Raw genomic sequence first — 55,359 nt, 5'->3', positions numbered from 1 at the left:
CATATTGCTTAATCCTCCTAGTACTGTAGCACAAAGTGCTAAAAAAAATTTTCATCATCTAACGTGTTCTGCTAAATGATGGTTTCACTATACACTATCTGTAAAGGCGCGTCAAGCTGTCAAGAGAAAAAAATAAACTTTTATGATTTTTTAAGGGATTTTATTGAAATCGTTTTCAATTTATGGCTATTCACGCCCATTTTCCCCATATTAAAAATGAAACAAACTAAAGGTCCATCCGTATATAAGAAAGCTTGATATCACCGAAAATGAAGAGGAGTGTTTTTCGTATGAATCGTTATTCGATCGATGAGTTTGTGGCGCAAACAAGGCAGGAGGACAAAGGGGAGGGGCTGTTTGAACTGGAAACACCGCGCCTTCTCGAAGTCAACCTTGATGGAAGAGTGTGGGCGAAGGCCGGTTCAATGGTCTCCTACAGGGGAAAAATCAAGTTCGAACGCGAAGGTGTCTTTGAGCATGGCCTTGGCCGCATGATGAAAAAAGTATTCAGCGGGGAAGGCACTTCACTGATGAAAGCGGAAGGAGACGGCAAACTGTATCTTGCCGATCAGGGAAAAAAGATATCAATTTTGAATTTGCATGACGACTCCATTTTTGTGAATGGAAATGATCTTTTGGCATTTGAGCCGGCGATCAATTGGGATATCAAACTTATGAAAAAGATCTCAGGTGTTCTGGCCGGCGGGCTGTTCAACGTCAAATTGGAAGGAACGGGGATGGCGGCGATCACAAGCCATTATGAACCGCTGACTTTGATCGTTACACCCGACAGCCCGGTCTATACCGATCCAAACGCAACTGTTGCATGGTCGGGCGGCCTTCAGCCTGAATTCGTGACAGATGTATCGTTAAAAACATTCATCGGCAGAGGGAGCGGAGAATCGGTTCAAATGAAGTTTTCCGGAAGCGGCTTTGTCGTCGTTCAGCCGTTTGAAGAAGTGTACTATTCAGAGTCTTAGGCAGCCAAGAAAAAAACACTTGCTAAAAACAAGTGTTTTTTTCTTGAGCGGGATTATGAAAGAGCCCCGACAGCCTGCTTTTTGTTTATAATGATTTCAGACTGCTCAACAATATCAGTCAAAATGACTTCAGATGAATTGGATAAGTGCAGGCTTTTGATATTTTGCTTCATTTCGTTTAATCTCTGTTCGTCCGCCAAAAGGGAGGATACGGATTCGAGAATCTCCTCATGCCGGTTGACGACGATGGCGGCGCCTCTGTCTTCGAAGAACAGGGCGTTTTCTTTTTCCTGTCCGGGGACCGGTTTGTACAAGATGACCGGTACGCCGATGGCTGTCGCTTCCGTAAGCGTAATGCCGCCGGGCTTTGTGATCATGCAGTCGGCGACTCTGAACAGCTCGTCAATTCTTTCGATATATCCGAGCGTTTTCAGCTTGTCGGGATGCATCGCTTCAATTTCCTCCAACGACGTTTTCAACGGCGTGTTTTTGCCGCAAACGACGACGACTTGGACATCTTCTTTCGTCACCAGGGATTCGCACAGTTCCTTTACATTTTTAAGAACGCCGTGGGCGCCCGCCATGATCAAAAGGATCTTTTTATCCGGAGACAGCTGATATTTGGCATAGACCTCTTTTGTGTCCATTTCTTCTTCAAACTGCTTGCGGATCGGAATACCCGTAATTTTGACTTGATTTGGATGAGTGCCGATTTCAAGCAGCTTTTCCTTCACATAATCTGTCGCGACATAGTATTTATCAATATGTTCATGGACCCAGATTTTATGAAGGCAAAAATCCGTCATGACATTGAATGTCGGAATGACTTTTCCCATTCTCCGCCTGTATTCAGGCACGACAATCATCGGGAACGTATTGATGATGATATCCGGCTGATGTTTTTTGACAAGCTGATCAAGCCGTTTATTCCCCATTTTAAAATAGATATTAAACTTTCTTTTATTGTAAATTTTATCGACGCCATAGTAGAAAAGACGATAAAACTGTTTTCCGATTGAAAAGCTTTTCAGATAGAGATACTGCGTTATTTCAGAGACAATCGGGTTTGATTCCTGATACAAATTTGAAACAGTTACATTCTTAAAACCGAGCCTTTCACACTCTTTATAGAGCGTTTTGGCTACTTGAACATGGCCATTTCCGTAATTTGCAGTCAAAATTAATATATTTTTGTTGGTATTCAAACATATTCACCTCAATTAATTCAAACAACGAGAGCTAAAATCATAACATAACAGGAGTCAATGTCCAATCATACCATACCATAAATATTATTTTAATTATAAATGAAGAACAAGAATTAAGGTATTTTTAAAGTTTGGTTTGAAAGGAAAGCACTGGTTCCTGGGACTTTCTTCTTCCGGGAAAGATCCCGAAACAAGCTGATTGATGTCCTTACGCTTTTATGGAAGCGCAGCCCAACTGTATTTTAACACATTTTGCACGTCTTGCATCAGACCAGAGCATGAGAATTTCATTTCCATTCATATGGTGTTTCCTGGTACACATAATAGTTCAGCCAGTTCATGAACAAAAGGGTGGCATGGGCTTTCCAGCGGTTGACCGGTACTGCGCCGTCAGGTCCGTCTTTGAAATAGTTGACGGGCGGATCGATGCTTAAGTTTCTGGCTAGGTCTCTTTCATACTCCTCTTTAAGAGTATCGGTATCATACTCGGGATGTCCAGTTAAAAAAACCTGTTTTTCATCTTTTGAACTAATTAAACAGACGCCTGCCTCATCCGATATGCTGAGCACCTTTAAATGGGGAACGGCTTTCAGATCATCCATATTTATATCTGTATGCCTGGAATGCGGGACATAGTAGAATTCTTCAAATCCTCTGACCAATCTTTCGTTCTTTTCCAAAATTCGGTGTTCAAAAACACCGAATGTTTTTTTCGCAAGCTTTCTTTTGCGAATGCCGTAATGATGGTACAATCCCGCTTGCGCTCCCCAGCAAATGTGCAGCGTTGATGTGACATTCGTTTTGCTCCATTCCAAAATTTCCTGAAGCTCATCCCAATACGATACCTCTTCATATTCGAGATGTTCGATCGGCGCCCCGGTAATGATCATGCCGTCGAATTTTTTGTCCTTGATCGCAGCAAATGTTGTATAAAATTGTTCTAAATGCTGTCTTGCCGTATTTTTTGGCGTATGTGTAGACGGAATTAAAAAAGTGAAATATACCTGCAAAGGAGAATTTCCGAGCATTCTGAGAAGCTGTGTCTCCGTTTTGATTTTCTGCGGCATCAGATTGAGAATCACAATATTCAAAGGCCTGATATCCTGATGAAAAGCCCGTTTTTCATCCATGACGAAAATATTTTCACTTTCAAGAATCCGCTTTGCTGGCAAATCGATAGGAATGTTGATAGGCAACACGCCACCTCCGGTTTTCTCCGCTGATTTTTCTTCATTATAGGAACTTTTTGGCGATATTTCAATGTGTGAATTGTGTTACAATAAAAGAAGTGTGTGAAAATTATGGAAATCCATCATGCGATCACCTAAAAGGAGGTTCCTCTTGCTATGAAATCCCATTTATCTGACATTGAAATCGCTCAAAACACCGAATTAAAACCGATTACCGAAATCGCTCGGAAACTCTCTATAGAAGACGGAGAAATAGAGTGTTTTGGTTACACAAAAGCTAAAATTTCTTTAAACATTTTTGAGCGCTTAAAAGATAAGCCTGACGGACGGATCATATTGGTGACGTCCATCAACCCGACTCCGGCCGGCGAAGGCAAATCGACGGTGACGGTCGGTTTAAGCCAGGCGCTCTGGAAGGCGGGCAGGCAATCGATTGTTGCGCTGAGGGAACCGTCACTCGGACCGACGATGGGCTTAAAAGGGGGTGCAGCCGGCGGGGGCTATTCACAGGTTCTTCCGATGGAGGACATCAACCTTCACTTTACCGGAGATATGCACGCGATTACATGCGCGAACAACGCGTTGGCCGCTTTCATTGACAATCATATTCATCACGGAAACGAATTAAACATTGACATCAGAAAAATCGTCTGGAAAAGGACCCTTGATCTCAATGACAGGGCGCTCAGGCAAGCGGTCATCGGCCTGGGCGGCAAAGCGAACGGCTTTCCTCGTGAAGACGGCTTTGACATTACGGTAGCCTCTGAAATCATGGCTGTTTTATGCCTGGCCAGAGATCTGGAAGATTTAAAAAGACGGCTGGCGGCGATGATCGTTGCTTATACGGCCGATCAAAAGCCGGTGACTGTCGAAATGCTCGGGGTAGAGGGAGCCCTGGCCCTGCTGTTGAAAGATGCGCTGAAGCCGAACCTTGTCCAAACTGTCGAAGGTACACCGGCGCTTGTTCACGGCGGCCCGTTTGCAAACATTGCCCACGGGGCAAACAGCCTGATCGCCACGAAAATGGGGGCAAAGCTTGCCGATTATGTGGTCACAGAAGCGGGATTCGGGGCCGACTTAGGTGCGGAAAAATTCATGCATATCAAAACGAGAGCGGGCGGATTTACGCCGGGGGCGGTTGTGATCGTCGCCACGGTAAGAGCGCTGAAGATGCACGGCGGACAATCTGCCGAAGATCTGAAAAAAGAAGGGATTGATGAGCTGAAAAAAGGGATCGAAAACCTTGAAAAGCACATCGAAACCATTTCCGCCTTCGGACTCCCTTATGTGGTCGCCGTCAACAGATTCATTCATGATACGGAAAAAGAGCTTGATACCGTGCTCAGCTGGTGCAGGGATCACGGACATCCGGCAGCCCTTTGCAATGTCTGGGAAGAGGGCGGAAAAGGCGGTCTGGATCTTGCGAAGGAAGTCATCCATGTGTTGGAGAATGAAGAAAATCGGTTTTCTTATTTATATGAATTAACCGATTCGATCGAAGAAAAATTGGACAAAGTTTCACGCTTCGTCTATGGAGCCCGCGGAGTAAAATGGACAGACAAGGCGAAAAAACAGCTTGAAGAGATCAAAAAGAACGGATTGGAACAGTTGCCTGTATGTGTGGCGAAGACCCAATACTCCCTCTCAGATGATCCGGCGAAAACCGGAAGGCCGAAAGATTTTCACATTACCGTCCGCGAATTAAAACCGTCCAGAGGCGCCGGCTTTATCGTCGCGCTGACGGGAAGCATTTTAACGATGCCGGGCCTTCCTAAGCAGCCGGCCGCATTGCAGATGGATGTCGATGAAACCGGCAGAGCGAAGGGATTATTTTAAAAAGGGAGGGATCGTCATGTCGATATATGATATCCGCGTCAAAACGATTAAAGGTGAAGAAACGACGCTTAAACCGTATGAAGGAAAGGTTCTTCTCATCGTCAACACGGCCAGCAAATGCGGATTCACACCGCAATATAAACAGCTTCAGGATCTCTATGATACATATAAAGACAGGGGGCTTGTCGTTTTGGGGTTTCCAAGCAATCAATTCATGAACCAGGAACCGGGCGATGAAAAAGACATAGAAGAATTCTGCAGCATGAATTACGGTGTGACATTTCCGATGTTTGCCAAAGTGGATGTGAAAGGCGAAAAGGCACATCCGCTGTTTCGGCATTTGACGAACGAAGCAAAAGGGATGCTCGGAACGAAAGCAGTCAAATGGAATTTTACGAAGTTTCTCGTCGATCAAAAAGGGGAAAACGTCGCGCGCTTCTCTCCGCAGACCAATCCAAAAGAAATGGAAGAGACCATTCAAAAATGGCTGGGATGAATCAGCAAAAAAGGAAGCAGATCAGCCAAATGTCAAAGTGGGTAAAAGAAAAGCTCGCCGGTGAAGGGACGGGACACGATTGGCTCCATATTAAAAGGGTGCGCTCCGTAAGCCTTGCGATCGCAAAAGAAGAAGGGGCCGACCTGTTTATTACAGAAGCTGCCGCCCTCCTCCACGATGTAATCGATGTGAAGCTGTCTGACGAACACCGGGTTTCGCTTGAGGAACTGTACAGCCGTTTTGCAGACTGGAATGTAGAAGAAAAAGCTGCGGCCGCAATCATCGGCATCATCACGAAGATATCGTTCAGGGACAGAGAGAAATATAAAGATGTCAAGCTCTCAAAAGAAGGAATGTCTGTACAGGACGCCGACCGTCTCGACGCCATCGGCGCCGTGGGAATCGCCAGGGCTTTCATGTATGCCGGAGCAAAAGGCCACATGCTGTACAGCGATGGAACGCCAGAACACGACATTCCTTCCGCGCTAAAGCATTTTGATGAGAAGCTTCTTCATCTAAAGGATCTGATGAACACAAAAACGGGCCGGATGCTGGCCAAACAGCGGCATGAAGTGATGCTGGCCTTTCTCAAAGAACTAAAAAACGAGTGCGCCGCCTTTAGCCAAACCGCTCTGATAGATCGAGAGCGGGGGTTATGGTAGAATAAGACCCGGATCTTTGAACAGAGGGGGACGATGATGAAAATCAAATCTATAGAACCGACACCAAGTCCAAATACGATGAAGGTGATTTTAACCGAAGAACTGCCTGCCGGTAAAAGCAATAACTATAAGAAGGACCAAGCGGATGGGGCGCCGCCGGTCATCCGGCAAATTTTGAACATAGACGGGGTAAAAGGCGTCTACCATGTCGCAGATTTCCTGGCTGTTGAGCGGAATGCCCGGTTCGACTGGAAAGACATTCTCCCGGCCGTTCGTTCCGCCTTCGGAATGGAGGAAGCGGAAGAAAGCGATTCAGCTGCTCAAGAAAAAGAATCGTTCGGCGAGGTTAAAGTATTTGTGCAGATGTTCAGCGGAATTCCGATGCAGGTCAAGCTGACCGATGGTGAGCGCGAAGAACGCTTTGGCTTGCCGGAGCGGTTTCAGGAGGCGATTCTCAAACTGAAAACGGCGTCTAGCAATGTCGTCCTTGAGCGTTCCTGGAAGGAACAAGGCGTCAGATTCGGCGATTTCTCCGAAATCGGCCGAGAAGTGACAGAAGAGCTTCAAGCTGCTTATGATGAAGAACGCCTCCGGAAACTAACGGAAGCCGTCGCTTCGCAGGACAAAGGCAGCGAAAGGCAATCCTTGCAAAGAAAATCTTATCAGGTCACACCTGATATGCTTGATGATGAAGATTGGCAAAAACGCTATGCCCACCTGGAACAAATGGATCCGAAGAAAGAGGACATTCCTGTGCTCGAAAAAGCGCTCCATGATCCGAAAACATCGATCAGAAGGCTGGCCGTCGTTTATTTGGGTATGATCGAAACGCCTGAAGTTCTTCCGCTTTTATACAAGGCGCTCGAGGATAAAACGGTCACCGTCAGAAGGACTGCGGGAGACTGCCTGTCAGACATCGGCAGCCCTGAAGCCATCCCGGCGATGATAAAAGCGTTAAAGGACCCGAACAAGCTCGTTCGCTGGCGGGCCGCGATGTTTTTATACGAAGTCGGCGATGAAAGCGCCCTTCCCGCTTTAAAAGAGGCCGAAAATGATCCGGAGTTTGAAGTCAGCCTGCAGATCAAAATGGCGATCGAACGGATTGAACACGGTGAAGAAGCGAAAGGTTCCGTCTGGAAACAAATGACGGAAAGCCGCAAGAAAGAAAACGGGTAAAGGCGCTGTTTCCAGCGCCTTTTTCTAATGGAATACTATTCCATTATGACCTGTTCCGAACAGAGGACGGGACAAAATCAAGGATTCTGTCAAAAAATATGACTTTTTCTATAAAAATATTTCGAATATTGTTGAAAAACAAACAGAAAATATATATAGTAGTTAGCAATCATATGGAATGTGGAGGTTCTGATATTGGGGAATGATTGACAAATGAAGCCGCCATCTTGAGGGAGATGCGGCCGATGGACCGTTTTTAAAACTGAATATTCAGAAAATAAAGAATGTAAAAATGTTTAGGAGGATCACCATGACAGGTTTACGCAGTGACATGATAAAAAAAGGGATCGACAGAGCACCGCACCGCAGCTTGCTTCGTGCGGCAGGGGTAAAGGAAGAGGACTTCGGCAAACCGTTTATTGCCGTATGCAACTCATATATTGATATCGTACCGGGTCATGTCCATTTGCAGGAATTTGGAAAAATCGTCAAAGAGGCCATCAGAGAAGCCGGCGGGGTGCCGTTTGAATTCAATACGATCGGAGTCGATGACGGGATTGCGATGGGGCATATCGGCATGAGATACTCCCTTCCGAGCCGGGAAATCATCGCCGATTCCGTTGAGACGGTTGTTTCCGCTCATTGGTTTGACGGGATGGTATGTATTCCAAACTGTGACAAAATCACCCCGGGGATGATCATGGCAGCGATGCGGATCAATATTCCGACCGTTTTTGTCAGCGGAGGTCCGATGGAAGCGGGAAGAACGAGCGACGGACGGAAAATCTCGCTTTCTTCTGTATTTGAAGGCGTCGGCGCCTATCAATCTGGCAAAATCGATGAAAAAGGGCTTGAGGAACTTGAACAGTTTGGCTGTCCGACATGCGGATCATGTTCGGGAATGTTCACAGCCAATTCGATGAACTGCCTTTCCGAAGCCTTGGGCATCGCACTGCCGGGCAACGGCACCATCTTAGCGACGTCACCGGACAGAAGAGAGTTTGCCAAACAATCGGCCCGCCAGCTGATGGAGCTGATCAAGGCGGATTTAAAACCGCGCGACATCGTCACGGAAAAAGCGATTGACAATGCGTTTGCGCTCGATATGGCGCTCGGCGGATCGACCAATACGATCCTTCATACGCTGGCGATCGCCAATGAAGCGGGCGTTGACTATTCGCTGGAACGGATCAATGAGGTCGCGGCAAGGGTTCCTCATTTATCAAAACTGGCCCCGGCATCAGATGTATTTATTGAAGATCTTCATACAGCCGGAGGCGTGACAGCGGTTTTAAATGAGCTGTCTAAAAAAGAAGGCGCACTCCATTTAGATACGATGACAGTAACGGGGAAAACGCTCGGCGAAAATATTGCCGGATGTGAAGTGCAGGACTATGATATCATTCATCCGATCGACAAGCCGTTTTCAGAACAGGGCGGACTTGCCGTACTCTTCGGCAACCTGGCGCCTGACGGGGCGATCATTAAAACCGGCGGCGTCCAGGACGGCATCACCCGTCATGAGGGTCCTGCTGTGGTGTTTGATTCGCAGGAAGAAGCGCTCGACGGCATCATCAACCGCAAAGTCAAAGCGGGAGACGTTGTCATCATCCGCTACGAAGGGCCTAAAGGCGGACCCGGAATGCCTGAAATGCTCGCCCCGACTTCTCAGATCGTCGGCATGGGGCTCGGGCCTAAAGTCGCGCTGATCACGGACGGCCGCTTTTCCGGAGCTTCGCGGGGGCTTTCGATCGGCCACGTTTCTCCGGAAGCGGCTGAAGGCGGACCGCTTGCTTTTGTAGAAAACGGCGACCATATTGTCGTGGATATCGAAAAGCGGATCTTGAATATTGAAATATCAGATGAAGAATGGGAAAAAAGAAAAGCAAACTGGCCGGGCTTTGAGCCAAAAGTGAAGACAGGCTATCTCGCCCGCTATTCCAAGCTTGTGACATCTGCCAATACAGGCGGAATTATGAAAATCTAACGGCGGACGTTTGAAATTCTCCCCCCTCTATAGTATCCTTTACATCAGTAGTTAAAGGTTTATAGAGGGGGCTTTTATATGTCAACAGCTTATGAAGAATACATGCGTCAGCTCGTTCTGCCAATGCGTCAGGAATTGGTCCAGGCCGGTTTTAAAGAGCTCACGACAGCAGAAGAAGTGGAACAGTTTATGGAGGCCAGCGAAGGCACGACTTTCGTTGTCGTCAATTCAGTCTGCGGATGTGCCGCAGGACTGGCCAGACCTGCCGCCGTTCAGGCCGTCAGCTCAAGCGAAAACGGTCCTGACGAGACCGTTACCGTGTTTGCCGGACAGGATCGTGAAGCTACGGCGAAAATGCGGGAATACTTTGAAGGGTTTGAGCCTTCTTCTCCTTCTATGGCTTTGCTGAAAGGAAAAGAAGTCGTCCATTTTATCCCGCGTGAAGAAATCGAAGGCCGCGAAATGGCGGAAATTATGAAAAACATCACGGACGCGTTTGAAAAACATTGCTAAAATGCCCTCCAAAAGGGCATTTTTTATGGAGAACATATGATTGTCACGACAAGCTACAGACCGAATGAAGCCACCATATCTGCGGCAAAAAAGATCAGCCGGACGCTCAATGGCCGGTTTTCTGAACGGAGAAAACGGCCGATCCGACTCATTCAGGAGACGGAGCAGGATGAAGTTCTTGTGGTCGGGAAAGAACGTTTTGAGCTTTATTTTGCAGACGGAGAAAAGTTCTTCTTCCATCCGAATTCGGCGATGTTCCGCGCCAAGCGGTTGTTAAAAGGGGAGGCGGATCCGTTTATCGAAGCGGCTCAGCTTAAACCGGGCGACACGCTCCTTGATTGTACGCTAGGCCTTGGTTCAGATGCGATGATCGCAAGCCTTGTGACAGGTGAAAAGGGAACAGTCCGCGGCATTGAAAAAAGCCCGCTTCTGGCCTTTCTGGTGGAAAACGGGCTTGAGACATGGGAGACGGATCTCACACCTTTAAACGAAGCGATGAGAAGAATTCAGGTTATTCAAGGCGACAGTTTAAAACATTTTCAACAGCTTGCTGATGATTCGGCCGATATCGTCTACTTTGATCCAATGTTTGATGAAGCAATCAAAGAATCTGACGGCATCGCCCCTTTAAGAAAACTGGCGCATACCGATTTCTCGTTTGCCGGCTGTGTAAGTGAAGCACTGCGGGTAGCCAGAAAAAGAGTCGTCCTGAAAGACCACTGGAGAAGTCCGCGTTTTGAGACATACGGCTTCCGTGTGAAAAGGCGAAAAACAGCCCTGTTTCATTACGGCGTCCTCGAACCTGAATCTGAATGATTAAACACCCAAAGCTAATCGCCTTGGGTGTTTTTTAATCGGCGATTTCCATGACGATAAAATAAGCGAGCGTTACCAATGAAGCAGTGATGAATAGTCCTTCTACCATAAAGGATCACTCCCAGTTTTGGAATTTTCACCTTTGATTGTAAACGTTTTATCGTAAAAAGAAAAGGCGCGTTTCTCATTTACGCCGGATAAAACGAATGAAATATTCTGAAAATAATATTGACAATTGCTGTTTGCTCCTATATGATTGCAAAAAATGACATCAACACAAAGCGAAGAATGGAAATAGTAGAAGGTTTATAATCTTTTCAGAGAGCCGATGGCTGGTGTGAATCGGCAGTTATACCCTTTGAACTCATCCATGAGCTGCACCCTGAAACAGACGGAGTAGGGGATGCCGGAATTCTCCCGTTACGAAGATAGGCGGTGATAGCCGCCGAATTTGAGTGGATTAATGTGAATTGATTAATCAATTAGAGTGGTACCGCGAGCAATGCCTCGTCTCTATTTCATAATAGAGACGGGGCTTTTTTTATACAAGAAAGGAGTGTTTTTTATGGAAAGAAAGATTTGGGTGTTGGATACGACTTTGAGAGATGGTGAGCAGGTCCCGGGGGCTAAGCTGAATCTGTATGAAAAACTGGAAGTCGCTCACCAACTAAAAAAGCTTCAAGTTGATATGATTGAAGCCGGTTTTCCTTCATCATCAGCTGGTGATTTTCATGCCGTCAAAGAAATTGCCGCCAAAGTGGGCAAAGCGGATGATGTTGTCATCACGGCGCTGGCAAGAGCAGTTAAAGCAGATATTGATTCGGTTTACCAAAGTGTGAAACATGCTGAACATCCGCTGATTCATATCGTCTTAGGCACATCGGATATTCATGTGGAAAAGAAATTCGGCAAATCAAAAAGCCAGATCATGAATATCGGCGTGGATGCAGTAAAATATGCCAAAACCCTTCTGCCGGATGTGCAGTATTCAACAGAAGACGCCTCACGCTCTGATTTCGAATATTTGTGGGCGACAATTGAAGCTGTTGTCAATGCAGGGGCAACGATCATTAATGTGCCTGATACTGTCGGGTATGCAGAGCCTGAAGAATTCGGGGAATTGATCTTTAAAATCAATGACCGATTGAAAAATATAAATGATCAAGTGCTTTTAAGCGTCCATTGCCACAATGATCTCGGCATGGCGACAGCGAACACACTTGCAGCCGTTAAAAATGGCGCTGATAAAGTGGAATGTACGGTGAACGGTATCGGCGAACGCGCCGGGAATGCGGCCTTGGAAGAAGTGGTCATGGCGATGAAGACACGTTCGTCAGTCTACAAAGGCTACACCAATATTCAAACGGAAGAATTGATCAATACCTCCAGGCTTGTTAGCAGTTTTATGGGGCTTGATGTACAAGTGAATAAAGCGATTACGGGTGAAAATGCGTTCGCCCACTCTTCCGGCATACACCAAGATGGTTTATTGAAATCGAGAGACGCTTATGAAATCATGAACCCGGCCGACGTCGGTCTTGATGATATGGAACTTGTTTTAACCGCACGATCAGGCCGTCATGCCGTGAAAAACGCGCTTGAGAAATTGGCCTTAAACCAGTTGACCCAGACGCAATTTGAAGAAGTTTTCGAAGACTTTTTAGAACTGGCGGATGCAAAAAAAGAAGTCTATCACCATGATTTGTATGTGATCGTTGAGAATTATTACAAAAAACACAGTGTGCACGCTCAAGAGGTGGAGCACATCAGCCAGCACTTTTATGAGCTGATGGATTTGCAGGTGATTTGCAATCCTCATTTCCCCTCTGCGAGTGTGAAAATGAAAAAGGGCGGGCAGGTGCTGCAGAAGAGTGCGACAGGTACGGGTCCCGTCGATGCTCTATATTCCGCAATAGCTGACATCAGTGAATTTGATACTAAATTGATTGAATACAACATCAGCAGTGTATCAAGAGGCAAAGAAGCATTAGGAAAAGTGAAGATTCAGGTGGAATACAAAGGGGAGAAATACACAGCCAAAGCGACGGATACGGATATCATGAAAGCCAGTGCATGGGCTTATATTCATGCGATAAATTGCATGGTGGTCGATCATTTACTTAAAGTTGAACAATAGGTGAAGTAACATATCTTATATCGTGCCGGCCGGCGCATCGGAACGGACAGATTGCAAAAACGATGATATTCTAAGCGTAATCCACCCGGCCGGTCATGAAAGCTCGAACATTTTGGCGGCCGCAGTGCATCTTGAAGGCGGATTTTCAATTGACACCAGGCGAACGAAGTTATAATAAAATCAAGCGGGAACAGAGATTCCCCGGATCTTGATTTCTTCGTATTTTTTCTAAGCGATTTCCCGATCATCAGCTTTTGAATGACTGAAAATTCAACATATGATAGAATAAGAGAAAAAGAATGTCAATAGAAGGGAACCAACCAGTCATGAAGATGTGGATGAGAAAAGCTCTTGTTGCCTTGTTTACAATTGCGACATTCGGTCTTGTTTCTCCTCCTGCCGCTTTAATGGCGGACAAGCCGACAGAGCACCAGAGCATCAAAGAAACCGGGTATACGGCTGTTTATCAAAAGCGGGAGGAAACCAAATCCGACGGGGAAGAGGCATCTGAATCCTCTTTTGACGCCTATAAGGATGAAATGCTGAATGCCGCGGAAGATCAATCGTTTGCCAAATTCGGAAACCGAATTTCGCCCGTCATCGAAGAGGAGTACAGACAGGACGTGCTGCCTAAAATCGAAGAGATCATCGTCAGCCACCTCATGACGCTGAAGGACAATGACGCATATCAGGATCTGGTGGTTTCCGGAAAGCCGACAGCGGGAAAATCGGAGAAAATCTTCCACGTCTACAATCGAAAAACCGGTGAAGACGTGCTGCGGTTTCATGTCCGCCGGGACAAGCCTCCGCATGAAGGCTACTGGTTTAATTTCCATTACCACACCGCAGAAGACGGCTTTCAGACACATCATGATCTCGGAAGCATATACTGGGATCAAAACACACCGCCCAACTGGATGAGCCACTAAAGGAGATGGATAACAGATGAAGAAATATACGATGAATGAAATGGTACATCTCACAAAAGACATGCTCAATGAGCGGGGAGTCAAGATTGAAGACATCGCGCTCATCGTTCAAAAACTTCAGGAAAAATATCATCCCGATCTGCCGCTGAGCGTATGTGTCGAACATGTCGAAAAGGTGCTGAATAAAAGGGAAATCGTCCACGCCGTATTGACGGGAATCGCGCTTGATCAGCTCGCAGAGAAGAAGCTTCTGCCTGAACCGCTCCAGTATTTGGTTGAAACAGATGAGCCGCTTTATGGAATAGATGAGATCATTCCGCTTTCCATCGTCAATGTTTACGGATCAATCGGTCTGACAAACTTCGGCTATCTTGATAAAGAAAAGTTTGGAATCATTAAAGAATTGGATGATTGTTCTGACGGCGAGGTTCACACTTTCCTTGACGATATCGTGGCCGCCCTTGCCGCTGCTGCTGCGAGCAGGATCGCCCATACGTCTCAGGATCATGAGGATGAAGTCCGGGAAGAAAAGACCGGCGTCAGGAACTGATGAAAAGTAAAACCCGCCAAACGGCGGGTTTTTTTGCGGGCAATTTTTGCTCGATTTATGAAAAATGTCTTGTTTTTCAAAGCTTACTCGAGATACACTACAAAAGGATGAAAAAACTGAAACAAAAGCGGGATTTATGCCGTCTTATGTTTAGTAAACGGGAAACAGAGAGAATTGGACAGGAACGGGGAATTCTGCAGTTCGTTCGGCACCCTGGTCATATTCAGGCCTCCAGCAAGGTTTGCCTCTAACAACAAAACTCCACCTTTTACATCATTGTTCACTAAATGATTATAACAAAGGAGACAACGGCACCATCAGGCATTGACCCGTAACCCGCATATGAATTGATTAAGGAGGCTGTATACGCATGATCTCATTTATCTTTGCAATGGACAGAAACCGTCTGATCGGCAGAAACAATGATTTACCATGGCATCTGCCGCAGGATTTGAAATACTTTAAAAAGGTGACAACCGGCCATCCCGTCATCATGGGAAGGAAAACTTACGAATCAATCGGAAGACCTCTGCCCAACCGGAAAAATCTAGTGGTTACGTCTAATCAGGCGCTGAATCTGCCGGGCTGTGAAGTGTTGCATTCACCGGAGGAGGCGGTTCGGTTTGCAAATCAACAGGACGAAGAATGTTTTGTCATCGGCGGTTCAAAACTATATACAGAGCTCCTTCCTTATGCAGATAAACTGTATGTGACAAAAATCGATGAAACATTTGAAGGGGACTGCTACTTTCCGGCATTCAGCGAAGATGAGTGGGAAATCATTTCGAGGCAAAAAGGTTTAAAAGACGAGCAAAACCCTTATGACTACGAATTCCTCGTTTATCAGAGAAAAGGATAGAGGGGAGGGATTTTCATGATTCGCTACGGTTTCCTGTTGATTTATACGGCCTATATGTTCTTGAAGCATATCAGGCTGTTGGGCGAGCTTCGGACGCTCGACCCGCGGCTTTCTTACGCCAATCAGATGAAGGCGGTTTATGACAAGCCGAAATCCTTTTTGCGCGGATGTATCGGCCTCACCGGTTCGACTGTTTCGATCCATCAGTTCGGCAAAACGCCGGCCGGTCCCGTGCTTTATGTCCATCCAAAGCCGGGCCTTCGAGAGCTCGCGCTTCTTGTCGGACACCTTGACAAAACCGCTTCTTTTTTCGCAAAGCCGCGCGCATTCCGCTATCCGCTTGTCAATCAATGGCTGAAAAAAATGGCGGTGCTGAACAAACACACGGATAAGGCAGCAGCCATTGAAGAAATAGAAGAGCTTTTGCGCAAAGGGCAAAGCTTTATCCTCTCTGAAAATGACGGCGTTGACTACAAATCCATATCAAAAAGGCTCGGTGTTCCGATCGTTCCGGTTGAGACCGATGGAACACGGGACATGGTCAAGGGGTCGTTTTTTAAAAGGCTCAAGCCTGTTGATATCGATTTGACGATTCACCCCGGCTACGTCGTTTCCGATAAAAAGCAGCTTCAGGCTTAGCGGACGCATTAAAAAACAGGCTGAAAAGCCTGTTTTTTTAATACTTAAATAAATGGGACGTTCGCGACGTAAAAGAGGACACAGAAAAACATCGAGGCGCTGCCGCCGAGTACAAACGTATGCCAGATCGCATGGTGGTAGGGGATCTTTCTCCATAGGTAAAAGATCGTTCCGACCGAATATAAGACGCCTCCTAATAAAAGCAGGGCAAAACCTTCTCCTGTCAATGCCGTATAAAGCGGTTTGATCGCCACGATCGCCATCCAGCCCATCAATAGATACATCAGTGTACTGACGACGATAAACCGTTTGACAAAAAAGATTTTAAAGATGATGCCGCAAAGAGCCAAGCTCCAGACGACCGCCAGCATCGTATAGCCGAGCGCGCCTTTAAGCGGACCTAGGAGCAGCGGGGTATAGGTGCCCGCGATTAATACATAAATGGCTGAATGGTCAATGATCTCCAGGATGTCCTTTGTTTTTTTATGCTGAATGCTGTGCAGAAGTGTCGAGCTTAAATACAGAAGCAGCATCGAAGCTCCGAAAATCGAAAAGCTGACAACATCAAGCGGGCTGCCGTAGCGTACGGCGAAAATCACTAAAAACACAATCGCGGGAATCGACAGCAAGACGCCGAGTCCGTGTGTGATGGCATTGGCAATTTCTTCTTTGATCGTGTACAACATCAATCACCCTTTCTATTCTTGAACAATGTGATTTTTTAAAGAGCTTAAAAAGCGCAGGCCTTCAAGCGTGATTTTTGTGCCGGCTCTGCCGCGGCCTTTTGTAACAAACTCTCTTTTTTCCAAATAATCCAGCCTGCTTCGCACTTGCTGCGGAGTGAGCACTAACTTTCCGTTTTTACTTCGTTCGGACAGCACTCTGCGGCTGGCCGGCTCCCCCTTTTCATTCAGCTGTTTAATCGTTTCCAAAAGGTAGGCAAACTCCTCTTTTTCCATCAAAGTCAGCGATTTTGCCGTTGTTTTTTTATCTTTTGATTTTTTCTTTTCAATCTGTTCCCTTATAGCGGGCGGTGTGTCATAAAGCTGTATCGTTTTTTGATCAGAGACGGTTTTCATGTAATCCGCCATGTTTTTCAACTCTCTTACATTACCTTGAAACTCATACTGCTCAAGCGCCTTCCAAACGACAGGATCGACATATATGTCATGATCTCCGCTTTTTAGAAAATGATGCATGAGCAGCGGGATGTCGCTTTGTCGCTCAGCAAGAGAAGGCAGCGGCAGGTCAAGGACATTGAGCCTGAAATACAAATCTTTGCGAAACTCATGTTTCTCTACCTTTTCCGAAAGCGGTACACTTGATGCGGAAATCAGCCTTTTATTCAACCCTTTTTCAATTGAATCCAAAAGCCTTGCCTGAAGGGGCAAAGACAGGCCCCACACTTCGTCAAGAAACAGGGTTCCGGGTTCATCATTTGCCGAATGGAAAAGCGCTTCTGCCTGAGCGTCCTCTTTCAGCGTGCTGCAGCCGACGTGGACGAAAGGCCCCTTTTTGTACGATGATTCATCATGAATGGCTTTTGCAAACAGCTCTTTGCCCGTCCCGGTTTCTCCGTGTATCAGAACCGGCAGATGGGAGTCTGCAAATTTTTTTGCTCTGTTTTTTGCCTGTAAAAAAGTATCGCTTTCACCGATTAGTTCGGTGAAGTTCGAAGTTGGCGGTTTCGTATGCACCATAGTTATGCTCCTTTTGGTTCTAATTGGTTCTATTATAACACCCAATTGAAACAAATAAAGGTTTTTTTGAAAAATTTTCAGCGCTGGCGTCTGTTTCGATGAGTGCATGAAACACTGCTGGCTGTCGTATATATAGAAAATCGGGGGAAACTGTGTTATATTCCGTAATTGCCCTTTAAATTTTGAATATTCATGATATAATGGCGTATTAAATAAAGCTTTAAAAAGAAAGGATCTTAATACATGAAACCGTTGCTTAAAGAAAACTCTCTCATCCAAGTCAAAGATATTTTAAAAGCACACCAAAATGTGAAAGATGTTGTGATTCATACCCCTCTTCAAAAAAATGAGAGGCTGTCTGAGAGGTACGACTGCAACGTTTATTTAAAAAGGGAAGATTTGCAAGTTGTCCGTTCATTCAAGCTGAGAGGCGCATATTATAAAATGAAGCAGCTTTCCAAAGATACGACGAAAAACGGTGTCGTCTGCGCGAGCGCCGGAAACCACGCCCAGGGAGTTGCCTTCTCGTGCAAGCATCTCGGCATCCACGGAAAGATTTTTATGCCTTCAACAACCCCGAGACAAAAAATTTCCCAGGTCGAATTGTTTGGAAAGGAATATGTAGAAATTATTCTGACCGGTGATACGTTTGATGATGCATACCGGAGCGCTGTTGCCTGCTGTGAGGAAGAAAAGCGCGCGTTTATCCATCCGTTTGATGATCCCGCGGTCATGGCCGGACAGGGAACAGTCGCCGTAGAGATTTTAAACGACATCGAGGCTGAGCCGCACTATTTATTCGCAAGCGTCGGAGGCGGGGGGCTTCTTTCAGGAGTGGGTACCTATGTGAAAAACGTGTCCCCTGAGACAAAGCTGATCGCAGTCGAACCGAAAGGAGCACCTGCGCTTTTTGAGTCCAACAAAAAAGGCGAAGTGGTAACACTTGAGAAGATCGACAAATTCGTTGACGGTGCAGCCGTGCAAACAATCGGTGAGCAGACATTCAAAACGCTTGAAACCGTCGTCGATGATATTCTGCTTGTACCGGAAGGCAAAGTGTGCACGGCCATTCTTGAGCTATATAACCAGTGTGCGATTGTCGCTGAACCGGCCGGAGCTTTGCCGATTGCCGCTTTAGATCTGTACAAGGATGAAATCAGAGGGAAAAATGTCGTTTGTGTGATCAGCGGCGGAAATAATGACATCGGCAGGATGCAGGAAATTAAAGACAGATCGATGATGTACGAAGGGTTGCAGCATTATTTCATCGTCAACTTCCCGCAAAGGGCCGGGGCTTTGCGCGAATTTTTAGATGAGGTGCTCGGGCCAAACGATGACATCACCCGGTTTGAATATACAAAGAAAAATAATAAGAGCAGCGGGCCGGCTCTTGTCGGTATCGAACTGAAGCAGCGCGAAGACTATGACCCGCTGATCGAAAGAATGGACAAAAAAGGGTTCCGCTATCTCGAAGTGAATAAAGATGAGGGTCTGTTCAATCTGCTCATATAAGAATTTTTTTTGAATATTACGCATGATTCTAAAGACAACAGCTTTGGAGATTATGTATAATAAAGAAAATATCAAAAATGAGGATTGATAGCTTGTTACTTAAAAGCCTAGAGTTCAAACGATCGGATGGACAGCAGGTGAAGGTGACGGAAATACCCCTGTTAAAAGAGGATGACCCGCATTTTTTCATGGCGAAGCTGAGGCTAGAGGCTTATTTGAAAGAGCTTTATTGCTCGAAGCGCAAAAGGTGTGTCTACTCCTTCAGGGAATACTTAAAAAGAGCGCTCAAATGGCCGGATTACTTGGCCATTTACCAACAGGAAGAACTGAAGCATAATGCATAGCATGTAAAAGCATTCTTTGCCGGCTAAGACCCGAGCCGCTCTAAGGCATGAAGCCGGCAAAGAATTTTTCATGCGTTTTTTTGCCAATCACCATGATCTACACCATATGAGACCGACAGGATGTGAAGGGAATTGACAAGCATCAAAATTGTAACGGATTCCACAGCTGACCTATGCGAAGAAACACTGCGCAAATACAACATTTCCGTGCTGCCGCTTTCCATCGCGATAGACGGTACGGTTTACAGGGATCGGCTGGATATTCAGCCGGATGAATTTATTGCAAAAATGGAGTCCGCAACAGAGCTTCCGAAAAGCTCACAGCCTCCATTAGGCGCGTTTATCAAGCTGTATGAAGAACTCACGGCAGACGGGAGTGAGCTGATCAGCATCCACCTGTCCGGTGAACTGAGCGGGACATTCCAAACGGCTGTAAGCGCTTCAAAAATGGTCGATGCCACGATTCGAGTGGTGGATTCCATGTATATTTCAAAGGGTTTGGGCTTTCAGGTTTTGCGAGCTGCGGCCTTGGCTAAGCAAGGCCTTACAGCCGATGAGATCATCAAAGATCTCGAAGACGTAAGAAACCGGACGTCCTTATACGTGACAATCGACCATTTCGAAAACTTGATCAAAGGCGGACGTATCGGCAGAGGGAAAGCGCTGATCGGTTCACTGCTCAAAGTGAAGCCGATTGCAAGGCTTGAGGACGGCATCTATACGCCTGAAAAAAATGTCCGCAGTACAAACCAGCTTGTCCGTTATTTAACAGGCCGATTTCTTTCAACTGTCAAAGGGAAAACAGTCCAGGCAATCGGCATCGCCCATGCAGATGCTTTAGATCTGGCAAACAGGCTCAAAGCTTCTTTGCTTGAGCATTTTCCGAGAGCCGATATTGATATTTCATATACAACGCCGATTATCTCGGTACACACAGGCAAAGGAGCGATCGGGTTTACCTTTTACACGGATTGATAAAGGGGATGAAAGGATTTGAAAAACGTTCTCGGCACGTTTGCATTAGGTATGCTCATCGTGATGTTAAGCGCCTGCGGAACCAGCAAAATTAAAGATTCTTTAAATTATGATGTACAGGCCTTTTCGTTTCAAAATCAAGATCAAAAAACGGTGTCTCTTGAAAGCTTAAAAGGGGAAGTTTGGATCGCCGATTTTATTTTTACGAATTGTGAAACGGTTTGCCCGCCGATGACATCGCATATGGCAGAGCTGCAAAAACAAATGGAACAAGAAGATGTACAAGCAAGGATTGTCTCATTTAGTGTCGATCCCGAAAATGACACCCCTGAGAAATTGAAGAAGTTTGCCGCTAACTATCCGCTCACTTTTGAAAACTGGGACTTTTTAACGGGGTATTCGCAGGAAGAAATTGAAAAGTTTGCGCTGAAAAGCTTTAAAGCGATCGTCAAAAAACCGGAAGATGATGACCAGGTGATCCATCAAACCTCATTCTATTTAGTCGATCAGAACGGGAAAGTCGTCAAGGATTATAATGGGGTGAAAGATACGCCATACAGCGAGATCATCGCCGATATTAAAACACTTGAAAACCGTTGAGAACAAAGGCGGAGGCAAAAAAGCCTGTTTCCTGAAAATCTGGAAAACAGGCTTTTTTTAACACGTTGCAAACGATTTTCAAAAGAATGAAAACATGGTACACTTTTTTTTAGGTTATTGAAGGAAGGGGCATCCTTATTGAAGATACGTTTTTTATCAGTCATGATGGCCCTCGTCTGTCTGCTCTCAGCCTGTGCAGAGGGTCATGCGGGCGCTGAAAAAACAGTGGCAGCCCCCAAGCGGGATATTGTGATCGCCGCTGTGGGTGATTCTCTGACAGAAGGGGTAGGCGATCGAGAAGAAAAAGGGTATGTCGGCGAGGTGGCCGACAAGCTTGAAAAGCGCAGCGATGTCAAATCGGTTACGGTGAAAAACTATGCCGTTAAAGGGTCCCGGACTGATCAGCTGCTTAAAAAACTGCAAGATAAAGAGGTTCAAGAAGGCCTTAAGGATGCGGACTATATTTTGTTTACAATCGGCGGCAATGACCTGATGAAGGTGGTTCGGCAAAACTTCGCCCATTTAACACTGAAGCCTTTCCGCACAGAACAGAAGGCATTTGAAAAGCGGTTTGTGAGCATTCTAAAAGAAATCAGAAAGCAAAACAAAAGCGCCGAATTGATTTATGTCAGCATGTACAACCCGTTTAAATTTACATTGTCTGAACTGAAAGAAGTTGACCAAGTCGTAGGGGAATGGAATCTAGGGGCTGAAAAGAAACTCAAAAAAGTTGAGAATGCAAAAATGGCCGATATCGCTGATATATTCGAAGAGTACAGTGATAAAAAAAAGATTTCAGAAGATGAATTTCACCCAAACCAATACGGGTATTCATTAATTGCCAAACGCGTTTATGAACAAATCGAAGAAGAAGACCTCTGAATCAGAATTAGGTGAAAATATGAAGAAGTGGAAACGTCTGTTTTTTATTTTGGCAGCGGCTAATGCGATCATTTTGGCCGGGATTTTGATTCTCCTGTTCCTTCCCGGCGGCCAAAAATACCCCGGCAAGACGCCAGCGCCAAGCGAATATGAACTGAATGTGACCAGTACGAAAGAGTCTTTGGCGGCATTTATTAATACGTATTTGGAAAAGGAATCGTCGCCAGATCTTGACTACAAAATAGAGATTGATGACGAATTCCACATTGTCGGTGCGATCCGCGCCTTTTCATCAACGGTCGATGCAAAGGTTTCCTTCCGCCCGGCGGTTGAAAAAAACGGAGATGTGGTTTTGGATGTTACAAAATTCTCGATCGGCAGATTGAATGTTCCAATATCCGTTGTCTTAAATTATATGGACCAATTTTATGATCTGCCGCCCTTTGTCCATGTCAGAGCTGATGCCAAAGAAATTCAGGTTCGTCTGTCGGAAATGCCGCTTAAAAACGGAATGTATATCAAAGCCAAAAACATTGATTTAAAACAGGATCAAATCGAATTTGTTTATTATCAGCCGGCTGCATCATCAGATTGATAAGCTTGATGTAAGCTTTTAAAATGAAAGAAAATAAGAAGCAATGGATCTGTTTTGTTTCAATACTGGGGTGAACGTATGGAACGTATTTATGGATATTTCAGCTTTCTGTCGCTGTTATTTTCATTTTACTTCGGCGGTCTCGCCGCCTTCAGTTTTATCGATGAACATATGGATAAGATGTATTTGAATATCGGTTACTGCGCTTTATTTTTAAGCATTATGATCTTTACACTTGAGATGAAAAAGCACAAAAAAACAGAGCGGAACGACCAATAAAAAAGAGACTTTACGTCTCAGACTGTCGAGAAAATCTCGACAGTCTTTTATTTTTTCCTTAAATCATCCATTTCTTCATTTTATAATAAAGAAAAGGACTTAAAAGGAAGGTGTTTTGCTAATGTTCTACACCAGAAATTCTTCTCAAAACGAAGCCGAATTCGTATTGCTTGATCAACTTGTTGAAGAGGATCATCTGCTACGCAAAATTGACAAATACATAGATTTCTCGTTCATTATTGAAAAGGTTAAGCCTTACTACAGTGAGAATAATGGCCGGCCATCTCTCGATCCATTGATTTTATTCAAAATGATGTTTATCGGATACCTGTACGGTATCCGTTCAGAAAGACAGCTCGAAAAAGAAATTTACTACAATATGGCCTACAGATGGTTTTTAGGATTAAATATCAATGATCCAGTTCCTCATCATTCAACGATCAGTTGGAACCGACGCACTCGTTTCAAAGATACAACCATTTTCCAAGATATTTTTGATGAAATTGTCCTTCAAGCCATCAATCACGAAATGGTTGGCGGGCGTGTCCTTTTTACCGATTCAACCCATCTCAAAGCCAACGCCAACAAGCATAAATATACGAGGAAAACAATTGAACAGGATACACAAAACTATATAAAGGACTTGGATGAAGCCGTGCAAGAAGATCGAGAGGCGCACGGAAAAAAGTCTTTAAAAGCCAAAGAGGAGGTGAAAGCTAAAAAAGAAATTCGCCACAGTACCACCGATCCCGAAAGCGGCTATCTTTACCGTGAAAATAAACCTGAAGGTTTTTTCTATTTGGATCATCGAACAACGGATATGAAATACAATATCATCACCGATGTCTATGTAACACCTGGCAATGTCCATGATTCTGCACCTTATCTTGATCGTTTAGATCACCAAATCGGACGATTTGGTTTTCAAGTTGAAGCCGTCGCTCTGGATTCCGGCTATTTAACAACACCAATCTGTAAAGGGCTTTCCGACCGCCATATTTTTGGCGTCATTGCCCACAGACGCTTTCATCCTAAAAAAGGTTTGTTTCCTAAATGGAAGTTTCAATACGACAATGAAAAAGATCAGTACATTTGTCCAAACGGACAAACACTTTTTTACTCCACAACCGATCGAAAAGGCTACAGGTTTTATAAATCAAATCCTGAAAAATGCGCTTCATGTCCTCTGCTTGAGAGCTGTACACGATCTAAAAACCATCAGAAGGTCGTTTCAAGACACATATGGGAGGATCATAAAGAAAAGGTCAGGGAAAATCGTTTGACTGCCTCAGGAAAAAACCTCTACAAAAAAAGAAAAGAAAAAATAGAGCGAAGCTTTGCAGATTCAAAACAGCTGCATGGGCTTCGCTACTGCCGGTTGAGGGGAAAACGGAATGTGACGGAACAAGTTCTCCTCACAGCTACCTGCCAGAATATGAAGAAGATTGCCACACACCTAGCGAAGCTAGGCTAGGAGTGTGGGAGGCCTTTTTCTGTTTCTTTGTAAGAAGAAAAACATATCAAAACCTATTTAAAACAAAAAGCTTGTAGAAAAACATGGGTTTCTCTACAAGCTGAGACTTTACGTCTCTTTTTTTTCGCTAGCCTAAGCTTTCCATGGGAAGTAAAGCTTCCTTTATTTCAAGAGAGGGGGCGCCGTTGGCGAAGCCGAGACAATGCAGTGTCACGGACTGGCCGGCTTTTGCCCCGATTTTAGGGACGTTGAATAAGACTGTTTTCGTACCGGCCGCCCTGATATCCAAATCGAGTTTTTGTGGCGGAAGCGTGATGTACGGGCCGGCTTTTGCAAAAGGGACATTTGCGAAAAGAACAGGTCCGTTGCGGACGGCAAGATCGAGAGCCGGGGCATCCGGGGAAAGGTGGACGAATTTGAAGCCGATGCTTTGCGGATCGGTGATGTTTCGATTGTTGATTCCGACGGGAAGCAGCCTTGATGGTGTACCGGTGACGGCAATGGTATAATTTGTTCCCGCTGTCAGCTGATCATATGCTGTCAGGAGGTGACGGCGGTCATGTCCTGTTGTAAAAAAAGCGATTTGAATACGGCCGGCAGGAACTGAAACAGGAGAAGTCAAGCTTTTGTATGGAACGTTTTTAAAAAGCGGCATCCCATTAACGGCCATATCAATATCTTCTGTATGCGGAGCGGCATGGAGCAGACTGAGCATGACGTTTTTTGTGTCATAGCGAAAAACGGAAAGCGCCGCCTGCCTGCTGTGATGCGCACCACCTCGAGTACGGGCATTAAGTTCAGCACCATTCATCTTCACACGCCCCTTTATCTTCTTTCTGTCATCATATTCCGCCGGCTGGTAAGCGGACACAGCACTAAAAAGTCTGGAAAAGGAGAAGAAAATGAAAACGGATTTTACATATGGAAATGTATTGAAGCAGTTGATCCTCTTCTCAGGCCCCATCATTTTGGCTAACCTTTTGCAAGTTTCCTTTCAGTTCATCGACAGCTTGTGGGTCGGGAACCTGCTCGGCGCTCAGGCTCTTGGAGCCGCCGCCGTATCCGGAACGGTATTCTTTACGGTATTGTCGTTTGTCTTGGGGATCAATAATGCGGCACTGACGATTCTCTCACAGCAAAAAGGAAAAGGGGACAAGCAGGGGCTTGCTTCATATGTCAATGCATTTGTCGTCTTGATGACGGTGATGAGCCTATTTGTCGGCATCCTTGGGTTTGTATTCACAGAGCCCTTGCTATCCCTTTTGGAAACGCCCGGCGAGATGATGGACTTAGCGACCGTTTATTTAAGAATTCACTTTATTGGAATTATTTTTCTATTTGGCTATAATTTTATCAGCACTATTTTAAGAGCTGTCGGTGACAGTCAAACACCTTTACGCTTTGTTCTATTGGCTGTCATCATCAATCTTTTCATGGATCCGCTCTTTATATCCGGACTGAAGCTGGGGATTTCCGGAGCGGCATATGCAACCGTTGTGTCGCAGGGGGTCGCTTTTGTATACGGGCTGATCCTGACGGTGAAAAAAGGGCTTGTTCCTTTTAGGATGCCGGTGATTCCTTCGTTTCAAGAGACAGCTGTTATCCTGCGGCTCGGAGTACCCGCGGGACTGCAAATGATGGTGATTTCCGGCGGTTCCATGGCGATTATGAGCGTTGTCAATTCATTCGGCGAAAGCGTTGTTTCCGGGTATGGAGCGATCCAGCGGATTGACAGCATCCTCATCCTGCCGGCGATGGCGATCGGAACAGCCGTCAACAGTATGGCTGGACAAACCATCGGAAGCGGCGATATGGAGCGCACGAAAAAAATCGCAAACTACGGCGTTTTTTACGTCATGATGTTTATGCTGGCGATCAGCACCGCCGTTTTTTTGGCCGGATATCAAGCTGTCAGGCTGTTTATTTCTGAGGCGGATTCGGTGGCATTCGGCGAACAGTATTTAAAAACCGTCGCTTTTTTCTATCCATTCATCGGCATTAATTTTGTGCTCAATGGTGTGGTAAGGGCAGCGGGAGCGATGTTTCAAATTTTGGTATTGAATGTCATTTCTTTTTGGGTCCTTCGCTACCCGTTTACATTCATGTTTTCGAAATGGTTCGGGGAAAACGGGATTGCGCTGGGAATTGGGACGAGTTTTCTATTAAGCAGCCTGACGGCGTTTTTGTATTACCGTTATGGCAAATGGAAAAACCTCATTCTGTTTAAAAAACAAGAAAGCACATCTTCCTAGGAGATGTGCTTTCTTAGCGTCTATCGTGTTCGGCGTGCTTGATAAAAGTCCTTTCATCTTCAATTAAACCGCAGGCTCCGCATTGAACTTTCATATCAGGGCCGCTGTATGGAAGATGAAAGGGAGAGCGCTCACCTTCTGAATACGTTTCCATGATTTCCCCCGTCGATGGATCAAGCTTGACGGATGTTGGCGCCTGCTCAATGAGATTAAACCGCGTGCGGTTTGTTTTGCAGTTTGGACAGAGATAAGGAGCTGTCATCATCTTCGCACCTCTTTTTATTCATAAGATGCGCAGAGAGGTTTATTTTTATGTATAAACCTTTTTGATTAACGCTGTTCTCTTTTTTTGTCCAGTTTGCTGAACAGTTCGATCAGTGTTTTCAGCTCTTCGTCGGTATAGCAGCTGAAGCGTTTCATATAATATTCTGTTTTCTTTTCTTCGAAATATCTGATAATTTCTTTGCCTGTATCCGTTAAATGGATTTTGATGATTCGTCTGTCTTCTTTGGAGCGGACTCTTGTGATCCATCCCTTTTCGACCAATGTGTCGGTTACAGCTGTGATGTGGCTTGCAGAAACGCCTAAAATCGTTGCAAACTCCGTCACCTTCTTGGGACCTTGTTCACTTAACAGACGGAGAATCATAAATTCATTACGGGACATCTCTTTTTCGAGCAGTTCATTTATCTCATCACGTATCTGTTTAAAAACCGTGCGAAGCAACGCTTCCATATCATACATCATTTGTTCTCTAGCTTTCAAAATTTCGCCCCTCCATATAGTTAGCAAATTCCGCTTTCATTTTTAAGGAATGACCGAATCAGCATGATTTTTATTGATCATGAACATGATATCACTATGATACCATAATTTTTGCCTTTCAAGTGCATGTTTCAGAAGATTTTTAGTTCATTTGACCATCAATTGAACAAATGCAAAACCGAATGGGTGAACAATCGGCTATTTGAACTGAAGAAGCCAACGAATTGTCACAACTTTGCGTGAAGGTATATACCCGGCGGCTCATGAGCAGAAGAAACCGGGAAAACAGGCGGCTGTGATATAATCATTCCCATCAGGTGTTTAAAGAGAAGGAGGCAGATTGAAATGGCTGAAAAACAAGAACTTGCGACATTTGCCGGAGGCTGTTTTTGGTGCATGGTCAAGCCTTTTGACGAGCAGCCGGGTATTATCAAAGTAGAATCCGGCTATACCGGCGGCCATAAGGAAAATCCGACATATGAAGAAGTTTGCAGCGATACGACGGGACATAGAGAAGCGGTGCAGATCACATTCGATCCGGATGTGTTTCCATATGAAAAACTGCTTGAGCTCTATTGGCAGCAAATTGATCCTACAGACCGCGGAGGGCAGTTTGCAGACCGCGGGGAATCCTACCGGACGGCGATCTTTTATCATCATGACAAACAGCGAACGCTCGCTGAAGCATCAAAGAAAAAGCTTGAAGAAAGCGGGATATTTAAAGAGCCGATCGTAACCGATATTCTTGAAGCGAAGCCGTTTTATCCGGCAGAGGAGTATCATCAGGATTATCACAAAAAACATCCTGACCGTTATAAACGATATCGCATCGGAAGCGGCCGGGAAGGATTTCTTCAAGAGCATTGGGGGGATCAGGCATGACGGTTAATAAAGAAGAACGGCTGAAACAGCTGAACCGGATGCAGTACGAGGTGACGCAAAACAACGGAACAGAGCCCCCGTTTCAAAATGAATTTTGGGACCATAAGGAAGAGGGGATTTATGTCGATATTGTTTCAGGGAAGCCGCTATTTTCCTCGCTGGACAAATTTGACGCCCATTGCGGCTGGCCAAGCTTTACAAAGCCGATTGAAACCGGGGAGATCGAAGAAAAGCTTGACACGTCTCACGGCATGATCCGGACGGAGGTCAGAAGCAAGACGGCCGAGTCCCACCTCGGCCACGTGTTCCCAGACGGTCCCGGGCCAAACGGGCTGCGCTATTGCATCAATTCCGCCGCTCTGCGTTTTATCCCGAAGAACGAACTTGAGAAAGAAGGGTATGGCGAATACGCCAAATTATTTGACGAAAAAGAAGATTGACGGTTCAAAAAAATGATCCTTTTTCATAAAGGATCATTTTTTATATGACTTTTTTAACAGGAAATGTTCCTTTTGATGACGAAAAACTACTTGAGGAACGAAATGAACGAAAAGAGGCTGTCATCATGAAATCCATTGCAAAAGCTGAAGAAAACTATTTATTGCTGACATGCAGCAAAAAAAGCGAACCATTCTACGACATATATACGGACGACCAGCTGCCGCAAATGTTCGCCCATCATTTTATACAGCTGCAAGACGCATATCCTTTGGCGGATTTATACTCGTTATTGGTCCGAGCTCCCGGCATTTTAAAACGAAATTACATTCATGTGAAAAGCTCATTTGGATGCGACATCCCCTTTTCTATGAAAAAAACGCTCTTTGACCTTGGATATATTCTTGACGAAGAGCTGTTTTACAGCATCAGGCTGTCCGATTGGCAAGAACACGCCGGCATCAGCCGGGTCGAATGGGGCACGGAAAAATCGCTCCGCGATGCCTGCCGCGTCATGGAGGCTTACGATTCATTGAGTATAGACGAAGCATTTGCGAAAGAAAAGCTGCGCCGCAAGTACCTTTATTACGAACAAGGTGTCATCGAGCTGTTTGTCTGCTATTCAGATGAAGGAGAGCCTGTCGGCTGTGCCGAGCTTTATCTCGATCACGGTGAAAAATTGTCTAAAATCGAAGAAGTGGCCGTTTTAGAGCCTCATCAGAAGAAAGGCTATGGAACAGAGCTCATCTGCGGGATGCTTGCGGCATCTAAGCAGTCGGGCATGACATCCAGCTATCTTGTCACATCAGGCAGCGACCATGTCAAACGGTTTTACGAAAAGCTCGGTTTTCAGCGGAAGGAACGGATGACAACCATTTTTAAATATTTGTTTGGCTGAATGTGGGCAGGTGCACAAACAAATGGTGACTTGGCCTGCATAGGCTGGGGTGTAGACTTTTTAAGAAAGGATGAATGGCCTGTGCACTACTGCTGTCCTGATGGAGGATATGGCTATGGATTTCACGGAAGAAGCACTTTTGTGTTAATCGTTGTACTTTTCATTCTGCTTATTATCGTTGGAGCCGCTTTTATCTGCTAAGATACGTTAAAAAGACCGGTGCTTTGCATGCTCGCAGGAACCTTCCAGTTCGGAAGGTTTTTGCCGTTCTGAAGAATAAGGCATTGTTAAATATTGAATACATATGTAAAATAATCCTGTAATCTTGATGAGCAGCTCAGACGGAGGTCCTATATTTTCACAAGGGGGATTCAGATTGAAATATGCATGGCTTATAAAAGGTGATTTTTTCAGATTATGGTCTGGAACATTTTTGTCTTTGTTCAGCTCCGTCCTTTTTTATTATTCATTGGTGTGGTGGTCTTTATATGAAACCGGAAGCGCGCTTCAGGGAGGCGTGATGATCGGGCTCGGGCTGGCCGTTTCTGTTGCGATATCGCCGTTTACCGGATGGCTGTCTGACAGGTTTCACAGGGGAAAGCTGATTGCCGTTTCAGACATGTTCATATCGGCGGTTTTTTTTACGATCGGCATTTTGGCGCTAAACGGCACCAGTCCGCTTCTGTTGTTGTTGGCGGCCAGAGTGGTGATCTCCACCTGCCTGACCGCGATTGAACCCGCGGCAAGATCGCTCATTCCTGATACGCTTCGGCAAGACCAAATTGAAAAAGGAATCGCATTTCAGGAAGTGCTATCACAGATGATCCAAGTGCTTGTGCCGCTCCTGACGGGTGTGCTGTTTTCATTTTTGCATTTTGGCTGGGTCTGGGTGATTTGCGGGAGCCTTTCATTCATGTCGATCTTTTTGGAGTGGAAAATCAAAGACAACAGAGGAAATCAGCCTCATATTCCGTTTACGAACAAACAGCTTTTCAGCGGGTTTTCTAGCATATTCCAAAATAAACCGCTCAGGTATTTACTGTATGGGACAAGCGTCCAGCAGCTCGTATTCAGCGGGTTTCCCATCTATATCGTCGTTTGGTCTTCGCTCTTTGTCAAAGACCAGGCATGGCTTGGCGGGGCTTTTCAATCACTTTGGGCCATGGGAACACTCGGGGCGGCGCTGTGCCTGTCATTTATCGCCAAAGAGGAGCATGCAAAAGCGGCTGTGCCTGCCTTGATGGTGATGTTCGGCCTGCTTTTATTTCCGCTTGGCTGGATCGCTAATATTGTCATCGCCGCTTTCCTTCTGATCCTGATCGGCATGATCTCCGGTGTTGTCAATATATATTTGGAAGGATACTTGCAGCGATTGACGGAAGGTGAAAAGAGGGGGAGGTCCCTGGGGGCTTTTTTTGCGCTCAACAGCACCTTCATGCCGCTCGGTTATGCGCTGGCCGGTATTTTATCAGACGCCGTCAGCCCAACATATTTATTCCTGGTTGTCGCTTTGCCCGCTCCTTTCGCTGCATTCAGTATGATGCGTTCTTTTTCTCTGTGGGAAAAGCAAACAGGGAATGATGCGTCTTCTGAAAAAAAGGTTTCTATGTAAAAAATAAAAGGATGTTTTTCTAGATTCCCAACACAGGCAGAGATACATTGAACCGAAGCCGCTTTTTTCTCTATCCATGCTTTAAAATTCACCGATCATGGGTGTCAGGTGTTTGACGTTTATTTCATCGTTCTCCTTGAATTCTTGTTCAGAATAAACGAATGGAAACCCTGACACATCTTTCACTTCATCTGAGTGAGGCGTTTTACAGCTTCCCATTCACCGCCTATGTATCCACATCGATTTCGTTAAATGCAAAGCAATCGAATGGCTTACAGCATCTTTCAAATACAGGTTCGATGCAGCCGAAATGATCTTCAGTCAAGTAAATCGAATCAGAATTCCAGCACTTTCCCTTTATTCCGGTCTGAAAAAATGTCGATGCAGCATGTGCCTTCAAGCATATTTTTTTCATAATTGATTTTCAAGTCGCGTCATCCCGCCAAAAGGTGATCTTATTCCTTTATGATAAAACGATCGTTCGCTTGTTTCATGATAAACCATTTTTGCACTCATTCCGGCTATGAAAAAAGAATGCCGCCATTTCCCGCTTCATACAATGTAAAGAAAACATCCTTTTCATTCGGAAGGGGGGGAAATCTGCATGTCATTTTTGATTAAGCCGGATCTTCATCAAAGCTATCCGGTCGTTCAGTATGCGAAAGGAAGCTATATATACGATCAAACCGGAAAACGATTTCTTGACGGCTGCTCAGGTGCTGTCACTTGCAGCCTCGGCCACGGAGTATCCGAGGTTATTGCTCCTCTCAAAGAACAGCTGGATGCTGTTTCTTTTGTCTATCGTTCACAGTTTACGAGCCAGCCTGCGGAGCAGCTTGCCGAACTGCTGGCGGAAGTGCTGCCCGAAGATCTAAACTGGTCTTTTTTTGTAAACAGCGGCTCAGAAGCGGTCGAAACCGCAATGAAAATCGCTGTTCAATACTGGCAGGAAAAAGGGCAAAACGACAAAACGATGTTTCTTTCCAGATGGAACAGCTATCACGGAATCACGAACGGAGCCCTGTCACTGTCGGGGTTTTACGAACGGCGCTACCGGTTTACACAGATGCTGCACAACTATCCCGCTGCATCTGCTCCAAACTGCTACAGGTGCCCGTATCAGCTGTCAGCTCCCGAATGTGAAACAGCATGTGTGAAGGAGGTAGAGCTTGCCATCAAACGGATCGGCAAATCGTTTATTGCCGGCTTTGTGGCCGAACCTGTGATCGGAGCCGCGGGAGGCGCCATTGCCGCTCCTCGCGGGTACTACAAAAGAATCAAAGATCTTTGCGAAGAAAACGGGATTCTGTTCATAGCGGATGAGGTGATGTGCGGCATGGGAAGAACGGGGAAGATGCTGGCGATCGAACATTGGGGTGTTACGCCGGATATCGCTGTTCTCGGGAAAGGAATGAGCGCCGGGTATTCTCCGATTGCCGCGGCTGTCATTACGGACGGGATCATGAAGACGATCAAAAATGGCTCGGGTGTGATCATGAGCGGTCATACGTACAGCGCCAACCCTTTTTCCGCCGCGGCCGCGCTTTCGGTCCTGCGCTATATCATAAAGCATGATTTGCCAAGACAAGCAGCGACCAAAGGAAAAAGGCTGAAAAATCGGCTGAGGGATGTCATGAAACAATCAAACATAATTGGTGACATTCGCGGAAAAGGGCTGCTCTTGGGTGTTGAATTTGTCTCTGATAAAAAAAGCAAAAAACCGTTTCCTTCGTCACTGTCAGTATCAGCGCGAATCATTTCCGAAGCGAAAAGGAGGGGGCTGCTCATTTATCCGGCGGAGGCGGGAATTGCCGGCGGCGGGGGCGACGCCGTGATCATCGCACCGCCGCTGACGATTACGGATCATGAGATGGATGAGCTTGTATTCTGTTTGCAAGAAGCCGTACATGCGGTTGAAAAACAGGTGGAAAAGGTGATCTCAGCAGATGATGCGGAATAAACGGATGGCAATTGAAGAAGCGGTTGCAGATTTAAAAGATGAGTCGGTCATTATGGTCGGCGGATTTGGCGGAGTCGGTTCACCCCCGTCTTTCATCAGCGCGATTTTGGAAACGGGTGTGAAAGATTTAACGGTGATTTGTAATGATGCCGGGTTTCCAGGCATCGGGATCGGCCCTTTGATCGTCAATCAACGGGTAAAAAAGCTGATTGCTTCACATATCGGCTCAAACCCTGTCGCCGGAAAACAAATGACAGACGGGTTTCTTGACGTTGAATTTTCTCCGCAGGGGATTTTGGCCGAAAGAATCCGTGCGGGCGGTGTAGGATTGGGCGGGATTTTGTCCGACATCGGGGTTGATCACGAGATGGTGCGAGAAGGCAAGAAGCTTGTGAGCATCAATGGACGATCCTATCTCGCCGAAGCGGCGCTGACTGCTGAGTTTGCCTTCGTTTTCGGGAAAACGGCCGACGAGTTCGGAAACGTTATATATGATAAATCGGCCCGCAACATGAATCCGCTCATGGCGATGGCCGCTGACAAGACATTTGCAGAGGTCAACCGGATCGTCCCAGCGGGTGAGCTTGCTGAAGAAGAGATCGTGACACCAGGCGTTTTTGTCCATGGGGTGAGCGAGACGGGAGGGGTGAACTGGAAATGGGTTTGGGAGTAACGGAGCGGGAGCAAATCGCAAAAAGAGCGGCTGAAGAAGTGAAAAATGGAATGGTTGTCAACTTGGGAATCGGCATCCCGTCTTTAGTCCCGAATTTTTTGGCCCCCGGCATTTCCGTCATGATTCAAGCGGAAAACGGTGTGCTCGGGATCGGGGAAACGCCTGAAAAGGGAAGTGAGGATGAGAACCTTTGCAATGCGGCGGGCTACCCCGTCACGGTTGTCAAAGGGGCTTCCTATTTTGATTCGGCCGTGTCTTTTGGGATGATCAGAAAAGGCTGCATCGACTTGACGATCCTCGGATCCCTCCAGGTCAGCAGGTCTGGAGATCTTGCCAACTGGATCGTGCCGGGCAAAAAAGTCCCCGGGATGGGAGGGGCAATGGAGCTTGCCCAAAAAGCGAAAAAAGTGATCGTTGTCATGAGCCATACCGATAAAAACGGGGCGCCGAAGCTCGTGGAAAACTGCACGCTCCCTTTAACGGCCAAAGGCTGTGTTGACATGGTCATTACCGATAAAGCTGTGATTGCGATTGAACACGAAGGTTTTGTTTTAAAAGAACTGATGAACGGAGCAGATCTTGAAGATGTACTGCGGCTGACAGATGGAAAGGTCAGGATCGATCAGCCGTTTTCGTAAGAGGAGGAATTGGATGGAGAACATAGAGAGAAAAGTGTGCGATTGGATTGATTCGCACGAAAAAAAAGCGGTTCGCCTGTTGAAAAAGCTCGTCGGTGAAAAAAGCACGCTCGGAGAAGAATTTAACGCTCAAGCCGTCGTCTTGGAAAAACTGAGGCAGTTTGACGCTGAAATCGATGTCTGGGAACCGAGCATAAAACAATTAAATCAGCATCCCCTGTTTAAATCCGACAGAACAAGCTTCAAAGAAAGTCCGAATATCGCGGCTGTCAAGCGCGGTTCAGGAGGGGGGAAATCGCTGATTCTCAACGGCCACATCGATGTCGTCCCCGCAGGGAACCGCAATGATTGGGACATCGAGCCGTTTCAGCCGATCATGAAACACGGAAGGATTTACGGGCGCGGCACGACTGATATGAAGGGAGGGAATACCGCCCTGTTAATGGCGATCGAAGCGCTTGAACAATGCGGGGTCCGATTGAAAGGGGACCTTATTTTTCAAAGCGTCGTCGATGAAGAATGCGGAGGAGCGGGAACCCTTGCCGCCGTCATGCGGGGGTACCGGGCGGACGGAGCCCTGATCCCGGAGCCGACAAATATGAAAATCTTTATCAAACAGCAGGGATCAATGTGGTTCAGAATCACGGTAAAAGGGCTTTCCGCACATGGAGGCACAAGGTATGAAGGCGTTAGCGCCATAGAAAAAAGCATGCTTGTCATCGGGTCGATCCGTCAGCTTGAATCGGTGAGAAATAAAAGAATCAAAGATTCCTTATATGAACATATCCCGATCCCTGTCCCGATCAATATCGGAACCATCAAGGGCGGCGCATGGCCCTCATCGGTCGCCGACACCGTGACCTTGGAGGGAAGGTGCGGAATCGCCCCGAACGAATCCCCGGAAGCCGTCCAGGCTGAATTGGAGAACTGGCTCCAAGATCTTCAGTATCATGATGACTGGTTTAAGCATTACCCTGTGGAAGTCGAATGGTTTGGGGCAAGATGGATGCCCAATGATTTAGCTGATGATCATGAATTGGCGGTTTCTCTGAAAAACGCCTATCAAAACATCACCGGCAAACAGCCTGCCGTCGAAGCGTCTCCATGGGCGACAGACGGAGGCGTCCTGTCCCATGCGGGAGATACGCCAGCCATCGTCTTCGGACCGGGCGAAACAAAGCTGGCTCATCAAGCGAATGAATACATTGAAAAGGATGCGATGATCAAAGCGGCGAAAATCATCAGCCTCTTCATTATGAATTGGTGTGGCTATGAAAAGTAAAGCGACAAGGAGGGGGCCATGACGGAAAAATGGAGCAACGAATACGGCACGCTCGAGATCGATCTTGATGTGCTGAATAAAAGAATCAGAGTCATCAACTATGAAGGGGATGTCGCTTCTTTTTTCCCGGATATACTGAAAGCTGCAAAAGCGCGTAATCTTGAAAAGATCATCATTTTTGCGAAAGCACGAGACAGAACCGCTATGCTTGAGCATCTGTATGAGCCGGAAGGACAGATAGACGGATATTTTAACGGCCATGACGCCGAACTGTTTGTGAGATATGTAAAAGAAAGCAGACGAGAGACACAGGATTGGAACAGACAGGATCAAATGCTGGAAACATTATTTTGCACCAAATGTTTAAAAGCGGAAAAGAAAAGCGAATTTAAGATCAGGCAGGCCGACGCAGAGGATGCACCTCTTATGGCAAAGCTCTACAAGGATGTCTTCCCGGTATATCCGGCACCTGTTTTCGATCATACCTACCTTGAAAAGCTGATGGCCGAAGGAACTGTTTACCGGCTCGCATTTGACGAAAACAAGCTGATCGCAGCAGCGGCGGCAGATATCAATCCCGCTTTGGGGCATGCGGAATTGACCGATTGTGCCGTTCTCCCTTCGTATCGGGGCTCTTCTTTGACAAAGCGGCTCATCACGGCACTTGAAGCAGACCTGAAAAAAGCCGGCATCTTTTCTGTTTTTTCGATTGCAAGAGCGGCTTCCTTCGGAATGAACGCCAGTCTTTATCATTTGTCTTACCGTTACAGGGGGCGTCTTATCAACAATTGCCTCATTTATGAAGCAATTGAGAACATGAACATCTGGTGCAAGAATTTAAGCGGCTTTCAGGATGATTTTTGAAAATAAGAGGCACTTTCCCTGACCGTGACATAACCTGGGAAGTAATAGGAAAAATGCTGATAGGGGGATGGAATATGGCAAACGGCCTGTTCAAGCCAAAAAGGCATTGGAAGGAAATTGAGCTTTGGAAAGATGTTCCCGAAGAAAAGTGGAATGATTGGATATGGCAGCTGACTCATACCGTGAGAACGTTGGATGATTTAAAAAAGGTCGTCAATCTGACAAAAGAAGAAGAAGAGGGGGTGCGGATTTCTACAAAAACGATTCCTCTAAATATTACACCTTACTACGCTTCCCTTATGAATCCCGACGATCCCCGCTGTCCGATCAGGATGCAATCGGTTCCGCTGTCAGAGGAAATGCATAAAACGAAATACGATCTTGAAGATCCCCTGCATGAAGATGAAGATTCACCTGTACCGGGGCTAACCCACCGGTACCCTGACCGCGTTCTTTTTCTCGTCACAAATCAGTGCTCCATGTATTGCAGATACTGTACGAGGCGGCGCTTTTCAGGTCAAATCGGCATGGGGGTGCCGAAAAAGCAGCTTGACCAGGCGATCGGATATATTCGGGATACACCGGATGTCAGGGATGTGCTGATTTCGGGAGGGGACGGTCTGTTAATCAATGATCAGATACTGGAGTACATCTTGAAAAATCTGCGCGCCATTCCGCACGTTGAAATTATTCGGATTGGCACGAGAGCTCCTGTCGTGTTTCCGCAGCGGATCACCGATAAGCTTTGCGACATTTTGAAAAAATACCATCCCGTCTGGCTGAACACCCATTTCAACACGAGCATCGAAATCACCGAAGAAGCGAAGGAAGCCTGTGAAAAGCTTGTCAACGCAGGCGTTCCGGTCGGCAATCAGGCGGTGATTTTGGCGGGCATAAATGACAGCGTTCCCATTATGAAAAAACTGATGCACGATTTGGTCAAAATCAGAGTCCGCCCGTATTACATTTATCAGTGTGATTTATCCGAAGGCATCGGCCACTTCAGGGCCCCAGTGTCAAAGGGGCTTGAAATCATTGAAGGCTTGCGGGGGCATACGAGCGGGTACGCCGTACCGACCTTTGTTGTGGACGCACCGGGCGGGGGCGGGAAAATCGCCATTCAACCGAACTACCTGATTTCGCAAAGCCCTGACAAAGTCGTACTCCGCAATTTTGAAGGGGTGATCACTTCTTATCCTGAGCCGGAAAACTATGTGCCAGGCAGAGCGAACGATTATTTCGCCGAAATCTATCCAGAGGTGATGAGGGAAAAAGAACAGATCGGCATCTCCGCGATCTTTGAGGATCAGACGCTCTCTTATACACCTGACGGCTTAACCCGTTTAAAAAGGCGGGAAAGCTATTCTGAGCGGCCTGACCATGAAACATTGAAAAGCCGAAGGGCAAAGCGGGATGAATTAAAAGAAAAGAAATTCCTCGCCCAGCAGAATAAAGAAAGCGAAGCTGAGGGGCGTGCTCAATGAAGCGCTGTGACTGGTGCGGCCAGACGGAAGCAGAACATGACCGAACGACCGTATACTGGGAGCTGCCGGACGGCACAAAAGCGGTTGAAATCACGGAGACGCCCGCTGTCAGCTGCGGCAGCTGCGGGATGGTCTATCAGGAGGAATCCATCATTCAAGACATTGAAAACCAGCTGCTCTTGATCGATACAAAAGCACTGCCTTCATCCGTATCATTTGACACGCTAATGAAAACCGAGCGGATTTTAAAGCGCAATTATTTTGACTTCTCGTCTTAAACCGGCTTGACTAAAGCCGGTTTTTTTGTTTGTATTTTTTTCTGGTGCCTGTATAATAGTACATCAAAAGAAGACAGGAGGGGGAGGCCGTGAAATCCTTTTATCATTATTTAATGAAATACCGACATCCGAAGCCGAAAGACGCGATCAGTGAATTTGCCAATCACGCCTATCATGATCACGGGTTTCCGAAGACGTCAAACCAGTACGATGAAATCAGTTCATACCTTGAGCTCAATGGAGATTATTTATCATCGATGACGACATTTGATGAGGCTTGGGAAAAATATATATCGGAAACAAGGCAGTAAAACCCGCAGATCGATGTCTGCGGGTTCTTTTATGGCCTAATCCCGGGTGCCGGCATGGTTTTTTAGGATTTTCGGCAAACACGTTCATGCGTTGTATCCTTGCCCATGCGAAATGACAGCCTTATGCATACGATAAGCGTAAGACGGAAGCTTTAAGGCAAGGGGGAGTCAAAATGAAGCCAAACGCGCCTAAATTTAAAGTCGGAGATGTTGTAGTTGTTGTCATGTACGGAACGGTCGGAACTGTGACAAAAGTTCATAAAATCGACAAGCATTTTCTTTATGAAGTCAATCATAATGAAGTTCTTTATTTTGAGTCTTCTTTACAGCTTTATAAAGATTATGACGGGGTCATCGTCGAGACGGAAAAGCTTGATATCGAATATGGTTTTCTAATCGGTGATGTCGTGTATGTAAAAGATTACGGCAAAGAGCTCTTTAAAATCACCGGACACAGAACGGAAATCTGGAGATATGTAGAGGACGGCTGGGAGGATATTATATATGAACTGACCCGCCTGAAAGACGGGGAATGGCTTGAGACGGAAGAAGAAGACTTGACACTTGTGCTCAGAACATATGAAATGGATCAGTTTGTTCACCAGCTGCTTTTTGTTCATTATGTCGGTGAAGCCGGACAGGAACTGGATGAACCGATTTCAGAAAAGGTATTGCTGCCATCTGCCACAGATAATGAAGAGCAGGAGCATGAGCGTGAAATGGCCGTGGCTGTCGTGGATGAGCTGCTGGATATTTACAACGACTACAAAGTGCTGTATGAAATGTTTCAGGATGCGGAATACAAAGAAATGATGAATTTTGTTTTAAACAGCCTGAAAGAATATTTCAGCTGAAAAACAGCAAATATAAAAAATAAGGAAAGCAACCGAACAAAATGAATCCGAACATGACTTTCAAGACTTTTTCCAGCATCAGGTCGAAACCGTCTCCGTCAAGCGCTGCAATCATTTTTTGGATCATTTCTTTTCCCCTTCCCGCTTTGTTTTGTTACAACATGTATATGAGAAGGGACAAACATTATGACAATCCGGTTATAAATCCGAATGCCGGCTCATACATCAGAATAAGGAGGCGATCAAAATGAAAGAAATTGAGCTTATGATAGATACTGAAGAAATCGCTGATTTTTTTTATCTTGAGCTGACAAGAAGAGGCTACATACCGAATGAGGACGAACTGTTCGAAATTGCCGATATCACCTTTGATTACCTGCTTGCAAAATGTATGATAGATGAGCATATAGAAGATTAAAGCGATGGGGACCGGCCGGGCTTTGCCTTCGGTCCTTTTTCATTTATTGCCTTAAAAAGAGAAGCGGGGGTACAATATGTAAACAATATCGACTTAAGGAGGCGCAGATTTTTCGATGCGTAACACACTCATTTTCACCGCACTTTTTCTGGTCATGGCCGCCCTCATCCGCGTTCCTGCTGTTCAGCTGATCGACGTTCATATCGCGAAGGCGGCCGCGGCTCTCAGACAGCCGCTCCTCACCCCGTTTTTTAAAGCGATGACAGGGATTGGGTCAAGCGGCTTGCTGCTGACCGTGATGCTCGTTTTGACACTGCTGCTCGCTTACCGCAAAAAAGCGGCGGCTTCACTGTATGTTTATCTGCTTTTTCTTCTGGAAAGAACGGTCAATGAAGGACTAAAAGACTGGATTTCCCGGCCGCGGCCTGAAGTGAGCCATCTCGTTCATGAGACATCCTTCAGCTTTCCGAGCGGGCATTCGATGAATGCGGCGAGCATGTATCCATTTATCGCATATATCCTTTTACTGCACATTCCTTTTTTCAAGAAGCACAGGACGGCCGTTTTGGTGTGGACAGGCCTGGTGACCATCCTGATCGGAATCAGCCGCATTTATCTCGGCGTCCATTACACAACCGATGTTATAGCAGGATTTTCTCTCGGTCTGGCGCTGTTTTTCCTCTTCAAGAAAATTGGCGAAAACTACCCGCTTGTTCGACAAAACTAGTCAAAGGGTTTCCCTTGCCAAACGCCAATAGTATATAAAAAGGGAGGGATCGTATTGCCGTTGATGTTGTTTAAAAAGAAGCTGACAGCTTATGATGTGACGATTTTTCAAACGCCTTGCTTTGGAGAAGATAAGGGATATGAGATGGTTTACAGAACAGAAATAAACGGCAGAACCCATGCGGATGTGCTTGAGCGGACGTTTTCCACCTTTAATGTGTATGACACGGTGCCGAATGACTATAAGGCCAGATTTCTTGCCACAGGCGACATCGTTTTAATCGATGAAGGGAAAAAAGGAAAAACCTACTATAAACTGCTATCAACAGGCTGGAGAAAGATCAACCGGATTTTACTCCAGTCGTCCTAAACGTAAAAAAACTGCGGAAGCGCCATCCGCAGTTTTTTTACGTTGTGTTCTTTCGTTTTCTGGCGCTGAAGTCTTTTTCGTGTGCTTCCTCCGCCGCGATCACATCTTTTGCGGGGATGTGATTGTTTTTCTTCAGCCCGGTCACTCTGTTTCGCTGTTTTTTGCCCATTATACCTTTGACCTCCTTCCATAAAAATAGGATGACTAAACAGCTCCTCATTTATCCCGGGGAAATCTTTACTCTGTCATATTGATAGACACCGGATAGACATAAGGATGCTTCGGCTCTTGAACCGTTTTCCATTGCTTTGCCTGAATGATCGGAATGACGGTTCCTTGATAGGAGGCTTTTCCGAGAATTCCCTCTAGTTCAACCCATGTATCGCGTTTTATATGTTCGGCACCGTCCCATTCGGCAAGCAATCCGATCAAGCTGGCGTCGGCGATACAATGCGTGATCAAAAAACGGGAGACGACAAGCTGATCGGCTTTCAGGCCGGGTTCTTTATGGACAAAACCTTTGACTTTGATGTGCTTTCCGATGTAATCATCAAGATTTTCATTGATTTCATCATAGTAATCGGCAAACAGATCGTCCTTCATCAGAAGCGGATTCTGCTGTTGAAACTGGGCCATTTTTCGATCATAGGCTGTCTTGGGGATGTCGGATGATTCGTTTTCGATCTCAGGTGTTGTCACATGTCCGGCGCCTTCGGTGTTCGGAGCGGATGTTTTGGCGAGCATTGTTCCTTTATTGGCGGCAACAGATGAGTTCAGCACGGCTGGAGCGAAGGTAAAGCCGGTAATAAGCGGTAAGGCGATCACAGCATAATGGATCATTTTAATAAAGAAAGGCTTGGAGCGGCCGTGATCATGACCGCAGCTGCAGCATCCGCTATGATCCTCTCGGATGGTCCAGATCCTTGACAGCTGGATGATAAACAGAAAAGCGAATGCACCGGCGGCAATCAAGCTCATGTATTCGTATTTCGGGTTGATCAGCTTATAGATTTCCCCCGTCTGATGGAGCTTGAATATGAAACCGGAAAAAGCGGCCAAAATAAGTGCGCGCAGGAACTGCTGCGGCTGAAATACCATGTGAAATCCTCCTTTCTACAGCAAGCTGACAACTTTGACGCAAATATAGACGAACACCGTGATCAAAATCGAAAGACAAATCACGAATTTCGGCTTGAATGCATGCAGCATCATGATCGTATTTTTTAAATCAAGCATCGGTCCGAATACGAGAAATCCGAGTATGGAGGAGTGGGGAAACAAGCTGGTAAAGGAGGCGCCGATAAACGCATCCGCTTCAGAGCACAGCGACAAAAAGTAAGCAAGTCCCATCATCACCAATGTGGAGTCGATCATTCCGCCACCTGCAAGAAACAAAGATTTTAAGGGAATATAGGTTTGCACAAGAGCGGCGATGAAAGACCCGATGATCAAATATCTTCCCATATCAAAAAATTCATCGATGGCATGCTTCAACATAGCGAAGAGGCGTTCTGAAAAGGGAGCTTTCACATGACCCGAATCATGCTCCCGGCGGGTCTCTTTTGTTTTCAGCTGGTTTGAGCGAAACATAAAGCTGACGAAAAAGGCGGTGAGGAGCGCGGCGGTAAACCCGACGGCGCCCCTTAAAACCGCCATTCGGACATCATTGCCAAAAGCCATATAAGTCGATAAGATGACCATTGGATTAATCAGCGGACCAGTCAGAAGAAATCCGACGCCGGCATAGATCGGAACGCCTTTAGCGACGAGCCGTCTGACGATCGGTACGATACCGCACTCACAAGCAGGAAAACAAGCGCCGAGCAAACAGCTGACAATCACTGCGAAAAATTTGTTTTTTGGAAAAAGAGAGCGGATATGTTCTTCAGTGATAAAAATTTGAATGAAACCGGCCATTAAAACGCCGATCAAGACAAAGGGCAACGCCTCAATTAAAATGCTGATAAAAATCGTATTCAGCTGCTGGATGGAAGCGGGCAGATGAAAAGGAAGTCCGGCTGAAAGCGAGCCGCCGATCGACAATAGGCATAATAAAATGCCGATGACGAGAATGCCTGTAAAATCTAAAAGATAATGGTTAAGCGAACGAAACATATCTTTTCCTCCGTCAAGATTATTAATCGGAATGATTCTTTTTTATGCTATGCCTGTCCACTTGAAAACATGACAAGTTTTGAACCGCAAAAGCTTATTTTCATTTTCGATCATGTTGGTTTATAATACATATTGCGAGCTGATGCTGGATCAATACTTAGGCAGGAGGAATATTCATGAGTGTACATATTGGCGCGGAAAAAGGGCAAATTGCAGAAACGGTGCTGCTGCCCGGAGACCCGCTGCGCGCAAAATACATCGCAGATACATATTTGGAAAATGTCGAATGCTATAACCAAGTTCGGGGTATGTACGGTTTTACCGGCACATATAAAGGAAAACGCGTTTCCGTACAGGGGACGGGCATGGGTGTACCGTCCATTTCGATCTATGTGAATGAACTGATCAGAAGCTATGATGTGAAAAACCTGATTCGTGTCGGTTCATGCGGCGCTATCAAAGAAGACGTTAAAGTGAGAGATGTTATTCTCGCGATGACCTCTTCCACCGATTCGCAAATCAACAGGGTGGCGTTTGGTTCGATCGATTTTGCGCCATGCGCAAATTTCGAGCTTTTAAAAGCGGCGTATGATGCTGCGAAGGAGCGGAATATCCCGGTAACGGCAGGAAATGTTTTTACGGCGGACCAATTCTACAATGATGACAGCCAAATCGAAAAGCTTGCCAAGCACGGCGTGCTGGCGATTGAAATGGAAACGACAGCTCTCTATACATTAGCGGCGAAATTCGGCCGGAACGCTTTGTCGATTCTCACGGTCAGCGATCATGTGGTGACAGGCGAGGAAACGACGGCTGAAGAAAGACAGACCACATTCAACGATATGATTTTATTGGCGCTTGACACAGCTTTACGGTAGATGAAGCGCTGAACAAAGGATGGAAAATGATGAAAATACAATACAAATACATGCCGATCGCGTCAATCTTGAGTGCAGCTGTATTATTAGGCGCGGGTTGCTCAATGAATGAAGAAAAAAACGCAGACTCCGCTCAACCGCAAAATACGGCAAACACCAATCAAGATGCGAAAGATCAAAAAACAAATGAAAAAAAAGATCTGGAAGATCAAGATTTTGTACTTGAAAGCAAATACTTTAATCAAATTAAAGAGGTTGACGGCCTGCCGACGATTCAAAATTCAGACAATATTCTCGCGCTTGTCAACAAAGATTATGCCCTGCCTGGAGACTATGCACCTGCGGATTTAACAGTGCCTGACGTCGAATTTTCATTTACCGAAGATATCGACAAGCGCTATATTAGAAAAGAGGCTGCTGAGGCTCTGGAGAAGATGTTCAATGCCGCGAAGAAAGACGGGTTTGAACTTGTTGCGGTGTCCGGCTACAGATCTTATGACAGACAAAAAGTGATCTATGACAATGAAGTAAGCCAAAAGGGTGAGGAAAAAGCGAAAGAAGCCGTCGCTTATCCGGGACAGAGCGAGCACCAGACAGGTTTGGCAATGGACATTTCCAGCAGAAGCAACGGCTTTGCCCTTAACGAGGACTTCGGCAATACGAAAGACGGAAAATGGGTTGAGGAAAACGCCTATAAATACGGCTTTATCATCCGCTATCCGAAAAATAAAGAAGACATTACCAAATACAAATATGAACCTTGGCATTTGCGGTATGTAGGCAAAAAGGCCGCCAAAGTGATCAAGGAACATGATCTGACGCTTGAAGAGTATTTCGAAAAAGTCAAAAAGATATAAAATGAAAAAGGCCGATACGTGTATCGGCCTTTTTCGTTTACCAAAAAAACAGCCCTGCGAGCGCTATACCCGCGATTAAACCGAGACCAATTCCGTAAGCAGGACCCCATCCCCACCAGCCTCCGTAAAAGCCGTAGCCGAATCCGGGGCCGCCTCTTCTGATCGCCGGGGCGATAAAAACCCTGTTCGGTGATACACGGACAATTTTGCCGACATGGACACGCCCGTTTCTGTCAGTGATTCTGGCAACCCTTCCAATATTTTGGTTACAAAACCTGTAGTAACGCTCCACTAAACATGCTCCTTCCATCATCTAGTATTCCTATTCAGCTTATGACGATATTGATAGAAAAGGTTGGACGAAAGAAGGAGGTGAAGCGCCGTTTTATCAACTGCATATAAAAACGATAAAGCTGAGATCATGCTGATATTTGGCCAGAAGCTGATGGTGCTGTTCCATCGTATGATAGGCTTTTGCCGAAATCACAGGCGACAAATCCATTTCGGTAACGGCTTCAAGGTCAACCGTTTCTTCCAACATGCTGGGAACGATTTCAACCTGTGAAAAGCCTTCTTTCCGAAGAGCGTGGACCCATTCATCATTATTGTATAAAACGGTAAAGCCGTAAAAATCCGTAATTACTTTTTTATCCTCTTTTGTGAGGCCGCCGTTTAAAAGAGAAACTTCAATGCCGATCAGCTTGCCGCCCGGCATCAGAAGCCGGCGGATTTCTTTTAAGGCCGCTTTGAAATCGGTGAAACTCAGCACCGATTCTGTTAAGACACAAGCGAAGCTTTCATCCTGAAACGGCGTTTTCTCGAGGCGGGACTGAAAAAGCGGGACGGAGAGCTGTTCTTTTGCAAACCTTTTTTTGGCTTTCTCAATCATGACCGGATCTGAATCAAGGGCGGTAACTGGAAACTGAAGGTGGCTCAAATAGGCGGCGGTCTGCCCGGTTCCGCAGCCCGCATCAAGAATCGGCAGCTCCGGATCGATATCGGCTTTGGCAAGCACCGCTTTTGTCAGCCGCATGCCGCCGGGGTGGGCGCCTGAGACGCCGAAAGTGGCCAGCATGTCTAAATAATCGCTCAAAATAAGATCCCTCCTTTTGTGTATGCATATGCAAAAATTGAAAAAACGTTTAGATATACAGGGAAAGACAACCCTGAAAAATCTCCTAGCCTAAGGGATGCGAGTTGACGAATAAAGACTCGTCCGTGATAATATGGTAAGAAGAAAAGGTGGTGTTCGTTTGAAACAGCAGTTAAAACTCTTTTTGGCAGTATTGATTACTGCCGTCGCCGCTTCGGCACTAACGCTTTTTATCGTACAAAGAGAAAACGGCGGGACAGTATATTCCGCATCAAACGGCGATAAATTTGACAAGCTGATGGCGGCGTATGACAAAATCAAGAGCGACTATTATCAAAATACAGACGATGAAAAGCTGACAGATGGTGCGATCAAAGGGATGCTAGAGGCTTTGGATGATCCGTATTCTACATATATGGACAAAAAAGAGGCCACAAGTTTTGAAGAAAGCATTACCTCTTCTTTTGAAGGAATCGGCGCCCAAGTGGAAGAGAAAAATGGACAAATTTTAATCGTCGCGCCTATTAAAGGCTCACCGGCAGAAAAAGCGGGCTTGAAGCCGCATGACGAAATTCAGAAAGTTGACGGCAAAAGCGTCAAAGGCAAAACTGTCAACGAAGCGGTTGCGATGATCCGCGGCAAAAAAGGCACGGAAGTCAAGCTGGTCTTAAACAGGGAAGGCGTCGGGCAAATCGATGTCACCATTAAGCGTGATACGATTCCGATTGAAACGGTTTATTCGAAAATGATCGATGGCCATATCGGCGAAATCCAAATTACGTCTTTCTCGGAAAACACGTCTAAAGAGCTGACAAAAGCGATTGACAGCCTCACCGAAAAAGGGGCGGACCGTTTTGTATTGGATCTCAGGGGCAACCCGGGAGGCCTGATGGACCAAGCGATTACAATGAGCAACCTATTCGTTGATAAAGGCAAAACGATTTTGCAAGTTGAACCGAAAAACGGTAAAAAAGAAGTATATAAAGCGGAAAATGAACGAAAAGTGACCAAGCCGACCGTTGTTCTCGTCAACGGAGGAACGGCGAGCGCCGCTGAAATCATGGCAGCTGCGCTGCATCAGTCTTCCGGTATTCCGATTGTCGGTGAAAAAACGTTCGGAAAAGGTACGGTGCAAAACGCGGAAAACTTCGCCGACGGATCAACAGTCAAGCTGACGATTGCCAAATGGCTGACGCCAAACGGGGACTGGATTCATGAAAAAGGGATCAAGCCGCAATACAAGGCCGAGCTTCCAAGCTACGCCAAACTGCCGTACCTCGACTCCAAAAAAGAGTATAAGTCAGGCAGCACAGGAGACGAAGTGAAAGCCGCACAGCAAATGCTCAAAGCGCTCGGCTACACGATAAAACCGACCGGCTCCTTCGATGATCAGACAGCAGCCGCCGTGAAAAAGTTTCAAAAAGATCAAAAGCTGAAGGCAACCGGAATCATCACCGGCGAGACAACCATCAGCCTGACAAACAAGCTGCAGAAAAAGCTTTCCGAAAACGATACACAGCTTGATAAAGCGATTGAAATTTTGAAAAAAGAAAAATAACTTAAAAACACCCTTGCACATTTTGCTGCAAGGGTGTTTTGCTGTATGATCTCAGGCGCTTTTTTGCACGCTTTTCTTTGCATCAAACAAAAAGCTGACGACAGAATTTGTCTTCACATTTTTCACAAAGAACGGATTCAGGATCACGAGAAAGACGAGATTGGCTAAAAGCCCCCAGAACCCTTCGTAAATGCCGAATGAGGTTTTCGTCACATAAACCGTAAACGTCACGATAAGGCCGATAATCAAACCGATGACCGTCGCTTCTTTTGTCTGGTTTCTCCAGAACAAGCTGATGACGATGGCCGGGAAAATCTGCACCATTCCGGATACCCCGAGAAGCTGAAGCGTCACAAGCGCCGCCGGGAACAGCATTCCGAATAACAGCGCAAGACCGATAACGACAAATACCATCGAACGCGTGATCATCGTCAGCCGGTTTCCCGAAACGCGGGGATTAATCAAATCGCGGTATAAATTGTTGGCAAACAGATTGGACGCCCCGATCGCCATAATCGAGCACGGGATGAGACTGGCCAGAGCGATCGTCGAATAGGCAAATCCTTGTGTGACACCGCCATAGGACGTCTGAATCAAATAAAGCAAAGCAAGTCTTGGGTTCGTGTCCTCAGGAAGGACGAGAAAAGCGATAAATCCAAGGAAGATCACAAGGATCAGCACGATATTATACAATGGGAGAAACATGCTGTTTTTCCTGAGGGCATCAGCGCTGTTCGCCGTAAAAACACCCGTTGCCGCGTGCGCCCACATAAATAAGGCGAGGGCGGAAACGATCGAGGCGGTAATAAACCAGGCAATTCCCCTTGGTCCATCGGAAGGGATGGTAAGCATTTGCGGTGCTTCACTTGCCAGTTTGTCAATCATCGGCGTCCAGCCGTTAAAATGAATGAGCGGCAGAGAAACGACCATAAACAACATCATCACCCAAACTAAAATATCCTTAATAATGGCGGTATATGTAGGCCCTTTAATACCGCTGAAAAACGTATAAAGCGCGACAAGTATAAAAGATATGATGACGACCGCATTCACGTTAATAAAATTCGTTCCCGCGACCCGCAGCGTGTCCTGGATTCCGCTGAGCTGAAGACAGATGTAGGGAATCAGCATCAGGACGCCGACGATCGCAACAAGCGATGACACGAGTTTGCTGTTGAATCGTTCCCGCGCATAATCAGCAAGGGTTGTCAAGCGGTGTTCTTTTGCCACATGCCATATTTTCGGCAGGAAAAAGTAAGCGATAAAATATGCCAGAACAGAATAAGGAATAGCAAAAAAAGCTGCGCTTCCGCTTGTAAATGCCGTGCTTGTCAGCCCTAAAAACGTATACGCCGTATAGAGGTCGGCGCCGACGAGAAACCAGACGAGGAGCCCGCCGAATCGCCTTCCGCCGACAGACCATTCTTCAACCGATTTGCGCGATTGTTTGTTGCTTCCGGCCAAAAATCCGATACAGACAACGCTCAGGATAATGGCCGCCGTTATCAAAAGAGCTGTTAAATTTCCCTGCATCATTCATAACCTCCGCTTTTTTCTAATCTGTAAATCACGAATGTAATCAACGGTGTCAAGACGATCCATAATACGAGCCAAAAGTGGAAAAACGGAAGCCCGAAAATGACCGGCTCAATCCGGTTGACAAACGGCAGCAAGACAAGCTGGCCGATAAAAGGGATGAAGAAAAGAATCGCAATCAAAAACCGTTTATTCACCTTATTTCCTCCTTGAAGCATTTTAATGTTCATTATCATAGCAGTTGTCAGATTCAATCACAAGATAATTATTAGAAAAAAATGATTTTTTAAATTATTAAAACAATACGTCTGCCTTGCGGAAATGATAATATAACATTACAATAATTAATATCTTGAATTCGAGATAAAAGGAGAATCATCATGAAAACAGAAGGACTTCACCATGTGACAGCCTTTGCGAAAGATCCAAAAGTAAATTTGGCCTTTTATACGGAGGTATTGGGTTTAAGGCTCGTCAAAAAAACGGTCAATTTTGATGACCCCGGCACTTATCATTTTTATTTCGGGAATGAAACCGGTGATCCCGGGACGATTTTAACATTCTTCCCATTTCAGCAGAGCTCACAGGGAATGGTTGGAAACGGACAGGCGGGAAGGATCGATTTAGCCGTGCCTAAGGGTGCGCTTTCCTTTTGGATAAAGCGCCTTAAAGAGAGGGGTATCAATGCTTGCGAATCAGTGCTCTTTAACGAGGCTGTTCTGCTTTTTCAAGATGCGGAAGGGCTCAAGCTTTCCATCACAGAAGATGAAGAAGGCGCAGAGAGCACATGGGAAGCGGCTGCCATTCCGGCTCGTTATGCGATCAAGGGCATAAAAGGCGTAACATTGAACAGCTATCGGCCTGAGGCGACGATCCGCTTTTTGGAAGAGCAATTCGGCTATCAAAAAAAAGGTGAAGATAAAGGATATGTCCGCCTTGAATCCGACGGAACAATCGGAAACCGTCTCGATGTCAAGCTGAATGAAAACGTGAGAGGCATCGGCGGATATGGCACGATTCACCATGTGGCTTTCAGAACGAATCCCGAAGAACAAAAAGAGTGGAGAAAACGGCTTCCTGAAAGCGGATTTTCCACTTCGGACATTCTTGACCGCCAATACTTCACATCCGTTTATTTCAGGGAAAAAGGCGGTATATTATTTGAAATGGCGACAGACGGTCCGGGCTTTCTCGTTGACGAGGAACTCGAGGACTTGGGAACGACATTGAAGCTCCCGGACTGGCTTGAAGAGCACCGCCGTCAAATCGAAGGCATTCTTCCAATATGGGAAAAGGGGGACATATAAAATGAACCATATTTTTGAGAGAGGGCAATCAGACGTTACATTGCTGCTTTTGCACGGAACCGGAGGGAATGAACACGACCTTTTGCCGATCGGCAGAATGATTGACCCGCATGCAAATCTGCTCGGAGTCAGAGGAAAGGTTTTGGAAAACGGCATGCCCCGTTTTTTTAAACGGTTGAGAGAAGGGGTTTTTGATGAGAACGATTTAATCGCAAGAACGGATGAATTGAAGACATTTCTCGATCAAGCGGCAGAAGAGCTTGAGTTCGACCGGAATCAAGTGGTGGCGCTCGGCTATTCAAACGGCGCCAATATTGCTGCAAGCCTCTTGTTTCTCCATGAACACGTGCTGAAGGGGGCCGTGCTGCATCATCCGATGGTTCCGCTTAGAAATAGGAAGCTTCCTGATATGGCGGGAATTCCTGTTTTTATCGGAGCCGGACAGACAGATCCGCTTTGTCCGCCCCAGGAGTCGGACGAGCTTGCCGGGTATTTCAAAAACGCCGGGGCGGATGTCGAACTTCATTGGGAAGAGGGCGGACATCAGCTCACACATCGGGAAATTGAACAGGCAAAAAACTGGTATGAAACACATCTCAAAGCATAAAAATAAACCTTAGTCCCTTTTTCGGGACTAAGGTTTTTCACATGTTTACAGCCATGTAGATACTTCAGAAACATCAAAGCGGCTGCTTTTGTGAGCCGGTTTCACCTGTTTTCCAATCGAAATCAGCATGACCGGTACATAGCGTTCATCAATATTGAATTCTTTCACAAACGCTTCCTTGTCGAAACCGCCCATGGCACACGTATCATAGCCCATCGCCTTGGCTGCGATCATCAGCTGCATCGCTGCAAGCGATGCATTGGTGAAAGCGGCGTCTCTGGCAAACGCACTGTTTTGGTAAGCGCCGTTAATCTGTCCGAGAAGCGTCTCTTTGATTTCTTCGGTCATATACCCTTCTTCTGTTAAAGGACCGTAGACGGCTTCCCCGTTTAAGTTTGCCTTGAGGTCTCCCAAGACAGCGACAACCGCTGATGCCTGGCTGACTTGTTTTTGGTTGTAGGCAATCGGGAGAAGCTTGTCTTTTGATTCCCGGCTGTGAAATACAGTAAAGTGCCAGTGCTGCAGGTTCCATGCTGACGGCGCTTTTGTTGTAATTTCCAAAAGTTCTGTCAGCTCCTCTTTCGAGATGGCGGCGCTTGTGTCATATTCTTTAATAGATGAGCGTTCTGTCAAAACTTGAATCGCTTGATTCTCCGATAAAGTCATGTGACTTCCTCCTTTACGATAAACGTGGTATGATAGAGTTAGATAAAAAGTTAGAAACTTACTTTTTGTAACTTCAATCAGTATTCTAATGGTGCAAAGACTATTTGTCAACTGGATATGGAGGGGTGAGAGAATTGGGGTTTACAATGTGTCCTAAAATGGAGGCCGCCTTTTCTTTGCTCGGCAAACGATGGAATGGACTGATCATCCATGTTTTATTGGATGGACCTAAACGGTTTAAAGATTTAACGGAAATGATACCAATGATCAGCCAAAAAATGCTGGCTGAACGTTTAAAAGAACTGGAGCAGGGTGGTATCGTCGAACGTCAGGTTTTGCCGGAGACGCCTGTGAAAGTGATCTATCAATTGACAGGCAAAGGAGCGGCGCTTGAACCTGTTTTGCACGAGATACAAAAGTGGGCAGAACACCATTGTGATGCGGAAGGGAACTGATAAGGATGGCCGGGCGAGTATTCGATCGCGGTCAACAGCATCACCAGGGTGGTTCTAAGACCGGGCATTTTGAAGATTTGCGGGCGAAAGACCGTGAGCAGCATTTTTCCAACAGTGTGGGCCGGCCCCTTGATATTGTTAAGGCGTGTTTTTACTTAACCGATCCGGACAACAGGTTTGTCAATGGTACGAACATTACGGTGGATTTATGAAGAATAGCCCAAACGTTTTCCGACTTTATGAATACCTTGACTATAGGCAGACATAAAGGAGGATAAATGCCGATGTACCCTCACATGCTTTATGGATACGCGAGATCGAATCCTGCCGGATATCCGGCTAGATCCCCGTTGTTTTGGGGATTTGGGGCGCCGCTTGTCGGCGGATTGCTGGGCGGATTTCTCGGAAGCGCGATTTTTAACTACCCTAGACCGTACGCTTATCCGCCGCCTTACCCGTATTACGGAGGTGTGCCTGGTGCGGGGTCTTATTACGGAGCCGGACCGGGAGGAATCCCTTACGGAGGAGCAGGCGTTCCCGCAGGAGCTCCATACGGAGGAGCGCCCGGCTATCGATAAAGGTTGCTAAGTTTACAGTCTAATGAAAATCTTAAAAAGAGACGGCGGTGAAAGCTGCGGGTTTCCGCAGCTGGCCGCCGTCTCTTAGTTTAGGATTAGTCTGGGAACTGCACGTTCCCAGATACAGTGTATGCACTGGACGTTCCGTTTTCCGGAAGTTTCGGAATCGTGTCTTTTACGACTTTTCCGCGGATATCCGTGATCCTGACTTTTAAAGGGCTTGTCCCCAAATTGGTGCTGACAAAATGGTTGTAGTCCGTTTTCTCCATGTTGACCCATTTTCCGTCTTTATAATATTCCATTTTCATAACGGGATATTTGTGGTTTCTCACTTGAATCGCCGCCCACCACTGACTGCTTCCTTCTTTGATCCGGTATGTGAAATTGCCTTTGATCGGCGCTTTGACGACCCGCCATTTCACATTGATCTTTCCGTCTTTCATATCGCCGATCTTTCGAAAAGCGTTCGGTGAAAGGTCGAGCGCCCCGGGAGCACCTTCCGGATATAGATCGGTCACATAGACCGTCGTCTTTCCTTTAGGGCCTTCCACTTCAAGGTATGCTCCGGCGAGAGCCGCTTTTACACCGCCATAATTGAGGTCTGTCGGATTTAAAGCGGTGATTTCCATATCGGATGGAATCGGATCAAGCAGCAAAGCGCCGCCTGAATACCCTGAACCCGTATAAGTGGCATAGCCCTTGTGCAGGTCATTGTATGCGGCCGATGCCTGTGTGGCAAAACAAAGCACCATCAACATCACCGCGAGCAACATGCTGATTTTCTTTTTCATACAAGCCCTCCTTTAATTGAGAATTATTTTCATTATAAAACCGGACTGACTTTGCCGAAAGAGGCAATAGACATAGATTTATTCATACGGATTGACTAAAATGTCACGAACAAAAGGCATGGTTTCTGCCTCAGGCAAAAGAGATGAAAGACTTCGGTCTTAAATGGTAATATGAATCAGGGAGCGGTTTTTCGGGAGGCGAAAAAAACAGCCTGCTTATCTCAAGCGGGGCCGTTTTTAAAACGTGATGTCGATTTCTGAAAGATTGAAGTCTTCGTTTTTAAAAAACATGACTTCCAGGATGCCGTCTTTATACAAGGCTTTGGTGCCTTTTCTGCGTACAAGAGAGGGGAGAATCACCTTTTTCTGCTGCCCTGGTTCAGGGTAGTTTTCCATGATGAGGGTTTGTGAAGTATGTTTAATTTTCAATGGGTTAAGCTGTTCTTTTGTAAGTGGAATTTTGACAAATACATGACTGGTCGTTTCAAAGACATCAATTGGATCGTGTTCGTCTGACGGACCATGTTCTTTTGCCGCCGGCGATTCTTGAGAGAGAGGATCGCGAAAAGGAAACTGACCTGTATATCCCGGTCCAAAGACGTTTTTCATGATTTGATGGATATATTGTTCAACATCTTTCGGGTCAGCGCCTTGCACTCCGTCCTTAGAAAACTGCTGAAATGGAAAAAAGCGTTGCCAATCAAACACGGGTAACACTTCCTTTCACATAGACGGTACAGTATATGCCAATAAGCGCGGATCGTGATGAAGAAAGGAAAGGAATCACAGATGAATCACACAGCTCAAACGAAAGGGATTATTTACACAGCATGTTCTTATTTATTATGGGGGCTGCTTCCTTTATATTGGAAAGTTCTCGATCAAACGGCAGCTCTTGATATCCTTGCACACCGCATCATTTGGTCGTTTGTTTTTATGTGCGGGGTGCTTCTCGTGATGCGGCAATGGAAAAACGGGGTCAAGGCTTTTCAGTCGCTCTTGGCGAATCGAAAAGCTCTCGTTCCGCTCGTATGTTCCTCCGTTTTGATTTCAATCAATTGGTATGTCTACATATGGGCCGTCGGCCACGGCTATATACTTGAAGCGAGCCTCGGCTATTACATCAATCCGCTTGTTTCGATCGTGCTCGGCATCATATTTTTGAAAGAGAAACTGTCCCGTCTGCAGACAGCGGCGGTTCTCCTTGCGGCAGCCGGCGTCCTGATATCCGCTTTTCAATACGGCTCTGTGCCGTACATTGCCCTGATGCTCGCTTTCAGCTTCGGACTTTACGGATTGGCAAAAAAACGGATGTCGCTTTCAAGCGCCATCGGGCTTACACTTGAAACGCTGATGATCGCGCCTGTCGCCGTTGTCTACTTATTGTTTTTTCGCCATCCTGAGCATTCGCAGGCTGCATCCGGCGGTATCGGCACGATGATTTTATTGTTTTTAGCCGGTGTGTTAACGGCCATTCCGCTCCTGTTGTTCGCAGAAGGAGCCAAAAAGCTTCCGCTGTATCAAGTCGGCATTTTGCAGTATATCGCTCCAACCATTACGTTATGTTTAGGCGTATTCGTCTACCATGAACCGTTCGGCAGCGCCAAGGCTTTAACATTCTCATGCATTTGGGCCGCACTCGTATTGTTTACCCTCTCACAGTTTAAATGGAAGAAGCCGTCTAAAGTATTGGTGAAAAGAAAAAACTCGTATCACTCCTAAGCCCTTTTTCTTTTCAAGAAACGCCGATCATGTATAATTAAAAACATGACCTAAAAAAGGATGTGGAGGTCGATTTCAGCTATGGAGAACGATCATGAACTTTTCAAGGCTTATGTGACCCTCTGGAAGAACCGCACGATGAACGGAGAGGG

Annotated in this window: 67 protein-coding genes, 1 pseudogene and 1 other annotated feature (2 of these 69 cut by a window edge); of the genes and pseudogenes, 49 read left to right on the top strand and 19 right to left on the bottom strand. The window is 46.0% G+C overall.

Features of this window, described 5'->3' with window-relative positions; translation table 11 throughout:
- On the bottom strand, window positions 1-3 hold the 5' portion of the coding sequence (cspD, locus tag P3X63_RS12010; protein WP_003153604.1) for a cold-shock protein CspD. Its footprint begins 198 nt before the window's first position; 3 of the gene's 201 nt are visible here — the first part of the coding sequence; its start codon is at window positions 1-3; its stop codon lies beyond the left edge, outside the window.
- Window positions 4-290: 287 nt separating this feature from the next.
- On the opposite strand from cspD, the gene P3X63_RS12005 reads away from it, so the two are divergent.
- Window positions 291-980, top strand: a complete 690-nt coding sequence (locus P3X63_RS12005; RefSeq protein ID WP_026587546.1) for an AIM24 family protein — start codon at window positions 291-293, stop codon at window positions 978-980.
- 53 nt (window positions 981-1,033) lie between these two features.
- Here P3X63_RS12005 and P3X63_RS12000 read toward each other — a convergent pair whose 3' ends face one another.
- Window positions 1,034-2,185 carry a diglucosyl diacylglycerol synthase gene (locus P3X63_RS12000; protein WP_026587545.1) on the bottom strand — a complete coding sequence of 384 codons (1,152 nt, stop codon included), beginning with the start codon at window positions 2,183-2,185 and terminating at the stop codon, window positions 1,034-1,036.
- 290 nt (window positions 2,186-2,475) lie between these two features.
- On the bottom strand, window positions 2,476-3,384 hold the full coding sequence (gene metA, locus P3X63_RS11995) for a homoserine O-acetyltransferase MetA (RefSeq protein WP_026587544.1): 909 nt from the start codon (window positions 3,382-3,384) through the stop codon (window positions 2,476-2,478).
- Window positions 3,385-3,534: 150 nt separating this feature from the next.
- On the opposite strand from metA, the gene P3X63_RS11990 reads away from it, so the two are divergent.
- The 12 genes from P3X63_RS11990 to P3X63_RS11935 all read left to right on the top strand — a co-directional run bounded on the left by P3X63_RS11990 (window position 3,535) and on the right by P3X63_RS11935 (window position 15,978).
- The gene (locus P3X63_RS11990) at window positions 3,535-5,214 is read left to right on the top strand and encodes a formate--tetrahydrofolate ligase (RefSeq protein ID WP_026587543.1); all 1,680 of its coding nucleotides are present in this window, start codon (window positions 3,535-3,537) and stop codon (window positions 5,212-5,214) included.
- 16 nt (window positions 5,215-5,230) lie between these two features.
- Window positions 5,231-5,710 carry a glutathione peroxidase gene (locus P3X63_RS11985; RefSeq protein ID WP_026587542.1) on the top strand — a complete coding sequence of 160 codons (480 nt, stop codon included), beginning with the start codon at window positions 5,231-5,233 and terminating at the stop codon, window positions 5,708-5,710.
- On the top strand, window positions 5,698-6,372 hold the full coding sequence (locus P3X63_RS11980; protein WP_277690828.1) for an HD domain-containing protein: 675 nt from the start codon (window positions 5,698-5,700) through the stop codon (window positions 6,370-6,372). The genes P3X63_RS11985 and P3X63_RS11980 overlap by 13 nt, the downstream gene beginning before the upstream one ends.
- A gap of 36 nt (window positions 6,373-6,408) precedes the next feature.
- The gene (locus P3X63_RS11975; protein ID WP_026587540.1) at window positions 6,409-7,548 is read left to right on the top strand and encodes a conserved virulence factor C family protein; all 1,140 of its coding nucleotides are present in this window, start codon (window positions 6,409-6,411) and stop codon (window positions 7,546-7,548) included.
- Window positions 7,549-7,858: 310 nt separating this feature from the next.
- Window positions 7,859-9,535, top strand: a complete 1,677-nt coding sequence (gene ilvD / locus P3X63_RS11970) for a dihydroxy-acid dehydratase (protein ID WP_026587539.1) — start codon at window positions 7,859-7,861, stop codon at window positions 9,533-9,535.
- Window positions 9,536-9,613: 78 nt separating this feature from the next.
- Window positions 9,614-10,048 (top strand): BrxA/BrxB family bacilliredoxin, encoded by a 435-nt coding sequence (locus P3X63_RS11965; RefSeq protein WP_026587538.1) that lies wholly within the window; start codon window positions 9,614-9,616, stop codon window positions 10,046-10,048.
- A gap of 36 nt (window positions 10,049-10,084) precedes the next feature.
- Window positions 10,085-10,864: a class I SAM-dependent methyltransferase gene (locus P3X63_RS11960; protein WP_077736598.1), complete on the top strand. Its 780-nt coding sequence runs from the start codon at window positions 10,085-10,087 to the stop codon at window positions 10,862-10,864.
- A 275-nt stretch (window positions 10,865-11,139) separates the two neighbouring features.
- Window positions 11,140-11,382, top strand: a binding site (T-box leader).
- A 47-nt stretch (window positions 11,383-11,429) separates the two neighbouring features.
- Window positions 11,430-13,001: a 2-isopropylmalate synthase gene (locus P3X63_RS11955; RefSeq protein WP_026587536.1), complete on the top strand. Its 1,572-nt coding sequence runs from the start codon at window positions 11,430-11,432 to the stop codon at window positions 12,999-13,001.
- Window positions 13,002-13,327: 326 nt separating this feature from the next.
- Window positions 13,328-13,930 (top strand): YpjP family protein, encoded by a 603-nt coding sequence (locus tag P3X63_RS11950; protein ID WP_077737216.1) that lies wholly within the window; start codon window positions 13,328-13,330, stop codon window positions 13,928-13,930.
- Between the two features lie 16 nt (window positions 13,931-13,946).
- The gene (locus P3X63_RS11945) at window positions 13,947-14,480 is read left to right on the top strand and encodes a phosphatidylglycerophosphatase A family protein (RefSeq protein ID WP_026587534.1); all 534 of its coding nucleotides are present in this window, start codon (window positions 13,947-13,949) and stop codon (window positions 14,478-14,480) included.
- Window positions 14,481-14,850: 370 nt separating this feature from the next.
- Entirely contained in the window at window positions 14,851-15,339 is a 489-nt protein-coding gene (locus P3X63_RS11940; protein ID WP_026587532.1) for a dihydrofolate reductase, read from the top strand.
- A 15-nt stretch (window positions 15,340-15,354) separates the two neighbouring features.
- Window positions 15,355-15,978 carry a lysophospholipid acyltransferase family protein gene (locus tag P3X63_RS11935; protein WP_026587531.1) on the top strand — a complete coding sequence of 208 codons (624 nt, stop codon included), beginning with the start codon at window positions 15,355-15,357 and terminating at the stop codon, window positions 15,976-15,978.
- 44 nt (window positions 15,979-16,022) lie between these two features.
- Here the strand turns inward: P3X63_RS11935 and trhA are convergent, their stop codons facing one another.
- Window positions 16,023-16,661 carry a PAQR family membrane homeostasis protein TrhA gene (gene trhA / locus P3X63_RS11930; protein ID WP_026587530.1) on the bottom strand — a complete coding sequence of 213 codons (639 nt, stop codon included), beginning with the start codon at window positions 16,659-16,661 and terminating at the stop codon, window positions 16,023-16,025.
- A 15-nt stretch (window positions 16,662-16,676) separates the two neighbouring features.
- Complete coding sequence (locus tag P3X63_RS11925) at window positions 16,677-17,675, bottom strand: sigma 54-interacting transcriptional regulator (protein WP_372709717.1); 999 nt, start codon at window positions 17,673-17,675, stop codon at window positions 16,677-16,679.
- A 246-nt stretch (window positions 17,676-17,921) separates the two neighbouring features.
- Between P3X63_RS11925 and ilvA the strand changes: the two genes are divergently transcribed.
- The 8 genes from ilvA to P3X63_RS11885 all read left to right on the top strand — a co-directional run bounded on the left by ilvA (window position 17,922) and on the right by P3X63_RS11885 (window position 24,339).
- Window positions 17,922-19,190 carry a threonine ammonia-lyase IlvA gene (gene ilvA, locus P3X63_RS11920; protein WP_026587528.1) on the top strand — a complete coding sequence of 423 codons (1,269 nt, stop codon included), beginning with the start codon at window positions 17,922-17,924 and terminating at the stop codon, window positions 19,188-19,190.
- A gap of 92 nt (window positions 19,191-19,282) precedes the next feature.
- Window positions 19,283-19,534, top strand: coding sequence for a YpmP family protein (locus P3X63_RS11915; protein ID WP_026587527.1), 252 nt, complete (start codon window positions 19,283-19,285; stop codon window positions 19,532-19,534).
- 132 nt (window positions 19,535-19,666) lie between these two features.
- Window positions 19,667-20,509, top strand: coding sequence for a DegV family protein (locus tag P3X63_RS11910; protein ID WP_026587526.1), 843 nt, complete (start codon window positions 19,667-19,669; stop codon window positions 20,507-20,509).
- A gap of 51 nt (window positions 20,510-20,560) precedes the next feature.
- Window positions 20,561-21,109: an SCO family protein gene (locus P3X63_RS11905; RefSeq protein WP_372709719.1), complete on the top strand. Its 549-nt coding sequence runs from the start codon at window positions 20,561-20,563 to the stop codon at window positions 21,107-21,109.
- A gap of 138 nt (window positions 21,110-21,247) precedes the next feature.
- Complete coding sequence (locus tag P3X63_RS11900; protein WP_026587524.1) at window positions 21,248-21,991, top strand: SGNH/GDSL hydrolase family protein; 744 nt, start codon at window positions 21,248-21,250, stop codon at window positions 21,989-21,991.
- Window positions 21,992-22,010: 19 nt separating this feature from the next.
- A complete protein-coding gene (locus tag P3X63_RS11895) occupies window positions 22,011-22,586 on the top strand; it encodes a YpmS family protein (RefSeq protein ID WP_026587523.1) in 576 nt (191 codons plus the stop codon).
- 78 nt (window positions 22,587-22,664) lie between these two features.
- Complete coding sequence (gene ypmT / locus P3X63_RS11890) at window positions 22,665-22,865, top strand: protein YpmT (protein WP_026587522.1); 201 nt, start codon at window positions 22,665-22,667, stop codon at window positions 22,863-22,865.
- 121 nt (window positions 22,866-22,986) lie between these two features.
- On the top strand, window positions 22,987-24,339 hold the full coding sequence (locus P3X63_RS11885; protein ID WP_179115646.1) for an IS1182 family transposase: 1,353 nt from the start codon (window positions 22,987-22,989) through the stop codon (window positions 24,337-24,339).
- Window positions 24,340-24,466: 127 nt separating this feature from the next.
- Here P3X63_RS11885 and P3X63_RS11880 read toward each other — a convergent pair whose 3' ends face one another.
- Window positions 24,467-25,150, bottom strand: coding sequence for a DUF4397 domain-containing protein (locus P3X63_RS11880; RefSeq protein ID WP_051290385.1), 684 nt, complete (start codon window positions 25,148-25,150; stop codon window positions 24,467-24,469).
- A 91-nt stretch (window positions 25,151-25,241) separates the two neighbouring features.
- Between P3X63_RS11880 and P3X63_RS11875 the strand changes: the two genes are divergently transcribed.
- Window positions 25,242-26,591: an MATE family efflux transporter gene (locus P3X63_RS11875; protein ID WP_277690811.1), complete on the top strand. Its 1,350-nt coding sequence runs from the start codon at window positions 25,242-25,244 to the stop codon at window positions 26,589-26,591.
- Window positions 26,592-26,604: 13 nt separating this feature from the next.
- Here the strand turns inward: P3X63_RS11875 and P3X63_RS11870 are convergent, their stop codons facing one another.
- Complete coding sequence (locus tag P3X63_RS11870) at window positions 26,605-26,853, bottom strand: hypothetical protein (RefSeq protein WP_026587519.1); 249 nt, start codon at window positions 26,851-26,853, stop codon at window positions 26,605-26,607.
- Between the two features lie 68 nt (window positions 26,854-26,921).
- A complete protein-coding gene (locus P3X63_RS11865) occupies window positions 26,922-27,356 on the bottom strand; it encodes a MarR family transcriptional regulator (RefSeq protein ID WP_026587518.1) in 435 nt (144 codons plus the stop codon).
- 345 nt (window positions 27,357-27,701) lie between these two features.
- Between P3X63_RS11865 and msrA the strand changes: the two genes are divergently transcribed.
- The 14 genes from msrA (at window position 27,702) to P3X63_RS11795 (ending at window position 39,530) form a co-directional block, all read left to right on the top strand.
- Window positions 27,702-28,238, top strand: a complete 537-nt coding sequence (msrA, locus tag P3X63_RS11860) for a peptide-methionine (S)-S-oxide reductase MsrA (protein ID WP_026587517.1) — start codon at window positions 27,702-27,704, stop codon at window positions 28,236-28,238.
- Window positions 28,235-28,678, top strand: a complete 444-nt coding sequence (msrB, locus tag P3X63_RS11855) for a peptide-methionine (R)-S-oxide reductase MsrB (RefSeq protein WP_026587516.1) — start codon at window positions 28,235-28,237, stop codon at window positions 28,676-28,678. The genes msrA and msrB overlap by 4 nt, the downstream gene beginning before the upstream one ends.
- A gap of 44 nt (window positions 28,679-28,722) precedes the next feature.
- Window positions 28,723-29,574 (top strand): GNAT family N-acetyltransferase, encoded by an 852-nt coding sequence (locus P3X63_RS11850; RefSeq protein ID WP_256860387.1) that lies wholly within the window; start codon window positions 28,723-28,725, stop codon window positions 29,572-29,574.
- A gap of 81 nt (window positions 29,575-29,655) precedes the next feature.
- Window positions 29,656-29,775 (top strand): YjcZ family sporulation protein, encoded by a 120-nt coding sequence (locus P3X63_RS11845; protein WP_077736604.1) that lies wholly within the window; start codon window positions 29,656-29,658, stop codon window positions 29,773-29,775.
- 175 nt (window positions 29,776-29,950) lie between these two features.
- Window positions 29,951-31,186 carry an MFS transporter gene (locus tag P3X63_RS11840; RefSeq protein ID WP_277690803.1) on the top strand — a complete coding sequence of 412 codons (1,236 nt, stop codon included), beginning with the start codon at window positions 29,951-29,953 and terminating at the stop codon, window positions 31,184-31,186.
- A gap of 604 nt (window positions 31,187-31,790) precedes the next feature.
- Window positions 31,791-33,146, top strand: a complete 1,356-nt coding sequence (locus P3X63_RS11835; RefSeq protein ID WP_277690801.1) for an aspartate aminotransferase family protein — start codon at window positions 31,791-31,793, stop codon at window positions 33,144-33,146.
- Window positions 33,136-33,819 carry a CoA transferase subunit A gene (locus P3X63_RS11830; RefSeq protein WP_026587512.1) on the top strand — a complete coding sequence of 228 codons (684 nt, stop codon included), beginning with the start codon at window positions 33,136-33,138 and terminating at the stop codon, window positions 33,817-33,819. The genes P3X63_RS11835 and P3X63_RS11830 overlap by 11 nt, the downstream gene beginning before the upstream one ends.
- Complete coding sequence (locus tag P3X63_RS11825) at window positions 33,804-34,457, top strand: 3-oxoacid CoA-transferase subunit B (RefSeq protein WP_026587511.1); 654 nt, start codon at window positions 33,804-33,806, stop codon at window positions 34,455-34,457. The genes P3X63_RS11830 and P3X63_RS11825 overlap by 16 nt, the downstream gene beginning before the upstream one ends.
- A 13-nt stretch (window positions 34,458-34,470) precedes the next feature.
- On the top strand, window positions 34,471-35,739 hold the full coding sequence (locus P3X63_RS11820; protein WP_077736606.1) for a peptidase: 1,269 nt from the start codon (window positions 34,471-34,473) through the stop codon (window positions 35,737-35,739).
- An 18-nt stretch (window positions 35,740-35,757) separates the two neighbouring features.
- Window positions 35,758-36,603: a putative beta-lysine N-acetyltransferase gene (gene ablB, locus P3X63_RS11815; protein WP_277690796.1), complete on the top strand. Its 846-nt coding sequence runs from the start codon at window positions 35,758-35,760 to the stop codon at window positions 36,601-36,603.
- 74 nt (window positions 36,604-36,677) lie between these two features.
- The gene (gene kamA / locus P3X63_RS11810) at window positions 36,678-38,087 is read left to right on the top strand and encodes a lysine 2,3-aminomutase (RefSeq protein ID WP_077736608.1); all 1,410 of its coding nucleotides are present in this window, start codon (window positions 36,678-36,680) and stop codon (window positions 38,085-38,087) included.
- Window positions 38,084-38,365: a YokU family protein gene (locus P3X63_RS11805; RefSeq protein ID WP_026587507.1), complete on the top strand. Its 282-nt coding sequence runs from the start codon at window positions 38,084-38,086 to the stop codon at window positions 38,363-38,365. Before kamA ends, P3X63_RS11805 begins: the two co-directional genes overlap by 4 nt.
- An 89-nt stretch (window positions 38,366-38,454) precedes the next feature.
- Entirely contained in the window at window positions 38,455-38,676 is a 222-nt protein-coding gene (locus tag P3X63_RS11800) for a YozE family protein (RefSeq protein ID WP_026587506.1), read from the top strand.
- 173 nt (window positions 38,677-38,849) lie between these two features.
- Window positions 38,850-39,530, top strand: a complete 681-nt coding sequence (locus P3X63_RS11795; RefSeq protein WP_026587505.1) for a hypothetical protein — start codon at window positions 38,850-38,852, stop codon at window positions 39,528-39,530.
- Here P3X63_RS11795 and P3X63_RS11790 read toward each other — a convergent pair.
- Window positions 39,523-39,657: a hypothetical protein gene (locus tag P3X63_RS11790; protein WP_026587504.1), complete on the bottom strand. Its 135-nt coding sequence runs from the start codon at window positions 39,655-39,657 to the stop codon at window positions 39,523-39,525. The genes P3X63_RS11795 and P3X63_RS11790 overlap by 8 nt on opposite strands.
- Before the next feature lie 120 nt (window positions 39,658-39,777).
- On the opposite strand from P3X63_RS11790, the gene P3X63_RS11785 reads away from it, so the two are divergent.
- The 3 genes from P3X63_RS11785 (at window position 39,778) to P3X63_RS11775 (ending at window position 41,044) form a co-directional block, all read left to right on the top strand.
- Window positions 39,778-39,948: a YozD family protein gene (locus P3X63_RS11785; protein WP_077736609.1), complete on the top strand. Its 171-nt coding sequence runs from the start codon at window positions 39,778-39,780 to the stop codon at window positions 39,946-39,948.
- 115 nt (window positions 39,949-40,063) lie between these two features.
- Window positions 40,064-40,675, top strand: a complete 612-nt coding sequence (locus tag P3X63_RS11780; RefSeq protein ID WP_077736610.1) for a phosphatase PAP2 family protein — start codon at window positions 40,064-40,066, stop codon at window positions 40,673-40,675.
- A 54-nt stretch (window positions 40,676-40,729) separates the two neighbouring features.
- The gene (locus P3X63_RS11775) at window positions 40,730-41,044 is read left to right on the top strand and encodes a YodL domain-containing protein (protein WP_026587502.1); all 315 of its coding nucleotides are present in this window, start codon (window positions 40,730-40,732) and stop codon (window positions 41,042-41,044) included.
- Window positions 41,045-41,081: 37 nt separating this feature from the next.
- On the opposite strand, the gene P3X63_RS11770 is transcribed toward P3X63_RS11775, so the two are convergent.
- From P3X63_RS11770 to P3X63_RS11760, 3 genes are all read right to left on the bottom strand, one after another.
- On the bottom strand, window positions 41,082-41,213 hold the full coding sequence (locus P3X63_RS11770) for a hypothetical protein (protein WP_142246112.1): 132 nt from the start codon (window positions 41,211-41,213) through the stop codon (window positions 41,082-41,084).
- Between the two features lie 68 nt (window positions 41,214-41,281).
- A complete protein-coding gene (locus tag P3X63_RS11765; protein ID WP_026587501.1) occupies window positions 41,282-42,142 on the bottom strand; it encodes a TIGR03943 family putative permease subunit in 861 nt (286 codons plus the stop codon).
- 15 nt (window positions 42,143-42,157) lie between these two features.
- Window positions 42,158-43,159: a permease gene (locus P3X63_RS11760; RefSeq protein ID WP_277690787.1), complete on the bottom strand. Its 1,002-nt coding sequence runs from the start codon at window positions 43,157-43,159 to the stop codon at window positions 42,158-42,160.
- Between the two features lie 176 nt (window positions 43,160-43,335).
- On the opposite strand from P3X63_RS11760, the gene deoD reads away from it, so the two are divergent.
- Window positions 43,336-44,037 carry a purine-nucleoside phosphorylase gene (gene deoD, locus P3X63_RS11755; RefSeq protein ID WP_277690785.1) on the top strand — a complete coding sequence of 234 codons (702 nt, stop codon included), beginning with the start codon at window positions 43,336-43,338 and terminating at the stop codon, window positions 44,035-44,037.
- 29 nt (window positions 44,038-44,066) lie between these two features.
- Window positions 44,067-44,894, top strand: a complete 828-nt coding sequence (locus P3X63_RS11750) for a D-Ala-D-Ala carboxypeptidase VanY (protein ID WP_026587498.1) — start codon at window positions 44,067-44,069, stop codon at window positions 44,892-44,894.
- Window positions 44,895-44,931: 37 nt separating this feature from the next.
- On the opposite strand, the gene P3X63_RS11745 is transcribed toward P3X63_RS11750, so the two are convergent.
- Both P3X63_RS11745 and P3X63_RS11740 read right to left on the bottom strand, forming a co-directional pair.
- Window positions 44,932-45,186 (bottom strand): hypothetical protein, encoded by a 255-nt coding sequence (locus tag P3X63_RS11745; RefSeq protein ID WP_026587497.1) that lies wholly within the window; start codon window positions 45,184-45,186, stop codon window positions 44,932-44,934.
- A gap of 96 nt (window positions 45,187-45,282) precedes the next feature.
- Window positions 45,283-45,987 (bottom strand): class I SAM-dependent methyltransferase, encoded by a 705-nt coding sequence (locus tag P3X63_RS11740; RefSeq protein WP_026587496.1) that lies wholly within the window; start codon window positions 45,985-45,987, stop codon window positions 45,283-45,285.
- 160 nt (window positions 45,988-46,147) lie between these two features.
- Here P3X63_RS11740 and P3X63_RS11735 point away from each other — a divergent pair, with 160 nt between their 5' ends.
- Window positions 46,148-47,545 (top strand): S41 family peptidase, encoded by a 1,398-nt coding sequence (locus P3X63_RS11735; RefSeq protein ID WP_026587495.1) that lies wholly within the window; start codon window positions 46,148-46,150, stop codon window positions 47,543-47,545.
- A gap of 51 nt (window positions 47,546-47,596) precedes the next feature.
- Here P3X63_RS11735 and P3X63_RS11730 read toward each other — a convergent pair whose 3' ends face one another.
- Both P3X63_RS11730 and P3X63_RS11725 read right to left on the bottom strand, forming a co-directional pair.
- Complete coding sequence (locus P3X63_RS11730; protein WP_026587494.1) at window positions 47,597-49,078, bottom strand: sodium:solute symporter family protein; 1,482 nt, start codon at window positions 49,076-49,078, stop codon at window positions 47,597-47,599.
- On the bottom strand, window positions 49,078-49,278 hold the full coding sequence (locus P3X63_RS11725) for a DUF3311 domain-containing protein (RefSeq protein WP_026587493.1): 201 nt from the start codon (window positions 49,276-49,278) through the stop codon (window positions 49,078-49,080). Before P3X63_RS11725 ends, P3X63_RS11730 begins: the two co-directional genes overlap by 1 nt.
- A gap of 183 nt (window positions 49,279-49,461) precedes the next feature.
- On the opposite strand from P3X63_RS11725, the gene P3X63_RS11720 reads away from it, so the two are divergent.
- Complete coding sequence (locus tag P3X63_RS11720) at window positions 49,462-50,388, top strand: ring-cleaving dioxygenase (RefSeq protein ID WP_077736613.1); 927 nt, start codon at window positions 49,462-49,464, stop codon at window positions 50,386-50,388.
- Window position 50,389: 1 nt separating this feature from the next.
- Window positions 50,390-50,995 (top strand): alpha/beta hydrolase, encoded by a 606-nt coding sequence (locus tag P3X63_RS11715; RefSeq protein ID WP_077736614.1) that lies wholly within the window; start codon window positions 50,390-50,392, stop codon window positions 50,993-50,995.
- 45 nt (window positions 50,996-51,040) lie between these two features.
- On the opposite strand, the gene P3X63_RS11710 is transcribed toward P3X63_RS11715, so the two are convergent.
- On the bottom strand, window positions 51,041-51,661 hold the full coding sequence (locus P3X63_RS11710) for a nitroreductase family protein (RefSeq protein ID WP_026587490.1): 621 nt from the start codon (window positions 51,659-51,661) through the stop codon (window positions 51,041-51,043).
- A gap of 134 nt (window positions 51,662-51,795) precedes the next feature.
- Between P3X63_RS11710 and yodB the strand changes: the two genes are divergently transcribed.
- The 3 genes and pseudogenes from yodB to P3X63_RS11695 all read left to right on the top strand — a co-directional run bounded on the left by yodB (window position 51,796) and on the right by P3X63_RS11695 (window position 52,694).
- Window positions 51,796-52,116, top strand: coding sequence for a transcriptional regulator YodB (gene yodB, locus P3X63_RS11705; protein ID WP_026587489.1), 321 nt, complete (start codon window positions 51,796-51,798; stop codon window positions 52,114-52,116).
- Window positions 52,117-52,147: 31 nt separating this feature from the next.
- A pseudogene (locus tag P3X63_RS11700) lies at window positions 52,148-52,328 on the top strand (3-ketoacyl-ACP reductase); the annotation flags it as partial.
- Window positions 52,329-52,400: 72 nt separating this feature from the next.
- Window positions 52,401-52,694 carry a hypothetical protein gene (locus P3X63_RS11695; RefSeq protein WP_077736615.1) on the top strand — a complete coding sequence of 98 codons (294 nt, stop codon included), beginning with the start codon at window positions 52,401-52,403 and terminating at the stop codon, window positions 52,692-52,694.
- Window positions 52,695-52,789: 95 nt separating this feature from the next.
- Here the strand turns inward: P3X63_RS11695 and exlX are convergent, their stop codons facing one another.
- Window positions 52,790-53,485, bottom strand: coding sequence for an expansin ExlX (exlX, locus tag P3X63_RS11690; protein WP_026587486.1), 696 nt, complete (start codon window positions 53,483-53,485; stop codon window positions 52,790-52,792).
- Window positions 53,486-53,722: 237 nt separating this feature from the next.
- Window positions 53,723-54,193: a hypothetical protein gene (locus P3X63_RS11685; RefSeq protein WP_026587485.1), complete on the bottom strand. Its 471-nt coding sequence runs from the start codon at window positions 54,191-54,193 to the stop codon at window positions 53,723-53,725.
- 81 nt (window positions 54,194-54,274) lie between these two features.
- Between P3X63_RS11685 and rarD the strand changes: the two genes are divergently transcribed.
- Both rarD and P3X63_RS11675 read left to right on the top strand, forming a co-directional pair.
- The gene (rarD, locus tag P3X63_RS11680) at window positions 54,275-55,207 is read left to right on the top strand and encodes an EamA family transporter RarD (protein WP_277690779.1); all 933 of its coding nucleotides are present in this window, start codon (window positions 54,275-54,277) and stop codon (window positions 55,205-55,207) included.
- Window positions 55,208-55,288: 81 nt separating this feature from the next.
- On the top strand, window positions 55,289-55,359 hold the beginning of the coding sequence (locus P3X63_RS11675) for a hypothetical protein (protein WP_026587483.1). Its footprint extends 205 nt past the window's final position; 71 of the gene's 276 nt are visible here — the first part of the coding sequence; it begins with the start codon at window positions 55,289-55,291; its stop codon lies off the right edge, out of view.

Origin of the sequence: Bacillus sp. HSf4, from assembly GCF_029537375.1 — a bacterium.
GTDB classification, from domain to species: Bacteria; Bacillota; Bacilli; order Bacillales; family Bacillaceae; genus Bacillus; species Bacillus sonorensis_A.
Note: the sequence above shows the minus strand (reverse complement) of the source record. Positions and strands in the feature narration are given on the sequence as shown.

Excerpts from the sequence above, each read along its gene's own strand:
- P3X63_RS11780 (WP_077736610.1), top strand. The coding sequence starts at position 40,064 with ATGCGTAACACACTCATTTTCACCGCACTTTTTCTGGTCATGGCCGCC.
- P3X63_RS11790 (WP_026587504.1), bottom strand. The coding sequence starts at position 39,657 with ATGATCCAAAAAATGATTGCAGCGCTTGACGGAGACGGTTTCGACCTG.
- P3X63_RS11795 (WP_026587505.1), top strand. The coding sequence starts at position 38,850 with ATGAAGCCAAACGCGCCTAAATTTAAAGTCGGAGATGTTGTAGTTGTT.
- P3X63_RS11750 (WP_026587498.1), top strand. The coding sequence starts at position 44,067 with ATGAAAATACAATACAAATACATGCCGATCGCGTCAATCTTGAGTGCA.
- P3X63_RS11720 (WP_077736613.1), top strand. The coding sequence starts at position 49,462 with ATGAAAACAGAAGGACTTCACCATGTGACAGCCTTTGCGAAAGATCCA.
- P3X63_RS11980 (WP_277690828.1), top strand. The coding sequence starts at position 5,698 with ATGGCTGGGATGAATCAGCAAAAAAGGAAGCAGATCAGCCAAATGTCA.
- P3X63_RS11835 (WP_277690801.1), top strand. The coding sequence starts at position 31,791 with ATGTCATTTTTGATTAAGCCGGATCTTCATCAAAGCTATCCGGTCGTT.
- P3X63_RS11850 (WP_256860387.1), top strand. The coding sequence starts at position 28,723 with ATGACTTTTTTAACAGGAAATGTTCCTTTTGATGACGAAAAACTACTT.
- P3X63_RS11940 (WP_026587532.1), top strand. The coding sequence starts at position 14,851 with ATGATCTCATTTATCTTTGCAATGGACAGAAACCGTCTGATCGGCAGA.
- msrB (WP_026587516.1), top strand. The coding sequence starts at position 28,235 with ATGACGGTTAATAAAGAAGAACGGCTGAAACAGCTGAACCGGATGCAG.
- P3X63_RS11830 (WP_026587512.1), top strand. The coding sequence starts at position 33,136 with ATGCGGAATAAACGGATGGCAATTGAAGAAGCGGTTGCAGATTTAAAA.
- P3X63_RS11885 (WP_179115646.1), top strand. The coding sequence starts at position 22,987 with ATGTTCTACACCAGAAATTCTTCTCAAAACGAAGCCGAATTCGTATTG.
- rarD (WP_277690779.1), top strand. The coding sequence starts at position 54,275 with ATGAATCACACAGCTCAAACGAAAGGGATTATTTACACAGCATGTTCT.
- P3X63_RS11880 (WP_051290385.1), bottom strand. The coding sequence starts at position 25,150 with ATGAATGGTGCTGAACTTAATGCCCGTACTCGAGGTGGTGCGCATCAC.
- P3X63_RS11820 (WP_077736606.1), top strand. The coding sequence starts at position 34,471 with ATGGAGAACATAGAGAGAAAAGTGTGCGATTGGATTGATTCGCACGAA.
- msrA (WP_026587517.1), top strand. The coding sequence starts at position 27,702 with ATGGCTGAAAAACAAGAACTTGCGACATTTGCCGGAGGCTGTTTTTGG.
- P3X63_RS11870 (WP_026587519.1), bottom strand. The coding sequence starts at position 26,853 with ATGACAGCTCCTTATCTCTGTCCAAACTGCAAAACAAACCGCACGCGG.
- P3X63_RS11945 (WP_026587534.1), top strand. The coding sequence starts at position 13,947 with ATGAAGAAATATACGATGAATGAAATGGTACATCTCACAAAAGACATG.
- P3X63_RS11875 (WP_277690811.1), top strand. The coding sequence starts at position 25,242 with ATGAAAACGGATTTTACATATGGAAATGTATTGAAGCAGTTGATCCTC.
- ablB (WP_277690796.1), top strand. The coding sequence starts at position 35,758 with ATGACGGAAAAATGGAGCAACGAATACGGCACGCTCGAGATCGATCTT.
- P3X63_RS12005 (WP_026587546.1), top strand. The coding sequence starts at position 291 with ATGAATCGTTATTCGATCGATGAGTTTGTGGCGCAAACAAGGCAGGAG.
- P3X63_RS11730 (WP_026587494.1), bottom strand. The coding sequence starts at position 49,078 with ATGCAGGGAAATTTAACAGCTCTTTTGATAACGGCGGCCATTATCCTG.
- ypmT (WP_026587522.1), top strand. The coding sequence starts at position 22,665 with ATGGAACGTATTTATGGATATTTCAGCTTTCTGTCGCTGTTATTTTCA.
- P3X63_RS11975 (WP_026587540.1), top strand. The coding sequence starts at position 6,409 with ATGAAAATCAAATCTATAGAACCGACACCAAGTCCAAATACGATGAAG.
- P3X63_RS11785 (WP_077736609.1), top strand. The coding sequence starts at position 39,778 with ATGAAAGAAATTGAGCTTATGATAGATACTGAAGAAATCGCTGATTTT.
- P3X63_RS11695 (WP_077736615.1), top strand. The coding sequence starts at position 52,401 with ATGTACCCTCACATGCTTTATGGATACGCGAGATCGAATCCTGCCGGA.
- P3X63_RS11895 (WP_026587523.1), top strand. The coding sequence starts at position 22,011 with ATGAAGAAGTGGAAACGTCTGTTTTTTATTTTGGCAGCGGCTAATGCG.
- P3X63_RS11990 (WP_026587543.1), top strand. The coding sequence starts at position 3,535 with ATGAAATCCCATTTATCTGACATTGAAATCGCTCAAAACACCGAATTA.
- P3X63_RS11770 (WP_142246112.1), bottom strand. The coding sequence starts at position 41,213 with ATGGGCAAAAAACAGCGAAACAGAGTGACCGGGCTGAAGAAAAACAAT.
- deoD (WP_277690785.1), top strand. The coding sequence starts at position 43,336 with ATGAGTGTACATATTGGCGCGGAAAAAGGGCAAATTGCAGAAACGGTG.
- P3X63_RS11935 (WP_026587531.1), top strand. The coding sequence starts at position 15,355 with ATGATTCGCTACGGTTTCCTGTTGATTTATACGGCCTATATGTTCTTG.
- ilvD (WP_026587539.1), top strand. The coding sequence starts at position 7,859 with ATGACAGGTTTACGCAGTGACATGATAAAAAAAGGGATCGACAGAGCA.
- P3X63_RS11710 (WP_026587490.1), bottom strand. The coding sequence starts at position 51,661 with ATGACTTTATCGGAGAATCAAGCGATTCAAGTTTTGACAGAACGCTCA.
- kamA (WP_077736608.1), top strand. The coding sequence starts at position 36,678 with ATGGCAAACGGCCTGTTCAAGCCAAAAAGGCATTGGAAGGAAATTGAG.
- P3X63_RS11715 (WP_077736614.1), top strand. The coding sequence starts at position 50,390 with ATGAACCATATTTTTGAGAGAGGGCAATCAGACGTTACATTGCTGCTT.
- exlX (WP_026587486.1), bottom strand. The coding sequence starts at position 53,485 with ATGAAAAAGAAAATCAGCATGTTGCTCGCGGTGATGTTGATGGTGCTT.
- P3X63_RS11805 (WP_026587507.1), top strand. The coding sequence starts at position 38,084 with ATGAAGCGCTGTGACTGGTGCGGCCAGACGGAAGCAGAACATGACCGA.
- ilvA (WP_026587528.1), top strand. The coding sequence starts at position 17,922 with ATGAAACCGTTGCTTAAAGAAAACTCTCTCATCCAAGTCAAAGATATT.
- P3X63_RS11985 (WP_026587542.1), top strand. The coding sequence starts at position 5,231 with ATGTCGATATATGATATCCGCGTCAAAACGATTAAAGGTGAAGAAACG.
- P3X63_RS11960 (WP_077736598.1), top strand. The coding sequence starts at position 10,085 with ATGATTGTCACGACAAGCTACAGACCGAATGAAGCCACCATATCTGCG.
- P3X63_RS11765 (WP_026587501.1), bottom strand. The coding sequence starts at position 42,142 with ATGGTATTTCAGCCGCAGCAGTTCCTGCGCGCACTTATTTTGGCCGCT.
- P3X63_RS11950 (WP_077737216.1), top strand. The coding sequence starts at position 13,328 with ATGAAGATGTGGATGAGAAAAGCTCTTGTTGCCTTGTTTACAATTGCG.
- P3X63_RS11955 (WP_026587536.1), top strand. The coding sequence starts at position 11,430 with ATGGAAAGAAAGATTTGGGTGTTGGATACGACTTTGAGAGATGGTGAG.
- P3X63_RS11965 (WP_026587538.1), top strand. The coding sequence starts at position 9,614 with ATGTCAACAGCTTATGAAGAATACATGCGTCAGCTCGTTCTGCCAATG.
- P3X63_RS11905 (WP_372709719.1), top strand. The coding sequence starts at position 20,561 with ATGCTCATCGTGATGTTAAGCGCCTGCGGAACCAGCAAAATTAAAGAT.
- P3X63_RS11825 (WP_026587511.1), top strand. The coding sequence starts at position 33,804 with ATGGGTTTGGGAGTAACGGAGCGGGAGCAAATCGCAAAAAGAGCGGCT.
- P3X63_RS11760 (WP_277690787.1), bottom strand. The coding sequence starts at position 43,159 with ATGTTTCGTTCGCTTAACCATTATCTTTTAGATTTTACAGGCATTCTC.